The sequence below is a fragment of the Myxococcus sp. CA039A genome, assembly GCF_013336645.1.
Classification (GTDB): Bacteria; Myxococcota; Myxococcia; order Myxococcales; family Myxococcaceae; genus Myxococcus; species Myxococcus llanfairpwllgwyngyllgogerychwyrndrobwllllantysiliogogogochensis.
In genome coordinates, this window is sequence record NZ_JABUMQ010000024.1 from 1 (window position 1) to 57,626 (window position 57,626).

At 67.3% G+C, this 57,626-nt stretch carries 39 protein-coding genes; 28 read left to right on the top strand and 11 right to left on the bottom strand.

Annotation, left to right across the window (positions count from 1 at the left end):
* Positions 1 to 305 precede the first annotated feature (305 nt).
* A complete protein-coding gene (locus HR086_RS06030) occupies positions 306 to 1,328 on the top strand; it encodes a hypothetical protein (RefSeq protein WP_174465093.1) in 1,023 nt (340 codons plus the stop codon).
* 108 nt (positions 1,329 to 1,436) lie between these two features.
* On the top strand, positions 1,437 to 2,318 hold the full coding sequence (locus tag HR086_RS06035) for an SMI1/KNR4 family protein (protein ID WP_174465094.1): 882 nt from the start codon (positions 1,437 to 1,439) through the stop codon (positions 2,316 to 2,318).
* Between the two features lie 176 nt (positions 2,319 to 2,494).
* On the opposite strand, the gene HR086_RS06040 is transcribed toward HR086_RS06035, so the two are convergent.
* The gene (locus HR086_RS06040) at positions 2,495 to 4,588 is read right to left on the bottom strand and encodes a PQQ-dependent sugar dehydrogenase (RefSeq protein WP_174455764.1); all 2,094 of its coding nucleotides are present in this window, start codon (positions 4,586 to 4,588) and stop codon (positions 2,495 to 2,497) included.
* A 384-nt stretch (positions 4,589 to 4,972) separates the two neighbouring features.
* Between HR086_RS06040 and HR086_RS06045 the strand changes: the two genes are divergently transcribed.
* Positions 4,973 to 6,616: a hypothetical protein gene (locus HR086_RS06045; RefSeq protein ID WP_254614720.1), complete on the top strand. Its 1,644-nt coding sequence runs from the start codon at positions 4,973 to 4,975 to the stop codon at positions 6,614 to 6,616.
* 272 nt (positions 6,617 to 6,888) lie between these two features.
* Entirely contained in the window at positions 6,889 to 8,364 is a 1,476-nt protein-coding gene (locus HR086_RS06050; RefSeq protein ID WP_174455763.1) for a hypothetical protein, read from the top strand.
* A 536-nt stretch (positions 8,365 to 8,900) separates the two neighbouring features.
* Here the strand turns inward: HR086_RS06050 and HR086_RS06055 are convergent.
* The gene (locus HR086_RS06055) at positions 8,901 to 12,707 is read right to left on the bottom strand and encodes an Ig-like domain-containing protein (protein ID WP_174465095.1); all 3,807 of its coding nucleotides are present in this window, start codon (positions 12,705 to 12,707) and stop codon (positions 8,901 to 8,903) included.
* A 534-nt stretch (positions 12,708 to 13,241) separates the two neighbouring features.
* Here HR086_RS06055 and HR086_RS06060 point away from each other — a divergent pair.
* From HR086_RS06060 to HR086_RS06100, 9 genes are all read left to right on the top strand, one after another.
* Positions 13,242 to 14,480 (top strand): MxcI, encoded by a 1,239-nt coding sequence (locus HR086_RS06060; RefSeq protein WP_174465096.1) that lies wholly within the window; start codon positions 13,242 to 13,244, stop codon positions 14,478 to 14,480.
* A gap of 33 nt (positions 14,481 to 14,513) precedes the next feature.
* Positions 14,514 to 14,843 carry a hypothetical protein gene (locus tag HR086_RS06065; RefSeq protein WP_141641230.1) on the top strand — a complete coding sequence of 110 codons (330 nt, stop codon included), beginning with the start codon at positions 14,514 to 14,516 and terminating at the stop codon, positions 14,841 to 14,843.
* Positions 14,840 to 15,115, top strand: a complete 276-nt coding sequence (locus HR086_RS06070; protein ID WP_246136997.1) for a hypothetical protein — start codon at positions 14,840 to 14,842, stop codon at positions 15,113 to 15,115. The genes HR086_RS06065 and HR086_RS06070 overlap by 4 nt, the downstream gene beginning before the upstream one ends.
* Positions 15,112 to 16,662 (top strand): PepSY domain-containing protein, encoded by a 1,551-nt coding sequence (locus HR086_RS06075; RefSeq protein ID WP_174465097.1) that lies wholly within the window; start codon positions 15,112 to 15,114, stop codon positions 16,660 to 16,662. The genes HR086_RS06070 and HR086_RS06075 overlap by 4 nt, the downstream gene beginning before the upstream one ends.
* A gap of 123 nt (positions 16,663 to 16,785) precedes the next feature.
* Positions 16,786 to 19,266, top strand: coding sequence for a TonB-dependent siderophore myxochelin receptor MxcH (gene mxcH, locus HR086_RS06080; RefSeq protein WP_254626209.1), 2,481 nt, complete (start codon positions 16,786 to 16,788; stop codon positions 19,264 to 19,266).
* A gap of 226 nt (positions 19,267 to 19,492) precedes the next feature.
* Entirely contained in the window at positions 19,493 to 21,604 is a 2,112-nt protein-coding gene (locus HR086_RS06085) for a hypothetical protein (protein WP_174465098.1), read from the top strand.
* A gap of 166 nt (positions 21,605 to 21,770) precedes the next feature.
* Positions 21,771 to 24,041 carry a hypothetical protein gene (locus HR086_RS06090; RefSeq protein WP_174465099.1) on the top strand — a complete coding sequence of 757 codons (2,271 nt, stop codon included), beginning with the start codon at positions 21,771 to 21,773 and terminating at the stop codon, positions 24,039 to 24,041.
* 298 nt (positions 24,042 to 24,339) lie between these two features.
* Entirely contained in the window at positions 24,340 to 26,025 is a 1,686-nt protein-coding gene (locus HR086_RS06095) for an LVIVD repeat-containing protein (RefSeq protein WP_174465100.1), read from the top strand.
* Positions 26,026 to 26,228: 203 nt separating this feature from the next.
* Positions 26,229 to 27,635, top strand: coding sequence for a hypothetical protein (locus HR086_RS06100; protein WP_174465101.1), 1,407 nt, complete (start codon positions 26,229 to 26,231; stop codon positions 27,633 to 27,635).
* 28 nt (positions 27,636 to 27,663) lie between these two features.
* Here HR086_RS06100 and HR086_RS06105 read toward each other — a convergent pair whose 3' ends face one another.
* The gene (locus HR086_RS06105) at positions 27,664 to 28,749 is read right to left on the bottom strand and encodes an aldo/keto reductase (protein ID WP_141641225.1); all 1,086 of its coding nucleotides are present in this window, start codon (positions 28,747 to 28,749) and stop codon (positions 27,664 to 27,666) included.
* A 93-nt stretch (positions 28,750 to 28,842) separates the two neighbouring features.
* On the opposite strand from HR086_RS06105, the gene HR086_RS06110 reads away from it, so the two are divergent.
* Positions 28,843 to 29,250, top strand: coding sequence for a MarR family winged helix-turn-helix transcriptional regulator (locus HR086_RS06110; RefSeq protein WP_174455754.1), 408 nt, complete (start codon positions 28,843 to 28,845; stop codon positions 29,248 to 29,250).
* Positions 29,251 to 29,386: 136 nt separating this feature from the next.
* On the top strand, positions 29,387 to 29,881 hold the full coding sequence (locus HR086_RS06115; RefSeq protein WP_254624152.1) for a hypothetical protein: 495 nt from the start codon (positions 29,387 to 29,389) through the stop codon (positions 29,879 to 29,881).
* Here the strand turns inward: HR086_RS06115 and HR086_RS06120 are convergent.
* Together HR086_RS06120 and HR086_RS06125 are read right to left on the bottom strand one after the other, a co-directional pair.
* Positions 29,861 to 30,385 (bottom strand): DoxX family protein, encoded by a 525-nt coding sequence (locus tag HR086_RS06120; RefSeq protein WP_174455753.1) that lies wholly within the window; start codon positions 30,383 to 30,385, stop codon positions 29,861 to 29,863. The two genes, HR086_RS06115 and HR086_RS06120, sit on opposite strands and share 21 nt — an antisense overlap.
* Positions 30,386 to 30,534: 149 nt before the next feature.
* On the bottom strand, positions 30,535 to 35,472 hold the full coding sequence (locus HR086_RS06125) for a lamin tail domain-containing protein (RefSeq protein ID WP_174465102.1): 4,938 nt from the start codon (positions 35,470 to 35,472) through the stop codon (positions 30,535 to 30,537).
* Between the two features lie 579 nt (positions 35,473 to 36,051).
* Between HR086_RS06125 and HR086_RS06130 the strand changes: the two genes are divergently transcribed.
* Entirely contained in the window at positions 36,052 to 37,281 is a 1,230-nt protein-coding gene (locus tag HR086_RS06130; protein WP_254626210.1) for a DUF4157 domain-containing protein, read from the top strand.
* A 53-nt stretch (positions 37,282 to 37,334) separates the two neighbouring features.
* Here HR086_RS06130 and HR086_RS06135 read toward each other — a convergent pair whose 3' ends face one another.
* A complete protein-coding gene (locus HR086_RS06135) occupies positions 37,335 to 37,760 on the bottom strand; it encodes a hypothetical protein (protein WP_174463510.1) in 426 nt (141 codons plus the stop codon).
* Between the two features lie 240 nt (positions 37,761 to 38,000).
* Between HR086_RS06135 and HR086_RS06140 the strand changes: the two genes are divergently transcribed.
* From HR086_RS06140 to HR086_RS06170, 7 genes are all read left to right on the top strand, one after another.
* Positions 38,001 to 38,225: a DUF1272 domain-containing protein gene (locus HR086_RS06140; RefSeq protein WP_217440736.1), complete on the top strand. Its 225-nt coding sequence runs from the start codon at positions 38,001 to 38,003 to the stop codon at positions 38,223 to 38,225.
* 270 nt (positions 38,226 to 38,495) lie between these two features.
* Positions 38,496 to 39,803 carry a glycerophosphodiester phosphodiesterase family protein gene (locus HR086_RS06145; protein WP_174465104.1) on the top strand — a complete coding sequence of 436 codons (1,308 nt, stop codon included), beginning with the start codon at positions 38,496 to 38,498 and terminating at the stop codon, positions 39,801 to 39,803.
* Positions 39,804 to 39,835: 32 nt separating this feature from the next.
* Positions 39,836 to 40,192, top strand: coding sequence for a twin-arginine translocation signal domain-containing protein (locus HR086_RS06150; RefSeq protein ID WP_174455747.1), 357 nt, complete (start codon positions 39,836 to 39,838; stop codon positions 40,190 to 40,192).
* Positions 40,193 to 40,519: 327 nt separating this feature from the next.
* Entirely contained in the window at positions 40,520 to 41,677 is a 1,158-nt protein-coding gene (locus HR086_RS06155) for a hypothetical protein (protein WP_371745773.1), read from the top strand.
* A 185-nt stretch (positions 41,678 to 41,862) separates the two neighbouring features.
* Positions 41,863 to 42,495, top strand: coding sequence for a hypothetical protein (locus tag HR086_RS06160; protein ID WP_254625138.1), 633 nt, complete (start codon positions 41,863 to 41,865; stop codon positions 42,493 to 42,495).
* Positions 42,496 to 42,560: 65 nt separating this feature from the next.
* Positions 42,561 to 44,696 (top strand): carboxypeptidase-like regulatory domain-containing protein, encoded by a 2,136-nt coding sequence (locus tag HR086_RS06165; RefSeq protein WP_174455745.1) that lies wholly within the window; start codon positions 42,561 to 42,563, stop codon positions 44,694 to 44,696.
* Between the two features lie 320 nt (positions 44,697 to 45,016).
* Complete coding sequence (locus HR086_RS06170) at positions 45,017 to 46,012, top strand: PQQ-binding-like beta-propeller repeat protein (RefSeq protein WP_174455744.1); 996 nt, start codon at positions 45,017 to 45,019, stop codon at positions 46,010 to 46,012.
* 63 nt (positions 46,013 to 46,075) lie between these two features.
* Here the strand turns inward: HR086_RS06170 and HR086_RS06175 are convergent, their stop codons facing one another.
* Positions 46,076 to 46,780, bottom strand: a complete 705-nt coding sequence (locus tag HR086_RS06175) for a TetR family transcriptional regulator (RefSeq protein ID WP_174463516.1) — start codon at positions 46,778 to 46,780, stop codon at positions 46,076 to 46,078.
* Positions 46,781 to 46,871: 91 nt separating this feature from the next.
* Between HR086_RS06175 and HR086_RS06180 the strand changes: the two genes are divergently transcribed.
* On the top strand, positions 46,872 to 47,537 hold the full coding sequence (locus HR086_RS06180) for an O-methyltransferase (RefSeq protein WP_174465105.1): 666 nt from the start codon (positions 46,872 to 46,874) through the stop codon (positions 47,535 to 47,537).
* A gap of 221 nt (positions 47,538 to 47,758) precedes the next feature.
* On the opposite strand, the gene HR086_RS06185 is transcribed toward HR086_RS06180, so the two are convergent.
* Complete coding sequence (locus HR086_RS06185) at positions 47,759 to 48,070, bottom strand: hypothetical protein (protein WP_174465106.1); 312 nt, start codon at positions 48,068 to 48,070, stop codon at positions 47,759 to 47,761.
* 289 nt (positions 48,071 to 48,359) lie between these two features.
* Here HR086_RS06185 and HR086_RS06190 point away from each other — a divergent pair, with 289 nt between their 5' ends.
* Both HR086_RS06190 and HR086_RS06195 read left to right on the top strand, forming a co-directional pair.
* Positions 48,360 to 48,650: a hypothetical protein gene (locus HR086_RS06190; RefSeq protein WP_174455741.1), complete on the top strand. Its 291-nt coding sequence runs from the start codon at positions 48,360 to 48,362 to the stop codon at positions 48,648 to 48,650.
* Positions 48,651 to 48,750: 100 nt separating this feature from the next.
* Complete coding sequence (locus HR086_RS06195) at positions 48,751 to 49,353, top strand: hypothetical protein (RefSeq protein WP_174465107.1); 603 nt, start codon at positions 48,751 to 48,753, stop codon at positions 49,351 to 49,353.
* 145 nt (positions 49,354 to 49,498) lie between these two features.
* Here HR086_RS06195 and HR086_RS06200 read toward each other — a convergent pair whose 3' ends face one another.
* Together HR086_RS06200 and HR086_RS06205 are read right to left on the bottom strand one after the other, a co-directional pair.
* Positions 49,499 to 50,059, bottom strand: a complete 561-nt coding sequence (locus HR086_RS06200) for a hypothetical protein (RefSeq protein WP_174465108.1) — start codon at positions 50,057 to 50,059, stop codon at positions 49,499 to 49,501.
* A gap of 203 nt (positions 50,060 to 50,262) precedes the next feature.
* On the bottom strand, positions 50,263 to 52,734 hold the full coding sequence (locus tag HR086_RS06205) for an Ig-like domain-containing protein (protein WP_174465109.1): 2,472 nt from the start codon (positions 52,732 to 52,734) through the stop codon (positions 50,263 to 50,265).
* Between the two features lie 555 nt (positions 52,735 to 53,289).
* On the opposite strand from HR086_RS06205, the gene HR086_RS06210 reads away from it, so the two are divergent.
* Positions 53,290 to 55,356 (top strand): hypothetical protein, encoded by a 2,067-nt coding sequence (locus HR086_RS06210; protein WP_174465110.1) that lies wholly within the window; start codon positions 53,290 to 53,292, stop codon positions 55,354 to 55,356.
* Between the two features lie 175 nt (positions 55,357 to 55,531).
* On the opposite strand, the gene HR086_RS06215 is transcribed toward HR086_RS06210, so the two are convergent.
* Positions 55,532 to 56,821: a serpin family protein gene (locus tag HR086_RS06215; protein WP_174465111.1), complete on the bottom strand. Its 1,290-nt coding sequence runs from the start codon at positions 56,819 to 56,821 to the stop codon at positions 55,532 to 55,534.
* Between the two features lie 543 nt (positions 56,822 to 57,364).
* Between HR086_RS06215 and HR086_RS06220 the strand changes: the two genes are divergently transcribed.
* Positions 57,365 to 57,607, top strand: coding sequence for a hypothetical protein (locus HR086_RS06220; protein WP_174455735.1), 243 nt, complete (start codon positions 57,365 to 57,367; stop codon positions 57,605 to 57,607).
* Positions 57,608 to 57,626: the final 19 nt, after the last annotated feature.

Below are 57,626 nucleotides of genomic sequence, written 5' to 3' on the forward strand. Positions count from 1 at the left end.
GAGCAGAGCTGCGCATGGGGTTCTCCAAGGACGGGCCGAGGCCTGACTGACCCGGGTTCTCCCGTAGACCCCGCACCCGCCCCGATTGCGCAACATGGGTTGTTGTCGCGTGTCGCGTGGCACTCATGGATGAGTCTGGCGAGCGGTGTTCAACGCGCATCCATTCTCGCGGCAAAATTGCGCGCCGCCGTGCGTGGGGAGTGGGTGGTGGATGTGTGGCTTGCGGTGATGCGGGAGGGGCATGTTAGCGGTGGGCCCTTCACGGGGTCCGCCGTCGCGCGGTCCCACACCCCGAGGTCCACATCATGAAGACACTGCTGTCGAAGACGGTGCGGCTGGCGGCGCTGGGCGGACTGGCGTTGGTCGGCGCTCCGGCCGTGGCGCAGACCGTGCCGTTCTCTCCATTCGTTCCCTTCGAGCTGCGGGTGAACTTCCAGCCCGCCAACGTGGCGGTGCCCGCGGGCTTCGTCGCGGACTCGGGGCAGGTGTTCGGGAGTCGGGGCAATGGCCACACGTACGGGTGGAGCGCGGACAACACGGCCAACACGCGAGATCGCGATGACGCGAACACGCCGTCCCAGGCCTACGACACCGTCATCCGCACGCAGAACGGCGGCAACTTCACGTGGGAGCTGGCGGTCCCCAACGGCTACTACCAGGTCCGACTGGTGGCGGGGGACCCGAGCTTCTTCGACAGCGACTACATCTTCAGCGTCGAATACTACGGCCACGTGCTGAAGGGCACGCCCACCACGGACAGCCGCTTCGTGGAGGCGGTGACGACGGTCGACGTGAATGACGGCCGACTGACTATTCGCAATGACAGCGCCGCGGTGAACAACAAGCTGGCCTTCGTGGAGGTGACGCGGAAGTTCGGAGTGGACATCAACTTCCAGCCGGCCTCGGCCTCGCCCGTGGAGATCTACGCGATGCTCACCGATTACGGCCAGGTGTACGGGGGCCGGGCGTACGGCTTCAGCTACGGGTGGAACGTGGACAACACGGCCAACATGGTGGACGCGGGCTACGACATCGACATCCTGGCGCAGCGTCACGCGCGCATGCAGCAGGGGGGCGACCGGGTCTGGGAGATCGCCGTGCCGAACGGCGTCTACGCGATTGACCTCCTGGCGGGAGACCCGAGCACCAAGAACGGCTCATACCGCATCCAGGTGGAGGACTCGGTGCTGCTGAGCGGTGTGCCGACGGGTTACGGCTTCACCAACGGCTCTGGCGTGGTCGCGGTGTCCGACGGCCGGCTCACCGTGCGCAGCGCGCCGGGAGCCGCCAACAACAAGCTCAACTTCATCCGCATCCACCAGAAGTAGCCGCGCGCGCCCCTGCGTCAGCGCTGTTGGGGCGGAGTCGATGCGCGCCTGGAATCCATTTCCGGGCGCCGTGGCATCCCTTGAACGATGGGGTAGGGTGCGCGCCCCATGAGCAAATACTTCGCCAGGCTGAAGCCGCCCAAGGGGCTGACTGTTCCTCCGTTGCTCGCGCGTTTCGCCAAGTGGGTCGCGACGCAGAAGTATGGAAACTTCGGCTCGTTCGAACTCATGACCTCGGAGGTGCCTGGGGAGCTGAGCGACGCGTGGTGCTTCCTGTCGCTGCCAGAGGGCTCGTTGCTCGCGCTCGTCTCGACCGTGACGCCGCGGCCGGTCGTGCTGTTCGACTCGGAGTCGGACGTGCTGAAGGTCGTCGCTCCCAGCCTCGAGGCGTTCCTGCTGGCGCTCGGCGCGGGCAAGACGCGCTTGGATGACCTGGATGAGGGCGATGAGCGCGAGGCGCTGCGTGAGTGGCTCGCGAAGGAGAAGGTCAAGGCGCCGAAGCCCGCGAAGTTCAACGTGAAGGCGTACCAGCGTGACGCCGCGCCCGCTCCGGTGGAGAGCGAGGGCGTGAAGAAGCTGGCCCCCCTTCCGCGAGGGCTGGTGGCCCTGCTCGGACGGCCCGTGACTGACCCGAAGCTCTCGGCGGAGCTCAAGAAGCTGAAGCTGCCGACCAGGCCCCTGAAGGCCGGAGGCGCGCTCAGGGACAAGAAGCGTGGCATCACGGTCCACATCGGCCGCAATGGCGTGATTTCCGAAGTGCACCTCGGCGAGAAGTATGACGGCCCGCTCGCCTTCAAGCTGCCTCAGGGTGTGAACGACTTCACCGCGAAGAAGTTCCTCGGCAAGCCGACGGGCGTGCTCAAGAAGAAGGACGGCGGCAGCGTCTGGGAAAAGGTGCTCGATGCCGGACGCGGCATCTACTTCTCGCGGAGCCGAGGCCACTTCGACTGGTGGTCGGAGCACAGGTTCTTCATCAAAAAGAAGAAGTAGGCGAAAGCGAAGTCGGCACGCAGGCGCCCATTCAAGGGCGCCTCGTCGTCGAGTCGCTCGGGGTGTTGATACAAGCCGCCCGCTCTGCCTGGAACTGCGTGCGCGGAGCCCGCCTCTCGGAGCGAGGCGAGGCCTGCCCCCGGCGCCACAAGGGCCCCGGGGGCATTGAGCGCTCCCTACTGCCCGAGGACGACGCGGAAGATCTTCTCGTTGCTGTTGTCGGGGATGCTGTCCTTGTCGCCCTGGTTGGTCGTGGTCATCCAGAGGTTGCCGTCGGGCGTCGGCTCGACGGTGCGCAGCCGGCCGTAGGTGCCGACGAAGAACTGCTGCACGTTGGTCAGCTCGGTGCCGCTGATGACCTCTCGGTAGAGGCGTGAGCCGCGGGCGCAGGCCACGTAGAGGACGTCGCGGACCACCGCGATGCCAGAGCACGAGCCTTCCGCCGTGGAGTAGGTCCGCTTCGGGGCGATGTACCCGGCCGTCGCGCAGCCCGAGCCTCCCTGGGACACCGTCCCTTCGCAGTTCGGCCAGCCGTAGTTCCCACCCCGTTGGATGAGGTTCGTCTCATCCATCACCGAGTTGCCGAACTCCTGCTCCCACAGGCGCCCCTGGGAGTCGAAGGCCAGCCCCTGCGGGTTGCGGTGGCCGTAGCTCCACACGAAGTTGCCAAAGGGGTTGTCGGACGGGAGCGTGCCGTCGGCATTGAGCCGCAGCACCTTGCCAGCCAGGTTGTTGAGGTCCTGTGCATAGGCACCGTTCTGGGCATCCCCCGTCGACGCGTAGAGCTTCCCGTCCGGGCCAAAGCGCAGGCGCCCGCCGTTGTGGAACTTGTTGCGGCCGATACCCGAGAGCAGCACCTGGAGCGAGGAGGTGTTGAGGGCGCCGTTCTCATACTTGAGGCGCACGATGCGGTTGTCGGTGGGGGAGGTGTGCATCACGTACAGCCACCTGTCGGTGGAGAAGGTGGGGGAGAGGGCCAACCCCATCAGCCCGCCCTCGCCGTCGGTGCTCTGCACATTGGGCACGACACCCACCGACGTCTTCTGGCCCGTCGCCGGGTCCAGGCGGACGATGTTCTGCGCGTCCCGGCGGCCGTAGAGCACCGAGCCATCCGGCAGGTTCACCAGTCCCCACGGGATGTCCGTGTCGGTGGCGACCTGGGAGACGGAGCAGACGTCGTTCGTGCAGGCCTGGCCGGTGGTGACCGTCGCGGTCGAACTCTGGGCGGACGCATTGGCCTGGGCGTCACGGGCGAGCACGGCGTAGGCGTAGGTCGTGCTCGGGGAGAGTCCGCTGTCGACGAAGGTCGTCCCGGGCGGCGAGCCGGACACCGTTCCAATCTTCACGCCCCCTCGGAACACGTCGTACGCGCTGACGCCCACGTTGTCGGTCGACGCCGTCCAGCTCACCGTCACACTGGTGCCCAGGGCGGTGGCGGTGACGCCTGTGGGAATGCTGGGGGCCTGGGTATCCACCTGGCATTGCGGCGGGGTGATGGTGAGCGTGGCGCTGCCCTGAGAGACGTTGCCGGCCGCATCCCGCGCATTCACATACAGGCCCCACGTCGCTCCGGGGACCACCGTGAGGCCGGTGGACACCACGGCGCCGGAGACTGCCTTCATGTGCTGACCGTCGTGGTAGACGTCATAGAAGGCGACGCCCTCGTTGTCCGTGGACGGCGACCACGTCAGCGTGGCCGAGTTGCACGTCACGTTGGACAGGGTGAGTCCCGTGGGCACGGTGGGAGGCTGGGTGTCGACAGGCAGCGACCACTGCTGGTTCGTCTGGCCGTTGCAATTCCAGACCACCACCGGGGAGCTGTTGGCGGTGGCCTGACCGGAGACATCGAGGCACAACGAGGTCGCCGTATGGACCACCGCGCCGCTGGTGTTTCGGACCCATCGCTGGTTGGCGGCCCCGGTGCAGGCGCTGATGACGGCGCGGCCCCCCGCGCTGGCGGTCGCGGGCTGGACGCACCAGGCGCCGTCGAACACGCGCAACTCGCCCTCGGGCGTGAACAGGAACCGCTGGTTCGCTTGTGCGTGGCAGTCGTAGATGTTGAGGCCTTGCCCCGACGTCTGGCTGTTCTGGGACACATCGAGGCAGCGGCCGGACTGCACGCCGATGAGCCGGGTGCCCGAGGTGACCGCGGCGCTTTGCGTTGAGAGTTCGGGGTCGTTCTCCGTCTTCACTCCACAGGCAATAGCAGTGGCGAAGAGGAGGGCGAGTACGGCGCGGTGAGCTGCGAGGGGAAGGCGACGAACATGCATTGACACGCTCCTGGGTGTGCCGCCTCCTTCCCGGTATTCCGGGTTGAGCTCAAGCAATCTTCTTGTGACTGCATCCTCGGATGTTGAACTCTCGGCAGCAGCGGCTCGCAATACCTCGCGCTCTGTCGCACCTCTCATCCGCTTCCCGCAATCCGCTCGCACCTTTTCGTCAGGGCGCGAAATTAATTTTCCACTGTCTGTCGATTTTTACATGAATGTCGAGTAAGACCATTTAAGGCGCGAGCGACGCCCGCCGCGAAACCCGCAGGCAAGACAGCGCCGATGGGACAGCCGACGGGCTGGCTCATCTGTCGAATTGTAGCAGCCATTCCACTGCAAATGATGCGCAGCGCCATGCGGCCATGGGCCGCGAGAGGGAGAAGTATGCAGAAGCTGTCCATGACAGGCGTCCTGCTGTTCGGAGTTCTGGTATCGGCATGCAATGCAGGAGAGTGGGAGGAGCCCGCCCACGAACAGCCCGGTGGCACCGGCACCGAGGCGTCCGTCGGGTCCACCCGACAGGCCATCACCTCGCCTGAACTCATGGTGTCGCTCGCGTGTGTCGAGACGTATGTCAACGCGGGGACCTGCGACTGGGACCACTGGAGTGAGCTGTGGGAGACGTGCGCGACCTACGATCACCCGGCGCTCGAGGATGGCTACTTCCTGGAGGAGGTGCAGTCTGGGAACTGCACGGCGGCCAACTGGCCCACGATGCGCGAGTACCTCAGCACCCCTCGCTCGATGGAAGTCCGCCTGCGCGAAAGCTGCCACAGTGATTCCCAGGTGATTCAGGGGGCCGAAGCCAATGGCTGCTATACGCTGGAGCCAGCCGCTGGCGCCTCCTACGTCAACGTGGCGTCCGGCAAGGCCGTGACGCTCCATGCCGGCACGGGCTGCACCGGGGACTCGGTCACCGTTCAATCCGACGCGAGCCTCTGTGATACCTCGTTCGAGTCGGGCGCGAGCGCGGACGGCAACGTGCAGTCGTTCCGGATCGCGGACGCCGAGGTGCCGTCATCGGATTACAACTACACCTGCGCCGTCGGGGAGTCGGAGTGCGTCAGGAACTACAATCCCAGATTGGGCGTCGTGAACAGTACGCACAGGGTCAATGTCGTTCGCGTCGCGCTCGCGGGCAAGACCACGCCATCGATGAGCTCCATCATGGCCAACGTCCACAATATGTACGACTTCTTCGTGGTCGCGTCTCGCAATCAGGTGCACCGGAATATCATCGGCACGCAGACCGTGCAGGTGACGAGCAGCAACTGCGGGAAGGCGAAGGAACAGGCCGTCGCCCAGATCAGCGCGACCGCGTTCATGACCGTGTATGTGCTGCCCACCGGGCTCTGCTCCATCTCGCACGCCACCGGGGGCAACATCTACCTCAATGACAACCTGTTCCGGACCTACGTCCACGAGACCGGGCACATCCTCGGCCTCGCGCACGGCAACGCGCGAGATCCTTCTACCAACAAGCCCATCGAGTACCGCGACGCGAGCACGTTCATGGGCAGATTCCCGTCGGATAACTACAACCTCCCGCAGCTCCACTGGCTGGGATGGACGAAGAAGGCGGAGCTCACCCAGGTCAATGCGGTCCTCGAGCGCGATCGCTTCACCGAGGTCATCCTCCGGCCCGTGGACGTGAACGCCAACAAGCCCGACAGCCCCATCGACCACAAGCTGGGCGCGGTCTGGGAGACTCCCGACGGCAAGAATCGGCTGTTCATCGTCGTACCGAAGGCGCGCCTCAACAGCGCGAACGATATCGAGGGCGGCACGGTGATTGTGTATCGTGCTCCCACGTGCAAGCTGAGGGCGGACTGCCCGACTGTCATGGTCATGGGGACGTTGACGCTGGCGCGCTTCATCGCCACGAACACCAATGTGCACGCGGTGTTTGAAAGTCCCCTCAAGCTCTCCGTGGTCGGCTCCAAGAGCAAGAACGTCCAGGTGGCTGGAAAGACCGTCAAGGAGTACGAGTGGGTCAAGCTGCGCATCGCGCTTCCGCCACTTCCGTAACGCTCGCGCTCCCCGCCGCACGTTCACGGAGCGGCCGGTGCGCCTGCTGTCCGCGCAGGCGCACCGGCCACGCCGGCTGGCCACCGAGGGGTGCTCCGTTGCAATCACAGCGGGAGCAGAAGCCGGGGCCCGGCTGCTCAAGCCCCTGGCCACGCCCACCAGTCTCGCTCCCCTCCTGCGGCTGAGGCGCCGCGCCCCGTTGCTTCCTGCCAGCCCCGCTCGAGTCCTGGGCCTCGACGACTGGGCGCTGCGCAAAGGGCTATGCTGGCGAAGTGAGCCACATTCTGAACGAGCTCCTGGCTCGCGCGACGGAGTCCTTCGAGCGGCACGAGGAGGAGGAGGCGCTCCAGAGGCTGTTGGAGGCCTGGGCTGAGGCCCGCGCGGAGCCCATCATCGCGCTCGCGCAGCAGCTCTCGGACCGCCTCGTGGTCGGCCTCACTCCGCTCGACGTCAACGCCTCTTGGTGGCAGAAGCGGGATCCGAGGCATCTGATGGACCTACCGAGGGAGCTGATGCCGCTCCTGGCGCATGCGCGGCAGGGTCATGGGCAAGAGACCGCGCGGCAGATCCCGAAGTTTCGAGAGCGGGCCGCGGACCCCCGGCTCATTCAACCGCTGCTCGCCATCGCGCTCATGCCGGTGGCCAAGCACTCTCAGGTCCTGGACGAGCTGTGCGGCCTGTTCATGCACGTGGGGCCGCCCTACGACGTGAACGTCCTTCATGCGCTGAGAGTGAGACTCCCCGCCGAGCTGTTCTTCGTGGCGGAGAAGCTCGACATCGTCATCCGTCTGGGGACTGGCTGGGTCCCTCCCATTCTCGACGAGGAGACCCAGGCGCGGTGTGAGGCGTTGAGGGAGGCCATCGACGCGCGCACGGCCGTGGAGCAACGGATCTCCTCCACCCGGGATGTGCTGCTCGCTCGCATCCATGCCGTGCCGGAGGATGACTCCTCGCGCAGAGTGCTGGCCGACCAACTGCTCGAACTGGGCGACCCGTTGGGTGAATTCATCGTGCTCCAATACGCCGAGGTGCCCGACGAGGACCGCATCACTCAGTTGCTGGTGGCGAACAGGGAGAAGTGGGAGGCCCCGCTGGGGGCCGTCATCGAGCGAGGGTATGCACGCTTCGCACGAGGCTTTCCGGTGGCGGTCCGGATGATGGAATCCAACGTCATGGAGGGCGCGCCCGCGCCAGGACCGGCCTGGGGCACGGTGGAGGAAATCGACTGGAACGGCATTGCCGACTGGACTGGCCCCGCCGTGCATTGGAGCCGGTGGCTTGCCCATCCGCACCTGCGCGGCGTGACACGGTTGAGGAACGTTTCGGAGGCTCTGGCGCGTGAGCTGGGCGCCCACGCGTTGCCGGTGCGGCGCCTGGAGGTGACGGGCGCACGCGGGCCTGGGCTGTTCGAGGCACTGGCCGCCCTGCCGCACCTGTCCTGGCTGGAGTTCCCCAGGGCTGAGCCGGGCACGGTGGTCCTCTGTGCCGATTCTTCCCTGGCGCCCAGGCTGCAACGCTTCGATGCCGCCCTGGCTGGAGCCTGGAAACTCTCGGTGGACCTCGGCGCGGAAGTGCCTGTCCAGGCGACGCTGGTGAGTGAGCGGCACGTTGAATCGCTCGTGACAGTCCTTCGCGCGGCGGTGAGGTTCAGTGACCGGGGCCTTCACCTTCGCTGCCAGCGAAAGCTCGATGCCAAAGCCATGGAACGGTTGAGGGGCGCCGCCTCCCTCTACTCGCGTGTCGACTGAGAGGAGTTCGAGCCGAACCCATCACCGCGGTCATCCATCAGCTCTCGGACCTCCTCGCGGTCTGTCTCCCTCCGCTCGAGATGGCCTTGCCCGAGCGCCACTGCCAGGGATGGTCAAACCCGGAGGGCTCGGCTTTCATTGGCCGGCGCCAGTCCTGTTCCGGCACACTCCGAAAGGCCCCCCGTGAAGCGAATGGCTTGGATTGTCGGTGTCGTCGCGGCTGGGTTGTTGGCGGCATGTGGTGGCGTGGCGGAGCAGGAGGTGATGGTGATTCCCCAGGACGCGGACGTCGGAACGGTGGAATCCTCCCTATGTGAGGGCTGGGAGGCGGGTGGGCGCCGCTGCTGCTTCATCTGCACCCCGGGGTTCCCCTGGATGTGCATGGGTGAAGGGGTCCCCTATGAACAGTGCCAGAGTGTCGCGAACACCTATTGTGGGAGTCCCGCCATCAATGTCTGCTGGAGCCGCTGAACGCCGAGGCGCATGGGCACGCGGCGCGCACAGCTTCGGCGCATCCTCGTGGAGGTGGGAAGAATCTAGAGGCCCGTGCTGGCGTGGAGCGCGTGCACACCCTGCTGCGCGGGCTGGAGCCAGGTGGCTCGGTAGGAGCCCGCCGCGAAGTCCCAGCTCACGCTGCCGTCGATGACGGGCTGGGACGGCTCGTGGGGCGAGGCGCCCTGCTGGAAGGCGCTCGTGCCCGGCGCGTAGGACAGCGCCAGGTTCACCGGCGTCCCGAAGACAGGTCCTGTCGCCAGTCCACAGCCCTTCGTGTCGCACCGCAAGGAGCCCGTGGCGTGAGGGCGGCTGACCTGGGTCGCCTCCTTCACCCACTCCGACCCGCTCCACTTCCACCAGCTCATGCCTGTGTGGAGCCGCAGTCCCTGGGGCGATGCGGCCAGCAGTCCCTTGCCGTCCGCGGGAGAGGAGAGGGTGCGCTGCGCGGACCAGGCAGTGCCGTTGTGGACGAGGTACCGGAACTCGTTCTCGAAGCCGGTCAGCAGCATGACGGTGCTCGCGTCGGCGGCGAAGTCAGGCGCCGTGTTCGACGCGGTCGCATCGGCCCGTGTCTGCCAGGCCCCCCCTGCGTGGACGCTCGCGCTCAACGAACTCCCGCCGCGCTGGACCGATACGGCGAAGGAGGTGCCCGGCACCACGAGTCGCAGGCGGGTCGCGCTCCCACCGGACACCGCGCGAGGGCTGGCGGTCACCGGCGCGGACCATGTCTGTCCATCCACGCTCTGGGCGGAGCGAATCTCGAGGTCACCCCACACCGCCATGAAGCCGCTGGCGCCGTGGGTCAGGGCGAGGTCCGCGTTGGCGTAGGTGGCCGCCACGCTGTCCAACTTGAGGGGCGTCCCTGGTACGCCGGCCTCGTGCGTCACCATCCATGCCTCCACATTGCCGGTGGTTCCAGGGTGGAGGTACGCGACGACGGCCAGGTTGTCGTCCACGGCCACGCGAGGCCTGGAGCCACCTCGCGCCACGCGCACGGGCTCGTGCCAGGCCGTCCCGTCGAACTCAGCGAGGAGGATGCTCCACGCCCCCGCCTCGAACTGCTCCCACGCGGCGGCGCCATGGCCGTCGGCGGCGAAGTGGACCGACGGGTTGCGCACGCTGCCCACGAGCTCCGGAGTCACCAGCGGGTGGCTCTCCTCCCACTGTCCGCTGCCCAGATAGGCGCGCAGGGCCACCAGACCCGGAGCCGCGAAGACGGCACCCACGCGGGCGCCTTGCATGGCGAGCCTCGCGCCGGCCTTCTCCATGCCGCGCAGTCGGACGCTCGGCCGCCAACCCTGGGACGTGAGCGCGGTGCCCCAGATTTCATACGCGGAATTGTCGACGTTGTTCCTCTCGGTGAGGACCAGCAGGTCGTCACCGGCAGCGCGGACGTCGCGCACGCGGTTCGCGCCGGTCGTCACCACTCCCTTCGAGGCGGACGCCCAGGAGCCACCTGTCTGCGCCGCGGCGTGAAGCTGCGTGGCGGTGCTGCTCCACAACGCGACGGAGTTGCCATGGTGCCGGACGAGCGCCCAGAGCTCCCGGACAGGGATGCTCTCCAGCAACACCGCGGGCTGCCAGGTCCCGTTCACGCGGTCGGCCCCGAAGAGCCCCGACGAGGCACCGAAGACGGCGGTGATGGTATTGCCATCCGAGGCGATGCGCACACTGCTCGCCTGCGTGGAGGAGATGAGTTCGGGCGCGCTCCACTGGTGGGTGTCGGGGTTGAAGAGCGCGAACTCCGTGCCTCGGCTGGACACCCACGCCCGGCCGAAGCGCGTCCCCACGCGGATGTACTGTGCATCCACGTTGGAGGTGACGGAGGACTCCGACCACCGCGCCCCGTCGAAGACGACCGCGACCTCGGGACTCGTGCCCCACCCGGAGCTCACCAGGATGGAGTCGCCATTCAGGAGGAGGGAGAGGATGGGCGAACCGAGGTTCGGGCTCGTGTGGACCTCGGTCCACTGGGTGCCGTTGAGGACCCTGAAGGTCTTCCCGTTGAGGACGTAGAGGTTGTTGCCCAAGCCGAACAGGTCACCGCTGACGTTGGGTGTCACGGAGGTGAACGACGTCCCGTCGAAGAGCATGACGCGTTTGCCCAGGGCCCACGCGTCCGACCAACTGATGATGAAGCGATTGCCCCACGAGGACACCTCCGGCGGCAGCGTGTTCGCGCCTGCCTCGCCAAGGACGGTGGAGTCTGCGAAGCCCGCGCCGGTATCAAAAGCCGCACGGACCTGGATGCTCGTGCCGGTGTCCACGCTCCAGACAGCCAGTGTTCCCAGCGGGCCGGTGGCGAACGCTGGCAGGGAGGGCTGTCCAGGGAGGTCCGCGCTCACCTTCGTTCTCGAAGCCACCGTGCGGAGGGCGTACGTGAAGGGCGAAGCGAGGCTGGCGCCCTGGGGCGTGCGCACGTCCTTCACCGTCACCGTGTAGTCCGTGGCCGGCGCGAAGGGCGGCACGGGTCGGAACACCACCGTATTCGTGGAGGCCTCGTAATTGACGAGCCCGTTGACGCCCTCGACGCCGAAGCTCGCCGCGTTGACGGTGGCCGGGTCCAGGGGGCGGTCGAAGCTCACGCGGAGCGGGCCTCCGAGTGAGACGAAGCGCATGTCCGGAGCAGGCACTGCGCCACGGACCGTCGGAGGCGCGGGCGGCAGCTCCGTGATGAAGTCGAAGCCATTGAACACCCCCAGTGGGTTGCCGGCGAGGTCCTCCACGGCGCGAGCCCGACCCCGGTAGCGGGTCTGGTACTTCAAGGGCGCGCTCGGAGAGAAGGCGGCCTGGAGTCTCGCGTCGTCATACCGCACGGTGCCCGCGACACGCCGCACCGCCTGGGTCCCCGCTTCGTTCTGCTCCTCCAGGTAGACGGAATCCGTCGTCACGGACTCGGGCCGAAGCGGCTCATCGAAGCTCACGGTGAAAGGGGCGTACCGCACCGCGACGCCCACGGTCTGCGAGACGGGCAAGGTGCCCAGCACGCGCGGGGGCGAGGTGTCCCTCGACGCTGTCACCGCGAATGAGAACGAGTACGCCGCGACGAGCGCGTTGCCCGCGAGGTCCTTCGCCTGGGTGGACAGCGCGCCCGTGACATGGGCTCCGGGAGCTGGAGCGGGGCTCGTGCGGAAGTACACCGATTGCGTCCGAGGCTCGTAGGAGATGACACCGGAGAGCGGGGCGGCGGGATTGGCTCCCAGCACCTGTTCGAACCGGAGCGACTCGGCCGTGAGCGACCGGGGGTCCATCGGTTCGCGGAAGGTGATGACGTACACGGGACGCGTCGGCGCCACGCCCGCGGCGTTGTCCAAAGGCAGCGTCGTCAGTACGGTCGGTGGCGTCGTGTCCCTCTCTTTCCCCACGGAGAAGACGAAGACGTGGGGCGCGGGCAGGGACCTACCCGTCACGGTGCGCAGCCCGGTGGAGACCGCGACTGTCACCAGCGAGTCGGCGGTGAACGGCCGCGCCGGGACGAAGCTCAGGGTGTGGGTGGCGGCGTCATGACTCACGGCGCCCTCCAGCGCCATGCCGTTCTCCGACAGCGTGAGACTGGTGGCGCTCACCGAAGTGGCCTCGAGCACTTCCGTGAAGGCCACGATGACGCGCGCGTTCAGGGGCACGGCTTCCATGTCCGCCGAGGGGAGCGTGTAGTCGATGAAGCCCACGCCGTCCGAGGTCTGGGGGCCGCCATCGACGGGCCCTCCATCGGGGTTCACGCCTCCATCGGAGCCACCCGCGTCGGGCTCTCCGTCCATGGAGATGGGAGGGTCCTCGTCGCCGGGCGCGGCGTTCTTGCAGCCGGGGGTGAATGCCCAGAGGCCAAGGACGGCGAGGGCGCATCTCATCCAAGTGGTATCGAAGGTCATTGGGGTGCGGGCATGGCGCGGCGAGAGGCGAACAGGTCGCCCCCCTCATTCGCAATCAAGCTGCATCAGTAAGAACGTAGGGAATGCGTGAGGTCGCACGAACTCCCGTTCAATTGCGACCGCTCGACGCCTCGGGGGCCCCATGTCGCGGGCAACCCGCGGAGTCCAAACCCTGTTTGCTGAAGCCACCTTCGGGCACACCGGACCAGGGTTGAAGTGCCCCCTCCACCCACGGCTCCGCTCCCGCCGGGTGATGCCATGCGTGCGGCCCCCTCCACTCCCAGTCCTCCGCGGCCACCGATATCGAGGAATACCCGCGACAAGCCGAGTGGGTCCTCGCGTCTGTTCTGTCCTCCTCCCTGACGTTGCTTGACACCTGGCTTGCGAGAGGGCTACTCCAGCGCGCCTGTATTGATTTTGATACTGAGTCTCAAATTCATATCGGGAATTGACCGGATCTCACGGTGCTGACGGACAGCGCTGGGAGGCCGGTCCAGGTTCGAGGAGAGCGCGATGCACCGCGGAGCACTGAGGATTGGCAAGGGCGGTTTCTCGAAGGGGCTCGTGGCGTGTGCCGCCCTGTTCCTGTCCGCGTGCGGCGACGATGAGCCCACCCTCCCTGGGGGGCCGGGTGGAGGCGAGGAGGGCGCGCTGTACCTGGTGCACTCCGCCGTGGAGACGAACGGCAGCCGGATGAACTACTTCACGCTGGTCGACTCCCTGGACGAGCCCAAGACGCTGGACTACTCGAAGTCGCTGGAGCTGCCGGGCCGTCCCCGGCTCTACGCGGCCAAGGGCGTGGGCTTCTTCGCCATTGGCGCCGGAGAGTCTCCCACCATCACCCGCTACGAGGTGAAGGACGGCGCGCTGACGCCGGGTGCCAGCATCTCGTTCCAGAACCTCGGCGTGAAGCGGATGGGCGCCCAGGCCGTGCACTTCGTGAGCGCCACGAAGGCGTATTACAAGGACGACGCCCAGGGGCAGATCATCGTCTGGAACCCCGCGGAGATGGCGGTCGAGAAGACGCTGGCGCTGCCGGCGGAGTTCACCAAGGCGGGCTACGTCACGGGGCTGAGCCAGTGGGCCACCCGCGAGGGCGAGGCGTTCTTCGCGGTGGGCTGGTCGACGTCGACGTACGACACCGTGCTTCCGGGCTCGGTGCTCGTTCGCATCGACACGGCGACGGACGCGCTGAGCTGGTCCTCCGACGAGCGCTGCCGCGACCTCACCAAGACGGGCCGGCAGGGTGACACGCTCTACTTCTTCAGCGGCGTCATCAACGGCCTGGGCTACGCGGTCAAGGGGGCCCAGGACGCGGGCCAGCAGGACTGCTTCCTGCGCATCCCGGCGGGGCAGCAGACCTTCGACACGGGCTTCGTCGGCAGCGTGGCCTCCGCGCTCGGCGAGAACAAGGTGGGCACCATCATCGCCCTCACGGAGAACGGCACCGCGTGGCTCCAGGTGGCGGACACCACCATCACCCCGTCGGCGCCGGGCACCACCTACAGCGAGTGGTACAGCAAGGGGTGGAGCTGGTGGCAGGTGCCGTTGGCGACGCTGAGTGCCCCCTCGCGCGTGGACTCCGCGCCCGGGGCCTACAGCGGCTTCACGCTCACGTCAGGCTCCAGCTTCTTCGTCAGCCAGAGCGCGGCTACCTACTCCACCTCCACGCTGATGGACCTGTCCTCGGGCACCCCCAAGCCCAGCATCTCGTTCCCCGGCTTCGTCCTGGACGTCGCTCGCATCCGCTGAGCGCTCGCCCTCGATTCCCGCGAGGTCTCCTGGATGGATGTCCTGGTTCCCACGCTGCTCTGGCTCGGAGTGGTGGGTCTCTACGGCGCGTGGTGGTGTCGCCACGCGGGCCGGTGGCCGGACTCCTCGCGCGTGCCCTCCGGCTTGAAGGGCGGGGGGCTGGTGCTCGTCCTCGCGGGTTTCGCCACGTCCCTGTCGACGGCTCCCACTCCGGGGGCCGCCCTGGGCTCGGCGATGGCGTACGTCATGGCGGGGGGCACTTCGCTGGCCGTCCTTTCGCCGCTGGTGCGCCGTCCCATCCGGGCCATGGTGCTGCTGGCCCCGGTGGGCCTGTTGCTGGGCGTGCTGGAGCGCGCGTCGTGAGCGCCAGGACGCGGCGCCAGCGGGGCGTGAGCTGGCTGCTGGCGGCCGTGCTGGGGGCTCCGCTCGCCGCGCTGCTGGTCTCGGTCGCCTTGCCCGCGGTGGTGCCCGCCTCGTCGGACGTGCGCTACCTGGTGGCCTGTATCGTCGTGATTCCCCTGATGGCCGCCGCGCCGTGCATGGCGCTCCTGGCTCGCTCCGCGGCGCGTGCATGGGCCGGCGTCCTGGTGGCGAGCGGGGCGGCGCTGCTCGTCCTCTGGAGATGTCTCCCATGAAGCTCGGGTCTGGGACGTACCGCGTCCTCTGGGAGGCGCATGCATGGGCGGGCGCGGTGGCTTCCGTCCTCCTGGTGGGCATGTTCCTGCTCGGCGTCGTGTCGCTGTTCCGCCACGAGCTGATGCCCTGGCAGGAGCCGCGCTTGAGGACGCCCGTGGCCGCGGACGAGGCGCGGGCGCTGGAGACGCTCCAGCAATGGCTGGACGCGCGGGTGGGAAAGGACGGGCCCTCCCAACTGGACGTGGACCTGCCCGCTCCGTATTCCCCCTGGCTCCGGCTCGAGTGGAAGGAGCGGGGTGGCGAGAAGACCGCCGTCTGGGTGAACCCGCTCTCCGGCGAGCAGGCCCCGGAGCGCAGCGACCTGGGCTACTTCCTGTTCCTGGTGCACTTCCTCTACCCGCTGCCGGGGGGCATGTTGATCGCCGGTCTGGTGGCCATCGTCCTGTTGCTGGTGGTGGGCACGGGGCTGGTCATCCAACTGGGCCGCTTCCGCAAGGACTGGGTGCGCTTCCGTCCGCGCGAGGCCCTGCGCACCGCGTGGGGGGACCTGCACAAGGTGCTCGGCAGCGTGGGGTTGCCCTATCAGGCGGTCATCGCCTGGACGGCGGCCATCATCTGCCTGAACTCCGCGGTCCTCCAGCCGGTGGTGGTGCGCACGGCCTTCGACGGTGACGTGGACGCGGGGCTCAAGAGCATCGGCTACCCGCGCGGAGCCAAACCCTCCAAACAGCCCGCCGAGGCGCCGCGAGTGGCCACGGTGCTGGCGCGGGCGCGCGAGGCGCTGCCGGATGCGCGGCACTACCGCTTCTCCATGCGCAACCTGGGGGATGCCCAGGCGTATGTCGATGTCCGAGGCTACGCGCGTCAGGGTCTCCACGAGTTCACCACCGTCCGCGTGTCGGGGAAGGGTGAGGTGTTGCACGTGCGGCAGGCTGGAGGGCCTGGCGCCACGGCGCGGCTGATCGAGTCCGCGTACGTGCTCCACTCCGGGCTCTATGCGGGGATGGGGCTGCGGCTCACCTATGCGCTGCTGGGCATCTTCAGCGCCCTGTGTGTGCTGACCGGCAACCTCATCTGGTTGGAGCGGCGGGCGCGCGACATGCGCCGGGTGGACGTCCTCCTCGCGCGCTTCACGGCGGGAGGGTGCGGAGCGGCGGCGTTCGCGCTCGCCGCCGTCTTCCTGGCCAACCAGCTGCTGCCCGACACGCTGACGCGTCGGGCGGATTGGGAACACACGATTTTCTTCGGGAGCTGGTGCGCCTGCGTGCTGGGTGCGCTCCTGTTTCCCCGCCCCAAGGTGTGGTCCCGGTGGTCGCTGGCCATCTCCGGCGGCATCCTGTTCCTGTTGCCCTGGTTGGATTCCTGGCGCAACGCCCGGCGCGTGTTCGACCCCGCGGGCTCACCCTATGTGTTCTGCGTGGAGCTGGGACTGGCCCTGCTGGGCGTCCTGTTCCTGGTCTCCGCCTGGGCCATCGGGCGCATCGTGCCGAGAGATCCCAGGGACGTGCGGGCGCCCGCGCCCGTTCTCGCGCATGAGTCGCCGTGAATGTCCGGACTCCCGACGCACCCTTCACTCGCGTCCCGCTCGATGTGCTCGGGCTCGCCTTCTTCCAGCGCCCCCCCGTCGTTCGCGGGGCCCGGACTCCTCTCGTGTTTCATGCAACGGACCATGACCCTCCTCGTTGACGCGTTGGCCCGCGCGAAGTGCTCGGTCTCCTGGACCTGTCCCCCGGTGTCCCTCGGGTGGACGTGGCGAACCGTGGGTCTGCTGGCCATGGTCGTGGCGCTTCCCTCCGCCGCACAGGACGCGGCGCAGGCGCCCGCCGTGGAGGCTCGCGCGACGGTGGGAGACCTCGCGGGACGGCTGTCCGCCTGTGAAGGGGGAGAGCTGGGAAAGGCCGAGGTCCTGCTGCTCGAGCCCGAGGGGCGCACCCAGACGCCGCGCCTCGATGCGCAGCGCCGCTTCGAGGTGAAGGGGCTCGCTCCGGGCACCTATGAGCTGCACGCCTATGTCCCGGGCTGTGAGCCCCAGGCGTACCGCGTCCAGGTGGCGGCGGGGGAGCGCACGGAGGTGGACGCGGTGCTCGCGGAGAGCGTCAGCCTGGAGACCACCATCGAGGTGACGGGGCGACAGTTGAGCAAGGGCGAGGAGCGCGCCCTCTCTGCCGAAGCGGTCAAGGTGGTGGAGTTGGAGGAGGCGCGGCAGCAGACCGCGGACCTGGGCGAGGTGCTCAGTCGCAACACGGGTGTCAGCGTGCAGCGGACCGGAGGGCTCGGCTCCGCCAGCCGCTTCTCGCTCAGTGGCTTCTCCGGCGAGCAGGTGCGCTTCTTCCTCGACGGCGTGCCGCTGGAGCTGGCCGGCTTCGGGCTGGGGCTCGCCAACGTGCCGGTCAACCTGCTCAAGCGCGTGGAGGTCTATCGAGGCGTGGTTCCCGTGCGCTTCGGCGCGGATGCGCTGGGAGGCGCGGTCAACCTCGTCTCCTCGGACGGAGACGAGCCGAGCGGGGCCTCCGTCTCGCTGCAGGCGGGCTCGTTCGGCACATACCGGGGGTCACTCGCGGGACAGTACAAGCTGGGGACCGGCGGGCTCTTCGTGAAGGGCCACGCCTTCGGCGACGTCGCGCGCAACGACTACATGGTGGACGTGGAGGCCGCCGATGACCGGGGGCGCCTGGTGCCCGCGCGCGTGCCGCGCTTCCACGATGGCTTCACCGCGGGCGGCGTCGGGCTGGAGGTGGGGGTGCTCGAGCGGCCCTTCGCGGAGCGCCTCTCCCTGCGTGTCTTTGGCACGCGCACGCGCAAGGAGCTGCAGCACAACGTGGTGATGACGGTGCCCTACGGCGAGGCCCGCTCCGCCGAGTCGAGCTACGGCGCGCTGGCGACGTGGTCCCAGGGAGGGCTGCTGTCCGGCAAGCTTCGGCTGGAGGGCGTGGGGGGCTACAGCCGGCGTGACACGGACTTCCGCGACATGGCGGGGTTCGTCTACGACTGGTACGGCAACGCGGGCGTGGAGCGTCGCCAGCCCGGAGAGCTGGGCACCACGCCGGCGGACCAGGTGCAATGGCAACACAGCGCCCTGGCGCGCCTTCATGCCGCCTACGAACTCACCGCGACGCAGTCCCTGCGGCTCTCGCTGGCGCCCACCTTCGTGACGCGCCAGGGTGAGGACCAGCTCAAGCTGGGGACGGGCCAGCGAGACCCCTTGAGCGCGCAGCGCGACCTGCTCACGCTGGTGGGCGGGCTCGAGCACGAGCTGGCGCTGGGCGACGGACGGCTCAAGAACGTGGCCTTCGTGAAGGGGTACGTCATGCGCTCGGACTCGGAGGAGGTGCTGCCCGGCGGGGTCTTCCGGCGGGCCGACCAGGCCAGCGAGCATCTGGGCTTTGGAGACAGCCTGCGGATGTTCCTCCCGTATGGCGTGCTGGCCAAGCTCTCGTACGAGTACGCCACGCGCCTTCCCGGTCCGGATGAGCTATTTGGTGATGGCGTGCTCGTGATGGCGAATCTGGGGTTGCGGCCCGAGGTCAGCCACAACGCCAACCTGGATTTCTCGGTGGATGACTGGCGCACGGGGATGGGGAGCTTCCGCGGAAGCGTGGGAGGCTTCGCCCGGCTCGCCGACGACTTCATCGTCAAGCTGGGAGACGACTCCACGGTGTCCTTCCAGAACGTGTATGCGGCGCGCTCGCTCGGAGTCGAGGCTGCCGCGGGATGGACGGTTCCAGGGGATTGGTTGTGGCTGGATGCCAACGTGACGTGGCAGGACTTCCGCAACACGGGCGGGCAGGGGACGTACGCGGCCTTCAAGGGCGACCGCATTCCGAATGTGCCCTGGCTCTTCGCGAACTTCAGCGCCCGGCTGCGGCGCCGCGCGCTCATCCTCCCCAGCGACTCCGCGTCGCTCGGCGTCACCTCGCGATTCATGAACGGCTTCTTCCGGGGATGGGAGAGCCAGGGCCTGCGCGAGTACAAGCAGGACGTCGATGCGCAGTTGACCCACTCGCTCAGCCTCACCTACGTGCGGGAAGGCTCGCCCACCCTGGGGGGCACGCTGGAGGTGCTCAACCTCACGAACGCGAAGACGTATGACTTCTTCGGCGTCCAGCGCCCCGGCCGCTCGTTGTCCGTCAAGCTGACCGCGGACTTCTGACCGCCACGGCGAATTCCCCGCTGCCTTTCAGCGGGTCGGAGTTCGCCTACCTTGCCGCACATTGGCCATGGCGCGGGCCCCTGAACCCTGGGAATCCGTCCGCTGACGCCAGAAAATTGACCACTGACAGCAACTTTCACCCGGACGCGCGGAGAATCGACTAAAACAAATTGGTCGATTGGTTTTTTATCCGCGTTCGCAGCCCGCATCCGAGGAGTGAGAGTCCATGGCCCCGATTCGCCGCGCCGCCACCCCGACACCTTCCGCCGTGCCTCAGCAGCCGACCGTCGCCGCGCCCCCTCCGCCGCCTCCGCCTCCGCCTCCAGCGCCGAAGCAGGAGCCCGCGGCGGGCCACTCGGGGCGCAGCAGCTTCCAGTCGGGTCGGCGTCCCTCGATGGACCTGTTCGGCGGCGCGGGGCCGGCGAGCACGCTGCGCACGGAGGTGTTGGGCGACGGCAAGGCCAACTGCCTGGAGAAGGCCAACACGCTGTCGAAGCCAGGGGACCAGGTGCTGCTGCTCAGCGACTCGCGCGACAGCGTGGGCCACGCGCTGGTGCGAAAGCCGGGCGGTGCCATCGTCGACCCGAACGAGCCCGGCAAGACGTATACGAACCTCGCCGAGTGGAAGGCGACGCACTCCTCCTACGGCCAGCCGGTGGCGGTGCCGGACGCGCAGCTCGCGCGCATCCTGTCCGTGCCTCCGGGCCCCGCGCGTGAGGCGCTCATCCACGGTTTTGGTCTGACGGGCGCCGCGGCGCGCTCGGTGGCGGACGATGCGGCGGCGACGACGACGGGGGATGCGGCGGACCCGACAAAGAAGAAGGAGCTGGTGGACCTGACGCCGTCCGTCAACATCTCCACCGATGGCACCATCGAAGTAGGCATCAAGGCCGAGTTCAAGCCCGCGGAAGGGGAGAAGAAGAAGGGCGAGGTGAAGGGCACCATCTCCGGCGGCGCCTACGCGGAGACGGAGGTCAAGCTGAGCTGGAACCCCACGGAGCCCACCGCGGACGGCCGGCACCTCATCACCGTTACGTTCGATGCCACCGGTGGCCTCAAGGGCGGCGCGGGCATCGAGGCGGGCGAGGTGGGCCCGTTCGGCGTGGAGATTGGCGCGGAGTCCGGGAGCAAGAAATCGGTCAGCTTCCAGCTCGCGCTCACCGAGGGGGAGATTGGCCAGCTCATCATGAACCCCGGCGGCTTCCAGGTCCCCACGTTGAGCGACCCGCTGGCGCTGCCGCCCGGCAGCAAGCTCGTCATGGACGCCTCTGACTTCGTGACGACGTCGAGCGGTCTGTCCATCGGGCCCCTGAAGCTCAGTGGGGAGAATGGCAAGGAGCAGACCCAGTCGGTGGCGGTGGAGCGCACCGGAGACACCACGGTGCGCGTGACGGTGGGCCCGGAGGAGACGCTCACGTCGAAGCTGGAGCTGGGCTTGGAGTTGACCCTCAAGGGACACAAGGTCGGCGGCGGCATCGGCTCGGAGCACAGCTACACGCAGGGCAACTCCGCGAGCGTGGAGTTCGACCTGGCCACGCCAGAGGGCCGCACGGCCTACGAGACTTTCGTCCGGGAGGGCACGCTCCCCACGCAGACGGGCCCGGGGGTCCTGGACGTGCGCACCCAGCAGACCTGGTCCGAGGAGGGCTCGCTCAGCGCGGAGCTGCACCTGACGAAGTTCGTCGGCTTCGAGCACCAGTTCTGGGATGAGAGCCTGACGCAGACTGTGACGACGGTGAATGGCCAGACGACGGTGACGGCCGAGGGCAAGGTGGCCGGCACGGACAACTCGTTTGAAATCCAGTTCTCGCTCAACCCGGACGGCTCGCGGAAGTTCGAGGGGATGAGCATGGACATCCTCCAGTACGGCGGTACCGAGTACACCACCATCACCGTGACGGGCGCGGAGGGGCTGGCGAACGTGCAGAACGTCGCGGCCCGGCAGGCGCAGGACATGGTGGTGGGCTTCTTCGCGGACTCCAGCGACCCCGCGGCGCTCGCGGCCCAGCGTCAGAAGCTCAAGGCGGAGGGCGAGCCCTTCGCCACCCTGGCGATGACGCCGAATGACCCGGGCTACAGCCACGAGGCCTGGCTCACCGCGTATCGCGACTTCGACGCGACGCACGACTACCTGCCCGATGTGCCCTCCACCACGATGACGTTGATGGAGGCCACGCCGGAGTCGATGCCCACGACGCTTTTCATGAGCCTGGGCACCGCGGGCCACGTGGACCAGAACCCCCTGGCCACGAGGACGGACGGCACGACGGCCAGCTACAACATGCCGGGGTGGATTGACCTGGGCCTCGGCCAGATGCCGGGCGTCGAGGTGAAGTGACGCGAGGACCGTAGGAGGCCGCGGCCCGCTCCTGAGTTCCGGGGTGGGCCGTCAGCCTTGGGATGAGGGAACGACCAGTCCTCACCCCTCCCTCCGTAGTAACTCCAGGGGTCGTGCACGGACGCGTGCCTGCCCGCGCGGAGTTCCTTCAGCGGAGGCGCCTTACATGTCTCGAAGTAGAAGTCTTGGCAGCAGTGTGCTGTTGGCCGCCGCATTGGTCTCCACCCCCGGCCTCGCTGATGAGGAGGTGACGAACGTGCTCGCCTCGGACCGGTATCCGGTCCCCGCCGTCCGGGAGGGCAAGTACCGCAACCGCATCGCCTTGGAGCTGGGAGGAGGGGGCTGGCAGACGTTCGTGGGGGACCTGCACAACCACCCTCGCGGCCATGACTCCCTGGGCGGCGGGTCGCTCAGCTTCACGCCCCAGATCATCCGAAGCGAGGTGCTGCTGTCCGCCTTCCGCCATGGCTATGACTTCTTCGGCACCAGCAACCACACCACGTCGTGGAAGTCCTATGACGACGATGACCCCATCTCCCAGCTGAGCCCCGTGTTGGATGCGAACGGGCAATCCGAGCTGCTCGTCGTCAGGGGCAGGGAGTCCCATGTGGGCCCGGATGATGGGACGGGCTCCAGCCATGACCACCACTTCAACAGCTTCAACCGCAATCTGCATGTCAACTCCTCCAACATCGGGAACATGCACGACGAAATCGTCGACAACTACTCGGCGGACCCGCTGCTGAGCACCCACATCCAGCTGAACCATCCGAATGACGACGTGTATTTCACGCTCCCCACGGCGCCGGACCGACGCCAGAAGGTGAGAGATGCCGTCGAACTCGCCGAGTACAACGGGCTCCCCAAGTATTTCGAGCTGCTGCGGCGCGGCTTCCGCGTCGCCCCCGTCTCCAATACCGACGCGCACGCCTCCGTCCGCGCGCAACTGGGCTCCGAATTCCAGGCGCAGAACCCGGACGGCTCCTGGGTGCTGCCCTACATCGATGAGCCCGGTGTGCCTCGCGAGAAGATCCAAGGCTTCGACACGGCCCAGGGCCGCGCCGGTGTCGTCCTGCCTCCCGGTACGCCGTGGAACTACGAGAACTTCCTCACCGCGCTGCGCAACCGCTCGGTGTTCCGCACGGCCCTGCCGCCTGCCTCCGGCTTCTTCATGGCCAACGGCCGTCCCATGGGCTCCGAGTTCGCGCTGAGCCCCACCGAGCGGCGCCTGGACTTCACCGTGTGGGGGACGACCAAGGATGGCACCGGCGGAGGCAACCAGTGGACGGTGCTCCAGGTCTGGAGTCCCTTCCAGCCCGACGCCCCCATCAAGGAGATTACCTACGAGGATGAGCATCTCATCAACCTGAAGGAGGTCTTCTCGCTGACGCCGTACGAGTCCATCTACGTCGTCACGCTCCGGCAGAATTGGGAGAATGCCGACGTCGTGATGGCGCCCATCTGGGTCACCAATCCCATCAGCAAGCCCATCCTTTCCCTCCCTGTCTCAGTGGTCACCCGTGGCTCCCAGCACCCATTCCTGTCCATCAGCGGCGGAGGCGACACCTTGCTCCTCCAGCGCGCGACAGAGCAGGCGCCCAATTCCTGGCAGACCGTCGCGACCATCACCAACAACTACCTCTATCCTATCGACCACCGCAGCCAGCGGAGGGTCTCCCACTGGCGGGTCGTGGACGCCTACCAGCAGACCGTCGTCTCCAATCCGGTGACGCTGACCGTCACGGATGTGATTGACGTCGACACGCCGTCACTGCCCACGCCCATCCTCGATGGCGTCAACGTTACGATCCACTGGACCTTCCCCACGCCCCTGAACGTCGACTACTACGCCTCGCGCGACGACGGCCTCACGTGGACCAAGGTTGGTGAGGATTCCTCCTGGGCGTATACGAATCGAAGCTGGAATTTCTACACGGGTGGATGGGGCAACTCAAACGTGATGATCAGGGTCGTGGAGCAGGGAGGCGCGGGCAGCGTCGGAGTCACGGCTCCCTTCTTCGTCGCCCCCGCCGTCGAGTACCTGATTCCCGTCTCGTTCACGCATGCCTCCATCAACCCCAGCACGGCCTACAAGGCGACGGATGCCGACCCGGGGACCTGCTGGTACACGAACAACGGCAATGAGCAGTTGGTGTACGTCGACCTGGGCCAGGTGCATCTGGTCAAGCGAATGGAGCTCCTCTTCGGTGCGTCGAATCCGCCCAGCTGGTCCCTGGGCATCAGCGCGAACCAAAGCACCTACACCACGACCGACAGCGGAACGCTGACCTACGCCGCCAACCAGGCGCTTGTCAGGGATTACAGGCTGCAGCCCGGAGGTGGACTCAGTACGCGCTACCTGCGCTTCTCGCTCTCGGGGACCTTCCCGGGCGTCACCACCCAGTCCCAGATCTGCAACCTCCGGTTCTACCGGTAGCCCCCGTCACCCATGTCTCGCGCCCTCCTTCCGCCCCTGTTGGGCTGGAAGGAGGGGACATGCCCTATACCCACCTGGAGGATCCCGGGGAGCCCTGTCTCCGTCGGTGCCCGAGTCCCCACCTGAATTGCAAGGGGAGGACCAAAGAGGCTCGAGGTGGGGCGGCCCGGCGCGCTGGCGGGGATTCCGTTGCCAGATGACAAGCATCGGCGGCTCGCTGGGGAACATGGCGCCTCCCTCGCCGTATCGGGGATGACCCTCCACGCCTTCGTGGATGGCTACGTCACCGAGGCTCCCCATGAAGACTCTTTCGCTCTCACCGGGAGCATGGCGCTCTTTCTGCGTCCTGCTCCCGGCCCTGCTCTCCGCCTGCGGTGGGTCTTCCGCCCCAGGCGTCGACGCCGGCCCTCAGCCCGATGACGCGGGCACCCCCGACGCCGGGCCTCCACCGTGGGACGGCACCGCCACCGCGCTCGAGGACCTGGGCGACTGGGTGGATACCGGCCGCTATGACGCGTGCCAGTTCGTCAATCCGGAGAGCCTCGACCCGCTCCTCTGCGAGAGCCTCACGGCCTTTGACGTGTCCGGTTGCTCCGCCCAGGAACTCTCCGGCGTGGAGGGCCGGGGCATCTACCAGGTCAACCTTCGAGGGGAGATGCGCGTTCGCTCCAACCGCCCCACCACCACGACGGTCTCCCGTTCCGCCATCAGCATCGGGCTCCACGACGACGGCACCCCGGACGCGCTGGGCAGCGGGCCGGTCATCGCCCGCGTGACGGAAGGCGGCACGTTCTTCCTCACGGGAAGACGCGCCCTTGCGACTCCCGAGGGCGACATCATCACCACCGCCTCGTTCGCCGGCTGCCATGTTCCGTCGCCCGGCGTCATCACGGGTTGCTACGTGTCGTGTTCCAGCGACGCGCGGTTCGGCAAGACGCTCGGGACCTTCGTGGCCCATCGCATGACCTGGGCGGCCGGAGAGGGAGAGGCCTCCGGTGGCCTCTCCCTCATGTCGGAGGCCGCCACCTCCGTCGGCAGGCCCGCGGACCTCTTCGTCGCCAAGGAGCACGCCTACGTCGTCTCGCTGGATGGTCCGCCTCGGGTGGGCGGGCTCACCGTCTTCGACGTGAGGGACCGGCGCAACCCCGTCCTGAAGAAGACGGTGAGCCTTGCTGGCGACACGTCCTGGAACGGCGTCTGGGCCAGGGGAGATGCGCTCTACATCGCCAGCAATTCCTCCGGGCTCGTCATCTTCGACATCAGCGACCCGGCCAATCCCGTGTTCGTGCGCCGAGCCGAGGGCCCTCACACCGTCCACACCGTGCTCGTCGACGCGGACCGGCTCTACGCCAACGCCCCGGGCACGGGGACCTATGTCTACGACGTCTCCAACCCCCTGGAGCCCACGCTGCTCCAGATTGTCACGCCGACGCCGGGAGGCTTCAGCAGCGGTCCCCATGACGTCTTCGCCTACCAGGGCCGCCTCTACATCAGCAACGCCGAGTCGGGCTTCTCCATCATGGACATCACCGACCTGAACGACGTGCGCCACCTGGGGGACTACTTCCGGCCCGACGCCATCAGCTACGCGCACCACAGCGCGGTGGGGACCTTCGCGGGTCGCACCATCGCCTTCGAGGGCGGCGAGTTCAATGGCTCCCACGTACGCGTGCTCGACGTGACGGACCCGGCGAACATCGTCCTCATCGGCACCCACCGCATGCGGCCCGTCGTGTCCATGCACAACCTGCTGCTGCGGGGCCAACTGCTCTACGTCGCCTGGTACCACGAGGGCCTGCGCGTCCTGGATGTCTCGAACCCCACCCAGCCGAGACAGGTCGCCCACTTCAACACCTTCCGGGAGACCGACCCGGGACGAAGCCATGGCGTCTTCGAGGGCAACTACGGAGTCCGTATCCCCGGCGACGGCTACGTGTACCTCGTGGACTCGGTGCGCGGGCTCGTCATCGTCAACGAGTTGTAGCGGCGGACGCACCCCGGAGGTCGTCGGTTCGGCAGGTCGCCCGAGGCGACGACTTCCCTGACACCGTGGGCTTTCCGCGTCCTGGCGGAACGCAGGCTGGGCGCGTTGGAACGCAACGCTCCGCCCCGACGACGGGCATTCCCGTGGCAGGACCCCTGGCATGGCGGTTGCTGTAGCGGCGGCGTCTCTCAAGGGGCTTCCGCATGAACTGCTACGGGTGTCGGAAGTGCGAGCTGATCTGGTTCTCATCGAAGAAGAGCAGTGTCTGCCCCTACTGCGAGCAGTCCAACTGGCTCATTCTCCTGGAAGACATTCCGGATAACCTCCCGAAGCTCTCGCGCTACAATTGTACGGGCTGTAACTCCAAGATGGATTACGTCGCGGGCATGTCCGTGCAGTGCTGCGGCAGTTGCAGCCAGGTATACGAGGATCCGGATCTCGACATGGAGGTCGTCACCACCGTCACGACCTCCAGCCCTTTCAAGCCATTCAAGGCCCCTAGCAAGAGTATCACGCCCAAGAAGACCGTCGTCATCCAGTCCCCGAAGGTCACCCTCTCCCGGGAAGAGCGCATCGAAAAACAGACGCTCTTCCACATCTATCAGTGCAAGGGCTTTGATTGCCTCAATCTCTGGGCCTCGGATACCCGGCACAAGAGTTCGCGCTGTCCCTTCTGTGGAAAGGGTCTCTTCGAGCTTGTCAAAGCCGACGAGAAGAACGTGGGGGCGATCGGGCTGGCCTGTCTGATCTGTGGTTGTATGATCTGTTACAGCATCGAGCAGTCAGCCCCCCAGCACTGCCCTTACTGTGGGGAGAACAACCTGTCGCGGCAGTCCAATGAGATTCGCAAGGCCCTGCTGGCCTCGGTGCGTGCGCGGAAGGCGAAGTACCTCGTTGACGAAAGCCTCCAGTCCACGTGCCGCATCAACTTCCGGCAGGACTTCAAGAACTCGATGCCCAGCATCAAGGACATCAGCGGCGTCTGGATGCATCGGCGTCACGTCATCCCCCAGCACCTGCTGCGGGCCGTCTGGAACGCCGCGGTCAAGCAGAACAACGCGGGAGGGAAGCACTTGGAGGTACTGGCCTCGGCGTTGGGGCTGAATGGCAAATTCAAGAACGAACAACACCTCGCCTCGGCCATCCTCTACACCCTCAACGAGAACGCCAAGAACCTCTTCCTCGCGGAAGGCACCCCCAACTCCGCCATTGGCGCGCTGGCTCATTCCCTCCATGAGCTCGCCGCGAAGTACTCGAACCTGACTGTCTCCTCGTCAAACCCCTTGAGTGGGCTCATCGAGGAGTTCAAGTCCATCAAGTCTCCGCCCCAATGGGGCAAGGCCGTCGGGCAGTTGGTCCACGAAATCATTCAGACCTACACCGAGGTCCTCGAGGAGGCGTCCTCGCTCCAGGAGGCCGTGAGCATCGTGGAGGACCTGGCGGACACCGCGAACCTGGACCTCGACACCACGGCCCAGGGGCTCGGCAATCAGAACAAGAACGCCGTGACGCTCTACCTGAAGTTCCAGCAGTGGGAGCAGTCGCCAGGGAGCTGGGATGACTTCATCCAGCTGCTCCTGGCGTTCATGTCCACGGACATGGTGGGCTGAGCGCCATGTCGGCTCACACGCTGGCCCCTCAGTAGGGCTTGTCGCCCTTCACCACGCCGAAGCCGGACGCCTCCGCGAAGACGCCGTTCACCGTCGTGCCTCCATTGTGGATGCTGGGGAACATGGGCTGCATGCTCTGGGGGAACCCGAAGGTCGGCTTCGTGAGCGCGTCGAGGCGGCCGAGCTGCTCCGCCGTCAGCTTCACCTCGAGGGCGCCGACGTTGTCCTCCAGCTGCGACAGCCGCCGCGCTCCGATGATGGTGGAACTCACGCCCGGCTGTGCCTGCACCCAGGCCAGCGCCACGCGCGCCACGGTGCTCCCATGCTCGCGGGCGATGGCCGCGAGCGCGTCGATGAGGGCGTAGGTCTTCTCGTTCAGGTACGGGTCCAGGAAGGCGCCTCGGTCGCCCTTCTGCTGTCCGGCGTTCGCTCGGGTGTACTTGCCGCTGAGCGCGCCGCTCTTGAGCGGGGACCACGGGGTGATGCCGAGCCCGAGCTCGAGCGCCATGGGCACCAGCTCCTGCTCGACGCTGCGCTCCAGCAGGGAGTATTCAATCTGCAACCCGATGAAGGAAGACCAGCCCCGGAAGTGCGCCATCACATTGGCCTGGGCAATCTTCCACGCGGGCGTGTCCGAGACGCCGAGGTAGCGGACCTTGCCGGCCCGGACCAGGTCCTCGAGCGCGGCCATCGTCTCCTCGATGGGCGTGTGGATGTCCCAGTTGTGCAGCCAGTAGAGGTCGATGTAGTCGGTCTGCAGCCGGCGCAGCGAGTTCTCGCACGCGGAGATGATGGACTTGCGGCCCGAGCCACCGCCGTTCGGGTCCCCCGGGTAGAGGTTGCCGCTGAACTTCGTCGCGATGACGAGCCTGTCCCGTCGCGCCGGGTGGCGCCCGACGTGGTCGCCGATGATCTTCTCGGAGTGGCTCTTCGTGTAGAAGTTCGCGGTGTCGATGAAGTTGCCACCGAGCTCGATGTACCGGTCGATGATGTGCTGGGATTCCTCGACGCTCGTCCCCCAACCGAGGTCTTCACCGAAAGTCATGGCACCGAGGCACAGCGGGCTCACGCGCAGGCCTGAACGGCCGAGCGTCACGTAGTGGTTGAGAGGCATGGACGGCTCCAGGGGCGTGCTACATTGTAGGGACGACGAATTAGTTCAAGATGGAATTGGATTAATGTTGAACCAATTTCCGCGCAAGGTGCCATGGCGAAAATCGACGCGGCGAGAATCTGGTCGCTCAACCACCGGCTGTTGATGGCGGTGATTTCCAGTGTCGCCTCCGACATCACCGCACTGGGGCTCGAGACGAAGGAGCTGTTCGTGCTCGCGGAGGTGGACGCCCACCCCTATCCGGCCGAACTGGCGGCATCCCTCTGCATCCCCAAGCCGTCGGTGACGCTGTACGTGAAGCGGCTCGAGGCCGCGGGCTTCCTGCGCCGTGAAATTGACACCGAGGACCTGCGGCGGCACCGGCTGCAGCTCACCCCGGCTGGCCGCAAGGTGATGCAGCAGGGCACCGCGCTGCTCTCCGAGGCGTTCGGCGAGAAGCTCGGACGGCTGAGCGCCGCACAGCAGGCGGAGCTGCGAGCCCTCCTGGAGAAGATGAGCTGACCAGCCAGGGAAGCGGGCCGGGGTCCGTCAGGCAAGCGCCCCTCGAAGGGGCGGAATTCGTGCGCGGGGATGTCGAATTCGCGCGGCCCATTCCGACCTCGAATTGAAAGCGGATTCGAGGTCGGAGGTTCTGCGCATGCGAGCGAAGGCGTCGGTCGAGGCGGATGTGTCCCAGGTGGCGGTGAGAAATGACTCGGGTGTCACGGGGACGGGGCGGCCCGCCCGTCGCGTCGCCCGGAGCGTGGGTGCGGTGCTCGCGGGGCTGCTCGTGAATGCCCTGCTCTCCACGGGGACGGATGCGGTGCTGCATGCCACGGGCATCTATCCCCCGGTGGGGCAGCCCATGTCGGATGCGCTCTTCGGGCTGGCGACGGCGTACCGCGTCGTCTTCGGTATCCTCGGGTTCTATGTGACGGCGAGGCTCGCGCCGGACAGGCCGATGCGCCACGTGTTGTGGCTCGGTGTCGTGGGGCTGGCCTTGAGCACCCTGGGCGCCGTGGCGACATGGGGCAAAGGTCCCGAGTTTGGCCCCACCTGGTATCCGCTGCTGCTCATCGCCACGGTGATGCCGTGCGCCTGGGTGGGCGGACGGCTGGGTGAAGCCCGGCTTTCAGCCGCGAGGCGGACTTGAACGAGGGTGCCCGGTCCCGCGAGCCGCGCTCGCGAGGAGGAGTGCTCCCGCGGAGGCCGAGAACACCGAGTAGTCCAGCGGTGACTTGAGTCCCTGGGAGACGGCCATGGCCGTACCGAACATCGCCAGGAGCAGGGCGCTGCCGAGGGCCACCCGGCGTGGCCAGAGCCCGAGGACCAACGCGGTGCCCAGGAACAGCTCGGCGGCGGTCGCGGACCAGGCGAGGAATGGGATGGTCGACGCGGGCATGAACGCGTTGACCTCTGCCGTGTAGCGAATGAAGTTGTCGAACCTCGCCAGACCGACGTTCCCCGTCCAGACGCCGAAGCGACTGGCGACCGCCGACAGGAACGCGGCCCCGAGCGCGAGCCGCGCGTAGAGGACTCCCACCCGGTCAAGACTCGGGATGGGTGTTCCATGGGCCGCCACCGGGGCCGCGCTCCCTTCCTCGCGGATGCGGTCGGTGGCGACGGCGGGGGTTGAGATGGACGGTTCGCGAGTCATGAGGTCTCCCGGGCCTGGTGAGCTGCCGGGGAGATTCTCGCGTCGCTGGCCACCTGGAAGAGCCAGTTCCGACGGAAGTCACTGGGCCAAACTTCCGACGGACACACGCGGAGGTGCCCTGGCGTCCAGGGCACCTCCGGTCCTTGCTGTCAGTGGAAGAACTCGACCGGGCTGGTGGAGTTCTGCGGCTGCCGCGAGGCGCGAGTCACGATGTCAGCGCTGTTGTTGTCCGTGTCCTGCCCGTTGCCGCGCGTGGCGTGCGCGCCGCCCACGGCCATGACGGCGGTGGTGGAGGAGACGACGGCCTTTCGCTCCAGGCTTCCACCGGAGGCAGGGTGCGAGGGCGCGGCGGTGCCCTCGGGGGCGTTCCCGGTGCCGTAGCCCAGCCGGTCCACGTCGACGTAGACCGTCCCCGACAGGCGCTGGATGCGGATGTGACCGCCCCCGGTCGTGGACGAAGACGAATCGATGTTGTGGGTCGTGTCCGCGGTGACCGCCCCTGCGTAGGCCGTGCCGCCCAGCAGGAAGTAGCCGTGGGCCGGTATGCTCTTGCCAGCGGGGATGGTGTACGCCGTGCCGTAGTTGGTGCCGGTGGCGGACTTGTAGCTGAGCTGCCAGCCGGACAGGTCCACCGCCGCGCTCGTCGGGTTGTAGAGCTCCACGAATTCATCGCGCGCGTTCGCGGTCGTTCCTCCGCTGAACTCGCTGATGACGACGTGGTCCGTCTGCGGCCCCGCGAGCACCGTCACGGAGCCGTAGGTGCCGGCGGGAGGCACGGCCACGCCGTTCTGGTCGCAGTACGTCCACGGTGCGCCCGCGTCCGTGAAGCGATAGCGGAAGCCGTAACGGAACATGCCTGGGGTGGGGATGCTCAGCGCGGCCTTCACCTCGTCGTTGTTGGACCCAGGAGGGTTGTAGCTCGCATTGAAATCCGCCGACGTCCACGTCCAGCCCGCGGGGTCGGTCGCATCCGTGCCATGGCCAAGCTGCGCCTCGATGCGCGGGTAGAAGTCGTTGCCCGTCTGGTTTCGCGTCGTGACATCGAAGCTGTAGAACTGGCTGTAGATGTCATACGGGTCGAACGCGAGGATGCTCGCCGGGTAGGTGCCATCCCCGGTCGGGAACGTCTTCGGGTACTGGATGGCGCAGTAGTTCACCGGCTTCTCGACGTTCATCCCGCACTCGTCGTTGGCCCCGTGAGGGGTGCCCCGGTCGCCGCCCTCGAGGACGCCGGTCGAGTCACACCAGTACCAGGGCTTGGAAGCCGCCGCCGTGCCCACGATGCTGGACGCGAGGCTCATCGCGCGGCCGACCGTCTGCGGGAACGCATTCGTGTATTGGAGGCTGGCCACCGGGGTGCCTTCCTGCGTGAAGGTGATGGACCCGGTATTGTCCAGGTGCACGTTCGTGCCGTACGCGTGGTTCGCGAACACGCCGCCGTTGGTCCCGAAGTTCGCGTTCTGCGCGAGCACCACCCTCGCACCCGGGTCGACCACCAGCGCGTGTCCATGGTTCATCGTGAAGGTCGTGGCCGTGCCCACGCCGTCCACGAAGCTCACCGACATGCCATTCAGGTCCAACAGCTTCGTGCTGGTGTTGGTCAGCTCCACGTACTCCGTGGTGCCCGTGGACGGGGAGTGCATCACCTCCGAAATGGCCAGCTCACCCGCGCCCGGATGCGGCGCATTGGCGCACGCGCCCGCGTGGCAGACGGCGTCCGCGCCAGGGCAGGCCTGCAGCTCCAACTCGCCGAGCTCGCAGGTCGGCTGGCCGGAGACGATGACGCACATCGACGGGTACACCTCCAGGGACGTGCCATCCTCCGCGCAGGTCGGGGCCGGCGGAGTGCAGACGTAGTCATCACAGGGATTGGTGGTGCTCGCGCTCGCGGTGGCCAGGGCACTGCCGTTGCCCGCGCCGTCGAACGTCTTCAGGGCGAAGAAGTACGTCGTTCCCACCTCCAGGCCGGAGACAGTGAAGGACTCCGACGTGCCCGGGGCCTGGGGAGCGCTCACCCCCGTCACCACCGTGGCGGCTTCGAAGGTGGCCTCGGTGATGGCCGCCGTGGCGTACCGGAGGTCGTACCGCGTCGCGGTGCCCAGGTCGCCGTCATCGCCAGGGGCCGCCCAGTCCAGGCGGATGCTGGTACCCGAAAGCACATGGGTCGCGAAGCCAGTCGCCACGGCGGGCGCCACCGTGTCGGAGATGAGCAGGTCCGCGGAAGAGGAGGGCGGCAGGCTGCCCGCGTTGGCCTCGAACCGATACGCGCCCTCGTCGACCACGATGAGGCCGGCGAAGGTCGCCACGCCGTCCACCGGGGTGCGGGTGGGCGAACCCTGGGTGAAGCTTCCACCCGTGAGCGACAACGTCACGTCGGTCTCGGCGTCGGTCACGGTGTTGCCGTACGCATCCCGCAGCGCCACCTGCACGTCCGCCAGCGCCTGTCGCACCGAGCCCGTCGTGGGCGCGGAGACGAACGCCAGGGCGTCGAGTGCGGCCGGAACGATGGACCAGGTGTGCGTGCCTCTCAGGGTCGCGGTCACCACGTCCTCCGCGATGACCTCCTGGTCACCGGCGGTGCGCGGCTCCACGCTGAATACGTGCCGCCCCGCGTCCGCCAGGGTGAACGTGTAGGCGCCGGGAAGCACCGCCTGCGCGTCCGAGGACGAGAACGTCACCGTGGAGGCGTAGCCCGTCGCGACGTTGCCGTAGGTGTCGCGCGCCACCAACTCGTAGCTCTGCGTCTGGCCCGCGACGAACGGCCCCGCGCCCGCGATGACCTCGAAGGACGCGGCGGCGATGGAGCGCACTTCGGCGTCCACCGTGGCGGAGAGGTCCGAGGTGACGGTGTCCGTCGCGGTGAGGGACTGCGTCCCCGCCGTCTTGAACACCAGTCCGGTGAGGAACTTCTGGCCCTGGTCCGCCGAGGTGAAGGTCGCATCCGGAGGCAGCTCCGCCTGCGCGTCCGAGGACGTGAAGTGCACCGTGCCGGCGTAGTCCCGCGCGAGGTTGCCGAAGGAGTCCGTCAGCGACACGCCCGCTTCGAGCGCCTGGCCCGCATCCACCGGCGCCGAGAATTGCCACAGCACCAGCTTCGACACCGGCCCCGCGCGCACGGTGAAGGACTGGCTCTGCTGACTGATGGCTCCCGCCGTGGCGGTGAACGTGAAGGCATCCGCCGTGTCCACGCGCAGCCCCTGGAAGGTGGCTACGCCGTTGATGGCCGACACCGTCGCCGCCGGGAAGGAGGCCTGGCCCGTCAACGTCAGCGTCACCGCGGAGGTGGCCGTGGTGACGACGTCACCGCGTGCATCCTGGAGCGCCACGCGCACGTCCGCGAGCGTCGTGCCCGCCGTGCCGTCCGCGGGCTGCGTCACGAACGCCAACTGCGTCACCTCTGGATGGGCCGTGGACACCGTCAGGCTGTCCGAGCGCGCGGTGTTGCCCTGCTTGTCCGTCACCTTCAGCGCCACATGGTACGTGGTGCCCGTCGCGAGCCCCGACAGCGTCACGGTCTGCACGGTGCCGGGAGGCACCGGACTTCCGCTGGCCACCAGCGTGCCGGCCTGGAAGGCCGCGTCAGAATCGATGGGAGACGTGGCGTAGCGCAGTTCCTGCGCCGTCAGCGTCCCTTGGGTGCCGTCATCGCCCACGCCCGTCCACTGCACGGTGAGGCCCGTCTCCGTCGCCGCCGTCTGCGTCAGCACCGGCTTCGCGGGCGCCACGTCATCCACCACGGTGAGGTCCGCGCTGCTCGTGCCCTGCAGCCCATCCGCGGTGGCGTTCAGGCGGGCGACTCCATGGCCCGCGATGCTGAGTGTCGTGAACGTCGCGACGCCGTCGACTGGACCCGCCTCCGTCGTTCCCGACAGCGTGAAGCCCGCCTGCGAGAGCGACAGGCTCACCGTGGGGGTGCTCACGCGGGCCGTGTTGCCGAAGGCGTCCTTCAAGATGACTGCCACGGTGCCCAGGGATGCACGCGTCGACACGCGCGTGGGCTGCTGCGTGAAGGCGAGGAGCGCGGGAGGCCCGGCGGTCACGTTCACATGAAGGGTGAACGAGATGGCGCTCGTGCCGTCATCCAGAGTCAGTCGCTGGCTCCCGGCGGTCTTGAAGGTGATGCCCGTGAAGGTGAACTGCCCCGCGTCCGAGGGCGTGTACACATGCGCGGCGGGAAGACTCGCCGCCGCGTCCGTGGACGTCAGCGCCATCGTGCCCGTGTAGTTCGTCACGGTGTTGAAGTACGCGTCCTGCACCGTCACCTGGAGATCCTGCGCCACGCCCGCCACCGCCGACTCCATCTGCGTACTCAGCCCCACGGCCGCCGGAGCGCCGGGGTTCACCTTGAAGGAGGAACTCGTGGCCGGCTCGAGCCCCGGAGCGTTCGCGGTGAACTGGTAGGTGTCGCCCGCCCGCTTCAGCACCACGTCCGGAAAGAGCGCCACGCCGTCCACCGCCGTCACCGTCAGCTGGCCCTCTGGGAAGACGACACCCACGGAGGCCAGCGACAGCGTGACCTCCGCCGTGGCGTTGGAGACCGTGGCCCCGGTGGCGTCCTGGAGGACGACCTCCAGGCCAGCGAGAGGAACACCCGCCACGCCATCCGGAAGGGCCTGCCGGAACGCGAGGCGCGAGGCCGTGGGGGTGACCGCGACAAACTCCACCGTGGCGGTGGCGGTGAGCGGAACCGTCAGGCCTTTCGCGTCCTTGACCGACGCCCTCACCGTCTTCACGCCTGGAGCCGTCGATACCACCAGCGCACGCGCCGAGCCGTCGCTGCCCGTCTGCCCCGGAGGTACCGCGATGGAAGCTCCCTCGCCGTCCACCGTCACCGTCACGGCGCGCCCGGACATCCGCGCGCCGTCCTTGCCCACCACCGTCACGGTGACGGCGGCCTGGTCCGTGCCGTTGGCGAGCACACCCGTGGGCTTGTCCACCGCCACCGAGGAGGCCGCCGCGTCCACGGTGTCCTCCGCTACGGGAGGAGGTCGCGGTGCGCTCCCGGAGTCGTTACAGCCGAGCGACAGACCCAGACACAACACGCTCAACCCCAGACAGCGGGCGAGCCCTTCGAAACGTGGGGACATGGATGTCTCCGTCCAGCGGGCGGCCCCCGCGCGGCAGTGCCTGCGTTCGCGGGGTTGCACTGCTTTCTAGCAGACATCCCTCGTTGCCACGACAGCGGGGATGGAACATTGTGGTTCAACTGGAGTCCTGAAATTCCCCGTCTGTCTGGAGGAGCGGGGCGTGACCTGGGGTGTCGAGGGGGTGATGACGGACTCGCCTGGGTCGCGGGACATCGATGACACCGTGGGGCTCCTTTGTGTTCGGGCAGGTCCCGTCAGGGCTGCCGGGCGGCTCGTGGCGCTGGCGTTCCGCCTCCGCGGGTCTGGGCGGATGGGGGCGACCTGACCGCTACTGTCTTTGTGTCGTGCGAGCCTCCACACTGGCGTGCTCCCACGCTGTCTTGAAAAGGCTCCTCTTGCATGAGTGCCTACACCCCCAGGATTCCGAAGGACCTGGCGACGATTCACGACGCCGCGCGGGGGCAAGGCCAGGGTGGCACGACAGTCCAATGTCTGGCGAACTCCTCGCATCCTGTGAGCCGGCTCAGCGCCATTCAGGACACCGCCACCCAGAGCCCTCGTGTTCAGCGGTTGGTGCAGATGAAGGCGCGGCTCCAGCACGGGGGCACCGCGCAGCGGAAGCCGGTTGAGGCAAACAGGACCGGCATGTCGGATGAACTCAAGACTGGCATTGAGTCGCTCTCCGGCGTGAGCCTGGATGACGTACGCGTTCACTACAACTCCACCAGGCCGGCCCAGCTTCAGGCGCTTGCGTACACCCAGGGGGCGGACATCCATGTGGGACCGGGCCAGGAGCAACACCTGCCCCATGAGGCCTGGCACGTGGTGCAGCAGAAGCAGGGCAGGGTGACTCCCACCCGGGACTTCAACGGCGCGCCGGTGAATGACTCGCCCGCGCTGGAGTCAGAGGCGCAGGTCATGGGCGACAGGGCCACCCTTCAGCCCATGATGGCGGGCTCGCTCCACGAACCTCCCGTGCAGCGGATGACCGGGACGCAGGGGGCCGCGCCAATCCAGTTGATGCGCGTGGTCCGTTGGATGGATGCTGGAAAAGAGAGTGATTATATCTCGAAGCTGGGGGCCCAGGACCCCGAGGCCTATGCCAGGCTTCATCGCGAGCTGGTCGGTGGCGGGCGAGGGGGCATCCTGCAAGCGATCGACAGGCATGGGCAGGGAATGCTGGGGGACGAAACGCCCTTTGTCTCCGTGGCTGTCAACCCCTACTCCCTTTCCTGGGGGACTGACGACTCGGAGAGTGGCGTGGGTGATATCCTGCAGGGCGCCCGCCATGATGTCTGGTTCGATGTGCCTGACGAGTACCTGTATCCGGGCTCGACCGAGCTGTCTCAAAGTGAGACGGAATTGCTCGTCCTCCTGCCGCCGGGTGTCAGCCTTGAACGCTACATCGCGACCCGCGCAACGCAGCGGGGCCAGGAGCCATTGATCAAGGGCAATCCGTGGAGGGGGATGACGACCGAGGAGCGGCGGACCGAACTAAGGCGGTTGAACCCTGAGTTCACGAGATTGGCGGTTCGCGGCTCACGTGAAGGCGAGCCTGGCTCGTTCGTGATGCGGCAAGAGGTGGTCCCGGCCCCATGGGAGGCGCAAGCGGGGGGCAATGGAGCGCTCGACTTCGGCGGGTTGCCCAGGGGCATCCAGGAGCGAGTCATCGACCTCGCGGCCGAGAACTGGGCAGGGGGCGCGGCTGCTTTCAGGCAGGGACTGGCAGGGGGCCAGGCATGGGCGCGCGCGCATCTGGAGAGCACCCTGCGCGACAATGAGGCCGGAATCCGGAGGGCCATGTCGTAGCGGTGGACCATGCGGGCCCATGTGTGGGGCCCGCGCGGCACGCAGGGACTTCGCTAGTCGTCGCCGTAGTACGAGGCGGTCGCGGTGAGGGTGGCGGACCACTGGCCCGTCAAGTTGTCGTAGACGCGGATGCGCTGCGTCAGCGTGTCGTACTTGTTGATGACGGTCATGCAGCTATAGCCCGTGTCCTGGTAGTAGCCATGCCCGTAGCAGGAGTCGAGGAACTGGATGGTGTAGCGGCCACCCGTCTGGTCAATCCCGAGGACGCCCCAGGAGACAATCGTCGAGTACGCGCTGCCACTGGCGGAGCAGGCATATGCGGAAAGGTAATCCCAGTTTGGCGTGTCCACGAAGCAGGCCGGCATGGCACTGGAGACATTCAATCCCTGGGGTTCGGATGCGCGAGGCTCCTCGGCCAGCACTGCGGAGGACAGCGACATCGCGGCGGCAACAGCGACTCCAGCAAGCGAACGGTGCATGGACACCTCTCCTGTGAGTGGCGCGAGCATGGTAGTGATTGTGGCCTTGAATGACAATCGCCGGGCGCGTGGGACAAAGGCGCGCTCCAGGGCGTGAATTGGACCCACGGCAACCACTTACCGCGGCTGTTCGCCCTTCGGGGGGAAGGTCCCCGGGCGGCTGGGGTCAGTGGGTGATGACCCGCGCCCCTTTTCCGTGCTCTTTTCGGGTCCTGCGTCCAAGGAGGTTACGTGCTTCAAATGCGTCCAGGCTGTGAGTGCTGTGATCGCGACCTGCCACCCGACTCGACGGATGCCCGCATCTGCACCTTCGAGTGCACGTTCTGCGTGAGCTGCGCGACGGAGCGACTGAAGGGCATCTGCCCCAACTGCGGCGGCGAACTCACGACGCGCCCGCGTCGGCCCGCCAGCAAGCTCGCGGCATACCCTCCGTCCACCCAGCGCGTGTTCAAACCGCAAGGGTGAGCTCAGCGAGAGGGAAAGCCGGTTGCTTCGTGTACGTCTCACCCCGCGCCGGGTACGGAAACACCGGGGGACACCTCGTTGTCACAAGTCATTGTGACAAACGGAGTGGCCCTGGTTTCCCGGCCGAGGCACCGCGCGACGCCGCTCTGCTCGCGTCGTGGCATGTTCTTGAGAGAATCGTCGCTCAACCTTGACGTTTCCGCCGGGGAAGGAGGGTGCATCTTGCGCGGACCTGGATGTCCAGCAACCCATCAAGGAGCCGGAACTCTCATGTATCCCCGAAGATTGGTGACGCTCCTCGCGGCGACGCTCGCCGCGTGCATCACGATTCCCGGTGCGGCCCCCGCCGGAGACGACGCGCTCGCGGTGCGCGCGGCCGAGGAATCCCGGTCGGAGCACGCGCCGCCGCGCCGACTCAACGTCCAGGTGGGCGCTCGTCCCTACTACCTGGTCGAGGACATGGATGAGAGCCCCCTGAAGCGCAGGCTCCAGCAGTGCTCGGAGGGGCCGTTCTCCCGGACGGAGTTCTCCATCGGCCATCGCGGCGCGCCGCTCCAGTTCCCGGAGCACACGAAGGAGTCCTACGAGGCCGCCGCGCGCATGGGCGCGGGCATCCTCGAGTGCGACGTCACCTTCACGAAGGACCGGCAGTTGGTGTGCCGGCATTCGCAGTGCGACCTGCACACCACGACGAACATCCTCGCCATTCCCGCGCTGGCGGCGAAGTGCACGCAGCCCTTCCAGCCTGCGGACCCCACCACCGGCAAGCCCGCCTCCGCGCTCTGCTGCGCCAGCGACATCACGCTCGACGAGTTCAAGCAGCTGTGCGGGAAGATGGACGCCGCCAACCCCTCGGCGGCCACGGTGGCGCAGTACCTGGGTGGAACGGCTCCCTGGCGCACGGACCTCTATTCCGCGTGTGGCACGGTCCTGTCCCACAAGGAGAGCATCGAGCTCTTCAAACGCCTGGGCACGAAGTTCACTCCGGAGCTGAAGGCCCCGAGTGTCCCCATGCCGTACCAGGGCACCTATACGCAGGCCGCCTATGCTCAGCAGATGCTGGATGAGTACAAGCAGGCCCGCGTCCACCCGAGCCAGGTGTGGCCGCAGTCCTTCAACCTCGACGACGTGAAGTACTGGATTCAGCGCGAGCCGCAGTTCGGCAGGCAGGCCGTCTACCTGGACGGGCGCTATGAGATTCCGGGCACCCGGTTTGATCCGAACGACCCGAGCACCTGGGTGCCGGGCATGGACGAGCTGGCCGCGTCGGGCGTGGAGGTCATCGCGCCGCCCATCTACGTGCTGCTCACGCTGGATGCGCAGGGGAGAATCATCCCGTCCGCGTACGCCAGGGCGGCGAGGGCCGCGGGTCTGGACATCATCGCCTGGTCCCTGGAGCGTGACGGCCCGCTGGCGAAAGGCGGCGGCTTCTATTTCCAGTCCGTCAAGCAGGCCATCAACAACGACGGCGACATGCTCGTCGCGGTGGACGTGCTCGCCCGGCACGTGGGTGTCATCGGCATCTTCAGCGACTGGCCGGGCACGGTGACGTACTACGCCAACTGCATGGGTTTGTAGACCGGGTTCAGGACGTTCAAGGAGGATTCTGTATGCGATTGGACCGTCGTGACTTCCTTCGTCTCTCCGCGCTGGGTGGCGGGGCGCTGGGCATGGGACCTGGATTCTGGAAGGGGGCGTATGCCGCGCCCGCGCAGCCGGGGCCGAGCCCGTACGGGGCCATGTCCGGCTCGCCGGATGCCAACGGGGTGAGACTGCCGGCGGGGTTCTCGTCGCGCATCCTCGCGCGCTCGGGGCGGGCCGTGGCGAGCACGGGCTACACGTGGCATTCCGCGCCGGACGGGGGCGCCTGCTTCGCGCTCTCCGATGGCGGTTGGGCCTACACGTCCAACAGCGAGCTGTCCTCGGGGGGCGGCGCGAGCGCGCTGCGCTTCGAATATGTGCAATGACTTGGCGCGGCCAGTGAACTGGCGGATTGAAATGTGTCGTTGCTCGGGAGCGGGGTGAGAGGGTCGGCGCCAGTTTGTCATCGTCCCCATGGACGGCAGGCGCGGAGGCGCTGCTGCTGGCTACGGCGCGGACGCGGAGGGTGAACGTGGAGCTGGCGCGGCAGGAGGAGTGGTTGACGTGGCAGGCCCGGACCTGCGTCCCGGCGCGCGTTTCTGTTCAGCAACCGACCTCAACTCATCGAAGCCTTCACTCCTCCTGTCGCTTCGACCCGCGCGCCTGTCGTCCCAGCGACCGCTGCTGGAAAAGGCCTTGATTCACCCGCGCGCGTGCGCTCCAAGCTTCACCACTTCACGAGCACACGCCGCGAGGGCGTGTCGTTGCGCAAGGTGGCGGGCTTCATGGTCTCGATTCGTTCCAGCGTTCTCTCCTGCATCGTCGTGCTCGGCGTCATCGTTGCTTGCGGGAAGGACTCCACTCCGCCTCCCGTCGATCCACCCGACGCGTCCGTGCCGGAGCAGTGCGACGGCGGCGGAGTCGTGCTGTGTGGCGGCTCCTGTGTGAACACCGGGGCCGACCCGGCGCACTGCGGTGGCTGCGGCAATGCCTGCGCGGCTGGCCAGGGCTGTGAAGGGGGCGTCTGCGTCCTGCGCTGTCAGATTGACGGCCAGCAGGTCGCGTCAGGGACGGTGAACGCGGCGAACGCGTGCGAACAGTGCGTACCTGAGACCTCCGCGACCGCGTGGACGCCACGGGCGGACGGGACGCAGTGCGGCGCGGGACAGGTCTGCTCGGCGGGCGCGTGCGGCCCGAAGTGCTTCATTGACGGCAGCCTCTACGACGAAGGCACACCGAACCCGGCGAACGCTTGCGAGGCGTGTCTGCCCACGACGTCGACGACGCAGTGGTCGGCGCGGGGGAGCATTCCCCTGCTGGTCGGCGGTGAAGACATCACGGCGCAAGGTTGGAGGGCGATCACCCAGGCGCCGAACACGCTCACGTACGGCGAGGACTACGTTCGCCTGGAGACGTCGACGAACAGCGGAGCGCGGACGAGCGGGCAGTTGCTCCTCACGCGGGCGAACGTGGTCGACGCAACGAAACCCTTCAAGCTCGTGGTGACGGCGCAAGTCGAGTCGGCGAGCCGCCACAACCAGCTCGACAGCGGCGCCGCCATCCTGGGGAGCTTCACGTCTCCGTTCGGCAACTCCGTGGACCGTTCGCAGATGATCTACCTCGACAGCGCGGCGATCGGCTGGGCGGACGACACGCAGTCCGCGGCGTTCCCGGTGATCAGCGGCGGGTATCATGTCTACGAACTGGCGGTGGATGCGGCGAAGGTGGCCACGGTGAGCATCGACGGCGTCGCGAAGCTCACGCGGAACAACTTCATGGCGGACGGGAACATCGCCATCGGCGACCAGACCAACGACCCGAACGTCGATGGCGTGATGCGCATCAAGTCCGTCGAGCTGCTCTGCCCCTGAGGCTGGTGGGGGCCGCGACGCATGCGAGGGGTGGGGCCCGCTCGGTCCTGCCCGCGGAGCCTTCCATCCCAGCTGGAAGGCACGGGGTCGTCCTTGCCAGAAAGGTGCTTCCCCGCGGCGTCCCGTCCGGGGGCCCGCGCGCGGAGGGGTTGGCAGATACGGGCCGAACGGGGATGCTTACGGGAATGACCTGGACACAAATTGGCATCTTCGCCAGCGTCTTCGGAGTCGGCCTTGGGGTAGCGAGTGTCATTGGCTACGTCCGTTGGCGGCACTGGACGCAGCAACTCCAGACCTGGCAGGACTTCGCCAACACTCGCGGCTGGTCCTTCACTGCGACGTCCGGGTTCATGTACTCCGCGGGGACGCTGGTGATGAAGGGCCGCCACGCCGGGCGGACGATTACCGTGGAGACCGAGCACCGGGGCTTTGGCAGGAGTTTCCACATCGTCACCATCATCCGGCACGGGCTGGGTGACGGCTTTCCGCGCGAGGTGACCATCCGGCCCGAGACGCTGGGCGACACGTTCCTCCGACTGTTCGGCGTGAAAGACGAGGATGTTGGAGATGCCGGCCTCGATAAAGCGTTGGACCTGAGGAACGTCACTCCCAAGGCCCGCGCCTTCCTCCTCAACGCGGAAATGCGGCGGCCCCTGCTGAACCTGGCCCACGTCTTCGAGACCTTCTCCATCGAGAGCGGCGTCCTGACGGTGGAGGTGATCGCCGTCCCGCGCACCTCCATCGAGCTGTATGGATTGCTGACGCCCGTGCGTGAACTGGCCGACGCTGTCCGGGGCGCGCGCGGCCCTACCGACTGATGGCCCCGACGAATCGCGCGAGCACCTCAATGGGCAGGCGAGGGTAGAGTGGCCTCGGAGGTGGCATGCGCCTTCGTCTTTTCCATCACGCGTTGTGGGTCCTGTCGGTCCTGCTCTTGACGTCCGCGGTGGCCGAGGAGCCCTCGGCCAGGGGGCCCCATTTCATCGAGGGGCTCGTCGTCTCCTCCTCGGGGCCGGTGCCCGACGTGGAGGTGCGAGCCACCTTCCGTGAGCACGTCCTGAGCACCCGCACCGACGCGCGAGGCCACTTCGTGTTCCGAGGCGTGGCCGGCGCACCATGGGGCCTGACAGCGACGCGTGGCTCCGAACTGGGGACCCAGAGAGTGACGATGGTGATGGGCAACGAGCGCTTCGTGGGAATCGAGCTGGCACCGCCCCGGGTCGTGAAGGGCCGTGTGCGCGGGGCGGCCGGCACTCCCCTGAAGGGCGTTCGGGTCCGAGCAGGAATCCAGCAGCGCCTCGGGCTGCTGAAGTACCAGGAGGTGCTCACCGGCGAGGACGGCGGGTTCGAGGTGCCTGTGCCCGGGTTCTCGCCCATCGCGGTCCTGGTGAATGCTCCCGAGCACGTGTCGCGGTACATCGCCCCCGTCTCGGTGGTGGCCCCGCTGGACGTGGTCCTCGAGCGCTCGGAGACGCTGCGGGGCGAGGTCGTCGACAGCGATGGGAAGCCCGTGGTCGGCGCCTGGATTCACCTCAAGCACTACGGCCGAGTGGGCTTCCCCTCGACGTGTTTCTGGCCGCCGCCGCTCTCGGCCCAGACGCGGGCCGACGGCTCCTTCGAGCTGCCGGAGCTGGCGCGGGGCCGCTATTCCTTCCTGGTCGAGCCCAAGGACCGGCTCTCCGCGCTGGGCGAGGTGGTGATTCCCTCACAGAAGGTGCGCTGGGAGGTGCCCGCGGGTGGGCGATTGACTGTCGCCGTCGTGCTCCCCAAGGGATTGACTCATCCGATATGGGTGCACGTGGACGGGCCGCTCGGGCACCGCGATGTCCGAACCTCCTCCAGGGCTCGGCGTCCGGATGAAGCAGGGCGCGCGAGCTTCGATGGGATGGTTCCCGGCAGGTACCTCGTGTCCTTGAGCTTCGACGTGCTGGAGGAGTATCGGAGGGTCTCCCGTGAGTTTCGCTTCGAGGGCGAAGCGCGGACGCTCACGTTGGACCTCCAAGGCGCTCGCCGCTTTCGTGGCCGGCTCGTCGACGAGCGCGGCGTGGCCATCCAGGGCGGGCACGCGGAACTCAACCTGGAGCTGACAGGAGGGACGAAGCTGCTGATTCGCCGGGCGACGGCGCGCAACGGGGGCTTCGCGTTCGAGCACGTTCCGCCGGGCGAGGCGAGTGTGTTCGCGGACGCGCAGGGCCATGACGAATCGCAGCGGGTGAAGGTCCTGGATGAGCAGCCCGAGCCGGTCCGGCTCGTATCGAAGCGCGAGGCGAGTGTCCGCGACGCGGTCCGGGTGAGTGGCCGGGTGGTGGATGCTCGGGGCCGTCCCATCCCGTCCTTCCAGGTGGCGCACCAGTCATTCGAGAACGCGCAGGGGCGCTTCTCCTTGTCCTTCCCTGTCGAAGGGAACAAGCCCCTGTACGTGAGCATCTCCGCGGAGGGGTTCGCTCCCGAGCTCCGGAAGCTCGCGCCTCGCGCCGGGGCGACAGTCCGTATCGGGGACATCAAGCTGGGGATGGGGCGGCTGCTCACGGGGCGCGTGGAGGCACCGAACGGGCAGGGGCTCTGGGAGGCCACGGTGCGGTGCAGATGGCCCGAGCTGCCCGGACGTGACGGGCCGGATGTCTGCTTCGGAGCCACCTATCCGGATGGAAGTCTCTATCTCTCAGGCGTTCCCGACGAGCCCTTCCTGCTGGAGATCCAACATCACGAGTGGCCGAGGACGCGGCGGCTCATCCCCGCGGGTGTCGACACCGCGCACCTGCGTCTGTCGCCCGGGCTCACGCTGGAAGGCGTGGTGAGGGATGCCCGGGGCCTGCCCCTGGAGTCGGGCGGCGTGCTCGCGCGAATCGATGGAGAGGACCACTTCGGGACGCTCTCGACGGACGGGACCTATGTCCTGCGGGTCCCGCCCGGGGCCGGCGCCATCGAGGTGCTCAATCGACCCAGTGAGCCGGTGCCCTTCGAGGGCGCTGAAGGCCAGACGGTGCGCGCGAACCTGGTGGTGTTGACGGGAAATTGATGTGAGGCCGACAGGGGCCGGGTGAGAGCTACTTGGGGGCGCGGGCCGGCGTCTCAAGCTCCCGCCGGGCCCTGGACTTGGAATCGTCACTCGAGCAGCTTCCCATTCAAGTCGTACCGCTCGCGTCCTTGGCCGACTCACCGGCCGCACCCAGCGCCACGCCTGGCGCGACGAATCACCTCCAGCCGCGCTCCTGGCGTGACGCCGCGGCCCCGCTGCCCACCCAAGCCGGAGAACCTCCCGTGTCAGACTCATCTCGCTCCCTCTTCTTTGGCGCCAATGCCGCGCGGACCGGTCACTTCGAGGGAGCGGGACCTCTCGTGGTCAAGAGGGCCCGCTGGAAGTTCGCGCCGAGTTCGCCCGTGACCACTCGCAACACGCCTGCAATCCATGATGGCGTGCTGTTCGCGAACTTCGATAACGACAAGCTCTACGCGCTCGACCTCTCGAAGGGAAAGGAGCTGTGGAACGTGCGGGTCGGAGGGGGCGTTCCCGAGAGCATCTCGAATCCGATGGTTGCGCATGGGTTGCTCTTCGTCGTCGGTGGCGGGCAGTGCCACGCCGTTGACCTGGGCACGCACGCCATCCGCTGGAGCGTCTCGTGCGACGCCGAGGCGACCTCCTCTCCCATCGTTGTCGACGATGACGTCTACGTGGGAACGCGGCTCGGTGAGGTGGTCGCCATCGACGCGCGCACGGGAGCCGAGCGATGGCGCGTGCAGCTGCGCCGTGGTGAGAGCGTGCAGTCCGCGGTCAGCGTGACGCGCGAGTACGTCGTCGTCGGGACCAGCCAGGGCTTCGCCGAGGGCCACGTCGTCGCGCTCGACCGCGCCACGGGAGTCGAGCGATGGTCGGCGAAGGCCGGTGCGATGGGCCATGGCGGAGCGCCCGCCATCAACGGCAGCACGGTCTATGCCCTGTCCGGCATGGGGAAGCGCCTTCGCGCGCTCGACCTCGCCAGCGGCAAGGAGCGTTGGGCCTACGAGACGCGCGGCGCGCTGTGGGGGACGCCCGCCGTCGCGGATGGCGTCGTGTGCTTCACCGGTGATCACGCGATTCTCCACGCACTGAACGAAAAGACCGGGAAGGAGCTTTGGTCAGTCACGCTCGACAAGTCGCCTGCCGCCACGGTCTCGCCGGCAATCGCAGGGGGCGTCGTCTACATGGGGGCTGGCAACGCCATCCACGCCTGGACGTTTCGGGAGGGAACAGAGCGCTGGCGGTGGAAGGCGCCCTACCGCGTGACGACGGCGCCGCTCGTCGCCGACGGCACGGTCTACGTGGGCTGTGAACGCGCGGTCATCGCGCTGGCGTAGCGTCCGGGTCCGGACCCGCCCCTGAATCGTGTGCGGTGGGTTCGGAGAGGCAGCCGAAAGGCCTCACGGCCGCCTTGCCGAGGGGCGTCGTGAAGGAGGGGGCTGTGCCGCGTCGACCGCGGTCGAGGGAGCGATGTCCTTCCCCGAGAGTGTCTCCAGGTACGCACAGAGCATGTCGGCCAACGCATCGGAGTAGCTGGCAATCTCCGAGGGTGTTCGAGGCCTCTCCGAGAAGGATTTCCCCACTGCGCTGAGCGTCGTCATGACGAGATCTCCCGCGAGCATGCGCGCCGGTCTGGGTGTTGTGGGCAGGGCCTCGCGCATGAAGCCCTCGAACGTGGCCTTGCTCGAGGCTCGCACCTCGCGGGCTTCGGGCGCATCCCGATAGAGAGGCGCGGCGTCACTCAGCGCGACGCGGACCGCGGCCTCGTCGCACTCGGATTGGATGAAGGTGTGAACGAGAGCGCGGAGCCGTGCAAGCGGCGGACGCGTTGTGTCCTCGAGCAGCTTCCGAGTGAGCGCGGTCGTCTGTCGCCACTCGTCTGCCTGGAGTCGGAAGAGGACCGCCGCTTTGTTCGGGAAGTACTGGTACAGCGACCCGACGCTGACGCCGGCCTTCTCGGCCACGCGTGCCATCGTGAAGCGCGGGGCTCCCTCCTTCGCCAGAACCTGAATAGCCGCGCGGAGGACCGCGTCGACGAGGTCGTTCGAGCGCGCCTGTTGGGGCTCTTTTCTCGTGGAGATTCGAGGACTTCGTCGCGGGCTCATGCGCACTCCCGTCAATGCGAATTGTGAACCTGAATGATTCGTCGCATTTTGTCCAGCGTCACACTTGATGCCGCACGGAACGGAGCAACCGATGACCACGCTGACCGAAAGCCCTCTTGCCCCCCTGCTCAACCGCTTGTTCGAAGAGGCCGAGGCGGTGTCGCCTCTCGCCATCCCGGAGATAGCGGCGCTCTCGCGCGAGGAGCGGGAGCGCATGATGCGAAGCAAGACGGACTACCTGGAGTTCTACGGACGGCTCAAGAACGCCGCGCTGGCCGTGTCGCGCGAGACGGGCCTCCTGCTCTACATGCTGGCGCGCGGTTCGGGCGCGCGGACCATCGTCGAGTTCGGGACGTCGTTCGGAATCTCCACGCTGCATCTGGCCGCCGCACTCCGAGACAATGGTGGGGGCCGCGTCATCACGAGTGAATTCGAGCCGTCGAAGGTCGCTCGTGCACGAAGCAACCTCGAAGCGGGCGGCCTCGCGGACCTGGTGGAGATTCGCGAAGGAGATGCACTGAAGACTCTCGCGCTCGACATCCCCCCGCGGGTCGACATGCTCCTGCTCGACGGGGCGAAGGCGCTCTACCCGGACATCCTGCGAATGCTCGAGGGCCAGCTCCGTCCGGGGGCGCTCATCGTCGCCGACAACGCCGACGACAGCCCCGACTACCTCGCGCGGGTTCGAGACCCGAGGAGTGGCTATCTCTCGACGCCATTCGCGGAGGACGTCGAGCTGTCCATGCGGCTCGGCTGAAGTGTGAGGACAGACGCGACATGAATCGCGAGTCCCCGGGTTGCCCACCGACAGCCCCGCTTCGACTTCATGGAGCTGTGGTGGGCAGACCTGAGGCGGCCCACGCATGGCACGAGGGTGAAACGGAAGGCCCGCACTGCTCGCCGACGATGTCCGAGCCCAGGCTCACGCCCACACTGTAACGCGGCCTGGAAGGGATTGTCGGGGCCGGTCATTCGGACTCAGCCCGGAGTGCCGGAGGGCGCCGACGACTGTTCGAGCGTCAGTGATTCGATGCATACCTGTGCCGTGCTTGCTTCGGACGTCGCTTGCTCCGCCGCGCTCGCTTCCTCGGTCAATGAGGGCGACCCACCCAGCCCCCCTCCACATTCGCAGGGGCCAAAACGGCTGTTGACGCAGTAGCGCACGCTCATCGAACCGTCGGGACAGAGGCACGTCTGGGTGTCTCCGTCCTGACAGAAGGCCAGTGCACTTCCAGTGGGGAGTGCCAGTGCAGCCACCAACAGCAGTCCCTGCATGAGTTTCGAAGTCATACGCGCACTCCTGGGGTTGGACCCGGACATCCGGATTCATTCGCATCATGAACCCGATGTCTGCGCATGGCCATGCGGGAAATCCCTATCTTCTCGTGAGGTCGTCAGTCGCCGTGGCGACCCGCGGGGAAGCAAGGGCCGCACCGGTCAGCGACAGAGAAGGTTGTCTCCTGGAGGGTATCCAAGGCCCAGGCTCCTCGCGGAGGAAGGAGGGGCCCAGGGCTTGTTCGACGAGTGCTACTCTTGTAATGGAATGAACATCGGGAACTCAGTTCCAGGAGAAAAATCCATGTGGGGAGCGATGGTCATCCGGGGCGTGTTGCTGGCGACGGGGCTGCTGGTGATGGGATGTGGTGGGTCGGGCGTTCCCTCTGAAGTGGAGGAGGACGTCGCGTCTCGTGAGGAGGGCCTGCACCCGATCTGCCACTCTCTGTACCGCGTGAAGTTCTACACCAACAGCGCCTACTCGACCCTGAGCGGGGAGGGGGCGTGTCTCACCTGTGAGCAGGCGATGACCCTCTACTACGGCCTGCCCACCAGCTACGCGGTCTACGAAGACGTGCGCGACATCTGCTTCTAGCGGATGAAGTTGTTGGGCATGCCGAGCATCTCGTTCGGGAGGTGCTGGGGGAGCTGCGTGACGAAGACGGGCTCGAGCCAGCGCTGTAGACTCATCCCTCATGTCTCCAAAGGCCCAGCCCTACACGACGCTCACCGGTGCGCGGTTCGAACCCCTGGCAACGGAGGTGGGCCTCGAGCGCTATTCCCTGATCGAGGTCAGCGATGATTCGGTCAACTACGAGGACCTCTTCGGCGGACGTGACGTCACCTTCGTGGTGCACGAGGGCACGCTCTCGTTGAGTGGTCCGACGTACGTGGGCAATGAGGATCCGATGGTGTGCGTCGTCGAAGGGGACGTCATCGTCGACGGCCCGCTGGTGATTCGCGACGTGGGCGTCTACGTGCCGCTGTGGATCAAGGGCTCGCTGATTGCGAGCGACCTCGTGTTGGTACACGAGGCGCAGGTGTTCATCGAGGGGGACCTCAAGCTGACCGGCAATCTCGTCACAAATGGGACGGATGCGACGCATCTGGTCGTCCACGGTGAGGCCCAGGTCGGCGCGTGGCTGCGGCCGAGTCAGAGAGGAGCCATCTATCTGCCGGCGTCGATTCCGGACCCCATCGAGGGAGATGCCCTCGTGGCTCGGCTTTCGCCCACGCTCAGCTCGTCACAGTCGTGGGTCGAGCACGTGCTCGCGGGGCAGCGGCTGCTGCGCGACTGAGGAAGAGGGACGGTCAATGCATAGGAGGGATGGGAGCCCCCTGCACGTACGGCAAGACCCGCCGCCTGCCTCCACACCTCACGCAGGCGAACACGTTGAAGTCGAACGTCCTCCTCGAATGGCCTTTCGGGAGGACGACGGGGACTCAGTCCAGTCGGCCCCGAAGTGACGGCTCGAGCTGTTGCAGCAGCTCTCGGGCCTGCTCTTCCTCCGTGAGGTGACGCTCGTAGCGCAGCCGGCCCGCAGCGAGCTCCCAGCAGTCGAGGATATCCTCGCACTGCGTGAGGATGGCGTACCAGCGCGCATCCTCGAGCAGCGGCGCGGCACTCTCGAGGATGCGCTGCGCCAGCGCGTACTGCGCGTACACCATGTCAGCGCCGGCCGGCATGAACTCGAGGTAGAGCGACGCGGGCGGCAGCGGGGTGCTGTCACTCAGGTTGAAGCGCGGCCCACGACGGCCGGACCCTGGCTCGAACAACCCGATTGCGTTGCGCGGCGGCCCCCCTCCCATGTCCGGGTTTCGCGCCAGCGCCTCGGCCACCAGGCGCCGCGCCTCCTCCTCGCTTCCAGCCCGGACGGGGAGCATGGCGGTCCATCGGGGGTGGAGCGGAGCGACCTGCCAGACGCGGACGGTATGCATCAGCGAGGACCCGAGCCCCTCCATGTGCGCCGAGGGCGCCTTGCTGCCGGGCGGATCTCGCTTCATCGACTGCCCAACATAGAGCAACCGAACAGGTGCGTCGACCTGCCCGAACTCGGGCCATGGGAATCTCGCGCACGCTCGACCTCGGCGAGGGAGACCAGTCCGATGGGTGGACCGGCCACCTCGAATCAGCTCACGACGGCGTCACCTTCCCTCGGGTCCGAGGCCCCCAATCCGCGCGAGCAGTGGGGGCCTCGCGTCATCGCCTACGGGCGCTGCTGAGCGAGCAACCACTCGTAGAGGTTCGGGGAGTGATACGTGTGGTCCGTGTAGTAGGCCCGGGTGTAGGCCGCATGTCCCACGTTCTCGTAGCGAGTCACCACCGTCGGTGACGGAGGCGCGCAGGCGTTCAGTCGCGCGACGAAGTCCGTGGCCGTCCGCCCCCAACTGCTGTCGTTCGCCCCGTAGAACTGCCAGACCTTCACGTCCGCCTGCGCGAGATGGCACGCGTCGGTCGTCACGTTGTCCAGGTCCGGCGTCCAGATGATGCCGCCGTAGTGGGCACCATCCGTGGGGGCAATGGCCGCGATGCGCTGGGAGTTCGCGAGCGAGAACTCCACGAAGGCGGTGGTACCGAAGCCTCCCAGCGACAGGCCCGTCAGGTACACGCGCTTGGGATTGATGCGCAAGCCGGCCTGCGCGACGTCGAGCAGGCGCTCGATTTGATAGGGATGCCAGCTCGAGCCGCTCTCGCTCAACTGCGGGACGAGCACCACGAAGGACTCCGTCACCCCGTTGACTGTGAACTCCAGCGGTTGCCCCGCGTTGATCTGCGCGGGCACGCCATTGGCCAGCGTCCTGGACAGCTCCGTCGTGCCATTGCCACGCTCCCCGATGCCGTGGAGGAAGATGAGCAGCGGCCACCGACGGAGCGGGTCGGCGTCATACCCACGCGGCAACGACTCGTAGTACCCCATCTGACCGTTCCAGAGCTTGGGCACCGTGGTCACCCTCGGCGTGAGGGTGCGCTGGGTGACGGGCGGGGGCGGCGTGCTGGCGCGCCGGTGGGAGAGCATCCAGTGGTAGATGTTGCTGGCCACCGGCTGCGTGGGGGAAGCGCCCGAGCCGATGATCCAATGGTCCCCCGTCGTGGGGCGCGTGTAGCGCGGCGCAGGGTCCGGCGCGGGGGCGCAGGCGTTGAGGCCGTTCACCGCGGCGTCCGTCGAACTCACGTGCACCGTGCCGTCATCCGCCGCGTGGAAGGCCCACACGGGCACGTCCTCGGTGGCCAGCCGGCAGACCTGTGACACGCCGTTCACGCTGTAGACGCGCCCGCCCGAGAAGGGAACGATGGCGGCAATCTGGCGGGCGTGCGCGTCCGAGCGCTGCGGGAAGCTCCAGGTGTGGAACGCACCCAGCGAGAAGCCCATCAGGTACACGCGGTCCGAGTCGGCGCGGAGATTCGCCTTGGCCGAGTCGATCATCGCCTGGGTGAAGAAGTCCTGCCAGTCGCCGTAGTTTCCGTGGAGCTGCGGAATCATGACGATGAACGACTCGGTCACTCCGTTGATCGCGAACTCCAACGGCAGGTTGTCCCGGACGAGCGTCATGTTGCCGAGCACGCTCGGCAGCGACTCCGGGGTGCTGCCCTTCTCGCCGACGCCGTGGTGGAAGACGATGACCGGCCACTTGCGGTTCGGGTCCGTGTTGTACCCGCGAGGCAGCGACTCGTAGTAGTGGATGAGCTTGCCGCCCGCCGTGACGGACTTCTCGGTGAGCGTGCGCAGGAAGGGCGTGCCGCTTCCCGTACTCGGCACCACGGACACGCTCACGTCATCGGACGCGCTCGCGCCCTGGGCATCCGTCACCGTGAGGCGGAAGACGTAGGTCCCCTGCGCCAGGTTGCTCGCGACGAGCGGGGTCCAGGGGTTCTGGTAGAGCCGCGCCGTGGTGGGACCCGAGACCTGGGACCACACGAAGGTCATGCTCTGTCCCTCCGGGTCGGAGAAGGACTGCTGGAGCGCCACCGTGTTGGTGGGCAGCGGCACGGTGCGGTCGGCCCCGGCGTTCACCACGGGGGGCTGATTCACCACCACGCCGCCGTCCTGCTCGATGACCTCGAGCACGCCCAGGTAGCCGAAGATGGCGCCGGGCTTCATCGTCACGGTGATGTCCAGCGCCCCGTTGGAGGGCACCAGGTTCGTCAACTGCACCACGCCGTCGATGTTGTTGGTCGCCTGCAGATCCACCGCCTGCGTGCCCACCGTGTAGCGCGTCGTCCTGTCCGCCGTGTCACCCGCCATCCGCGACGCATAGAAGCGCAGCGAGTAGGTGCCATTGATGGCCAGCCCGGAGAGGCGGACCTGCGCCTGCGAGTCCGTCGTCCCCTCGTTGGTGCCAATGAAGAACGTGTCCCGCGTGGCCGACGCGGGATAGACGGTGCTCGCGGTGGTGCCCCCGCCGTTGTAGGCGCCCGTCCAGCCCTGCCAGAACCCGTCCGTTATCTGGAGCGACAACCCCGAGCCCACGCCCGTGGCGTCCACCAGGTTGCTCAGCGATGAGCCCGTGGAGCCGAAGTGGAGATTGTTCCACCCCGGCGTGGCGGTGGGCCCGTCACCGAAGTCGACGAGGAAGCGCCGCTCGGCGGCGACGGCCTCGGAGGCGCCCCAGACCTGGAGGAGCAGTGAGACCACCGCGAACATGGGAAGTCCGGGCAGTGCCCGGCGGGAGAGACGCATGATGGAGAACCCTCCTTGGTTCACCTCCATGGTATCCAGGCCTATCAATATTTACACGAATTTCGTGTTCCTTTGACTGTCGTAGTACCACTGTATCTGTATCCAGGCTGCCGGAAAGGTGGCCCCCCGCCGTGGCCTCGAGACGCCGTCTGGGGCACGTTGGTGCTGCCGCGCGTCTTTGCGCCAGGTCCCGAATCGTGTGCACGTGGTCCGGAGAGGGGCGGGGAGGAAGGCTCCTCGGAGGCATCATTCAGTGGTGTCTTGGATTGAAGTCAGCAGGCCCTGTCGAGAGAGCGACGATCATTTCAGACGCCAGTAACTTCAATGGCAACGGCCATGATGAGATGCAGAGCGCTGGCTCGGTCCGGGTAGGCTCGTCGGACAGAAGTGCGACAATGCTTGTTGCTTGGAAGATTCCTTTGGAATGGTAGTTGATTGGGGCTGGAACCTTCGCGTGGCCTTGATGGCAGGATTTGCGCCGGAATGTGACGCTAATCACTCCCTTGGTGATGTATAGTCCGTGGCGGGGCCGGAAATTCTTCGCGGAGTTCCATCATGCCGCTACAATCGCGACGCCTCTTCTCGTGTCTTTGCATCTTGCTGCTGGCTGCATGTGGAGGTGAGTCCTCCGACCTGTCCTCCCATTCCACCTCGCGCGGGTCGCTGGTCCAGGATGACTACGGAGACGTGCCGTGGGAGGCCACCCCTGTCGATCCCCATGCCGGCCCCATCGTGGGCGCCCTGGACTTCGACGGGGACCACGACGTCTTCTCCTTCACCGCCCAGGCTGGGCGCTACTACCGTTTCCAGTGCCTCTTCTCCGGCCCGCTCTCGGAGTGGACCCTTCGCCGCTTTGACGCCCAGATGCAGGGGGCGGAGACCGAGGGGGTCTGGGCGCCGCCTGGAATGGGCATCCACTTCAAGGTGGCGGTCACGGAGCCCACGTACCTGAGCATCTCCTCCCGGCCCGCGGTGACGGTGAGTCCCTACTCCTGTGAAATCGTCGAGCTGGGTTTGGACGACCATGGGGACCTGGCCGCCACCGCGACGCCCTGGAACCCAGCGACCGCTGCTACGGGCGTCCTTGAGTATGTCTTCGACCGGGATGTGTTCTCGCTGTCCCTTCCACGGGGAGCCGTCTATCGCGTGCGTTGCGAGTCGACGACGCTGAACCCCTGCAAGGTGAATGTCACCTCGCCGGTGGGGACTGCCACGGGAGCGACGGTCCAGGCAGCCGTCTTCAATGCCACGCACCCGGGGACCTACAGCGTAGAGGTCACCCCGGACTGGTACGCGCCCTTGCTCCTCAATGGTACCTATGCCCTTGAGCTCGACTTCCTCGAGGCCGACGACCATGGGGACGTGCTGGAGTTCGCCACACCGCTAACCCCTTCGCCCACGCCCTTCACCGGCAGGGTGTCGAATGCCAAGGACCGGGATGTCTTCACCTTCTCGGCGGTACAGGATCATCTCTATCGCTTCACCTGTAGTGCGCCACCGAGCCCTGGCCTCCTGCTCCGTGACGGTGCTGGGGTGGCGGTGGAGGGCTCGGTCCATGTGTCGGGTTGGAGCACGAGTGTCTCCGTGGAGGCGCCCGCTGCTGGGGGCTATTCCGTCGAACTCTTTCACGACAACTTCGTCGGCCCCTACACCTGCGCCCTTGAGGACCTGGGGCTGGATGACCATGGGGACTCGGCTGGCGTGGCGACGGCCATTGCGTTCCCCACGACGCTCGACGGCCACCTGGAGACGCGCGGGGACGTGGATGTGTTCACGTTCCCTGTCCAGGCGGGGCGCATCTATCGCTTCCTTCGCACGAGCGGCACGGGGAGTTCCCAGGCCCTCCAGCTCAGGAATGCCCAGGGGCAGTCGCTCCAGACCTCGAACTCCGGGCATCTGATTCATGAGGCCACGGAGGACGCGCAGTACACCCTGGAGGTGAAGCTTGATCCCGGTGGCATCCGCTACCCAGGAACGTACGTCATCGAGGCCACCGACATGGGGCCTGACGACCACGCGAACACGCAAGTGGGCGCGACCGTACTGGTGCCGGGGCAGACCGCGACGGGCTGGCGGCATCGCGAGCAGGACCGGGATGTCTTCGTCTTCCACGCGCAGGACCAGACCCTCTACAACTTGTACTGCACGGTGTGCGATCTCACCTTCGAGACGCCCAACGGGCCGGCGCGTCGGATTCACCATGGAGGTCCTACCCGGTTCTTTTTCGATCCGGTCGAGGCGGGGCCCATCTATGTCACCGTCAACCAGGCGTTCGTCGGGGCCTTCTATGACCTTCGGTTGGAGGTGGCCGCCGTGGATGACCATGGGGACGACGTGGCCCATGCCACGGTCATCACCTTCCCGTCGTCGTTCATGGCCGGGTTGGATTCCTTCTACGACGTGGATGTCTTCGCGGCCGACCTGGTGGCAGGTCAGCCGCGCCGGGTCCACGTCCTGGGCGCCTACTCGATGTTCCAGGTGTTGGACCCGATGGGCCAGCCCGTGGCCGTGAACTCCGTGGGCGAGTTCACGCCGCAGCTCTCGGGGAGCCACCATGTCGTGGTCAAGGTCGACCCCTGGTATGCCTACCAATACGGGGCATTCCGGCTGACGCTGGACTGAGGTTGTCGGGGTTGCGCGAGGGCACGGAGGGTTCCTCCTCCGTGCCCTTGTTGTCTGGGGGCACACCTCCCGTGCGTGGCATCGAGAGCCGGGTGGCATCGAGTTGGAGAAGGGGCTCGCCGCTCCGGAGGGCACGACGGGCTGGACTCCGCCAGGGCGGGTCGTCCGGCGTCCCTCAGGGACTGACGATTCGCCCCAGGAAGAGCACGCTCTTCGTCTCCACCTCTTCGATGAAGAAGAAGAACGGGCTGTCCACCCGGAACTCCGGCGGGAGGGACACGGGGACGCCCTCGATGGCGGTGGCGGCGGCGGCCTCGGTGCCGCGCTCGTCCACGGCCACGAAGGTCTGGTGTTGCGCGCCGCTGAGCATCAAGCGCTCCTTCCGGGTGATGCCAGACAGGTCCGCCTGGGTGCTGAAGGCATCCACCATGCCCAGCGCCTTCAGTGCGTCGACGACGGAGAGCGACTGGCTCACCTCGAAGCGAGGCATGCTCAGCATCACGTGATGGTTCCTCAATTGCGCCCGCACGGTGTCGAGGAAGGTGGCGGACAGGCGCTGCTCCACGTCCTGGAAGCGATTCGCATCGGGAATGACCAGGAGCATGCGGAAGGCGCGCCCCGCGTACGGAAGCGCGATGGCGTCATAACCATCACCCTCCGCGACGGGGAAGAGCCAGGAGGTGTTCATCGTGGGGACGGGGGTCGTGGCTCCGTCCAGCCCGTGGAAGGGCTCCGAGCGGGTCCCCTGGGGCATGAACGGCGCACGCCAGCTCCCCTTGAAGTACAAGGCATTGGCCAGGACCAGGCGCGTGTCCGGACGCACCTCGCCCTCGGGAATCAGGTCCTGGATGCGCCCGTTCGTCTTGCCGGAGACCCAGTCGTTGATGGAGCGACGCACGCCGTCCGCGTCCGCGGCGAAGTCCACCGCGCGCAGACCCGCGCCATGGTGCTCGGCGAGCACATCCAGGTAGGACGCCTCCAGGGGATAGCCCTGCTGGCTCCACAGGGCATTCACCGTGCGGAAGGTTGGCGCGTCACCTGTGTCGCCATGCGACTGGCCGGCCTGGGCCTGGAGCGCCAGGTCCAATCGGTTGAGCGCGGGATGCAGCCGCTCCTGAGGCAGCGTGAAGCCCAGCGCCCGCGCCATCTGCGTCGCGGTGTCACCGCGCGCTCCGGCGTACACCATACTGAAGGCCCGGGTGAGGCTGAGCGGAGACAGGACGACATTCTCTCCGGGCTTGTCCACCTGCCGGTACATGGCCACGCCGAAGTCGGTGTTGCTCGCGACGAGCGAGGCGAAGTCGGCGTCGGAGACGACAGGCGCCGCCACCCGTTCCTTGTTGGAGGCCACCAGTTCCCCGGGAGCCGGAGTCTCGTCCTCCATGGGCGTCTGGCCGTCGGAGTGGCAGGCAGCCAATCCCAACAGCGCGGTGAATACACAAGCCTTCAGCGGGGTCGACGACATCGGGGTCCAGTCCTTTCGGAGTGCGGAGGACAGCCCTGGGAAGCAAGCGCCATGCGCATCCCTCCGGCCTGGGATTTCAATGGGTTGCCCTCGACGCGGGACGGCGCTCCTCGGATTTTCGAGGACAGGTCCTCGCCCCTTGAAGGAAATTCCGTGACGGCTGTTTCACCGAAACGGAAAGGCCTGGGATGACCAACCACCGGCTTACTCCAATCATCGTCCAGTCGGAGGACGTGGTCTCCCACGCCGACGAAGAGGTGGTTGCGGAAGAAGGCCCGTGAGTTCACGGGCCCCTTGGGGAGGGCGAGCTTCCGTCGGGGCCCGCACACGCGCCCGACACCGGAAAGCGGGTGGCGTGACGCGCGACGAGGGCCTTGCCCTGGAGCGCGAACAGACCGCCGTTGCCATACACGTAGAGCGTGCCCGCGTGGGACCTCAGACCGCGGAGCCTGCTCTGCTCCTTGCCCACCTGTTCGAAACACAGCTCCTTTCCCTCGGGCGTGAGCCGACCCAGCCCGTTCGCCGAGCACAGGCCAGGAAGTGGTGTGCGAGGACGGCGCGGACTACGTCTATGCCGACCTCTTCAACGACGACACGAACGTGGCGGAGACCCACTCCATCCTGCTCGCCTCCACCTCCGGAGAGAAATACGGTGACGGAAGAGTCTTCGCCCACGTACGGGTCGCGGCGACCGTGGCCACCGGTAAGGGCCGCGTGCTGCGCATGGAGCCGCTGTTGATGGCGCCTGGCGCAACGCTCATACATCAGAGGGATGGGGCCCAGTAGAGGGGAGGGAGGGTGCAGG

Coding starts and splice junctions, on each gene's coding strand:
- HR086_RS06030 (WP_174465093.1), top strand. CDS start 306: ATGAAGACACTGCTGTCGAAGACGGTGCGGCTGGCGGCGCTGGGCGGA.
- HR086_RS06035 (WP_174465094.1), top strand. CDS start 1,437: ATGAGCAAATACTTCGCCAGGCTGAAGCCGCCCAAGGGGCTGACTGTT.
- HR086_RS06040 (WP_174455764.1), bottom strand. CDS start 4,588: ATGCATGTTCGTCGCCTTCCCCTCGCAGCTCACCGCGCCGTACTCGCC.
- HR086_RS06045 (WP_254614720.1), top strand. CDS start 4,973: ATGCAGAAGCTGTCCATGACAGGCGTCCTGCTGTTCGGAGTTCTGGTA.
- HR086_RS06055 (WP_174465095.1), bottom strand. CDS start 12,707: ATGAGATGCGCCCTCGCCGTCCTTGGCCTCTGGGCATTCACCCCCGGC.
- HR086_RS06060 (WP_174465096.1), top strand. CDS start 13,242: ATGCACCGCGGAGCACTGAGGATTGGCAAGGGCGGTTTCTCGAAGGGG.
- HR086_RS06065 (WP_141641230.1), top strand. CDS start 14,514: ATGGATGTCCTGGTTCCCACGCTGCTCTGGCTCGGAGTGGTGGGTCTC.
- HR086_RS06075 (WP_174465097.1), top strand. CDS start 15,112: ATGAAGCTCGGGTCTGGGACGTACCGCGTCCTCTGGGAGGCGCATGCA.
- mxcH (WP_254626209.1), top strand. CDS start 16,786: ATGACCCTCCTCGTTGACGCGTTGGCCCGCGCGAAGTGCTCGGTCTCC.
- HR086_RS06085 (WP_174465098.1), top strand. CDS start 19,493: ATGGCCCCGATTCGCCGCGCCGCCACCCCGACACCTTCCGCCGTGCCT.
- HR086_RS06090 (WP_174465099.1), top strand. CDS start 21,771: ATGTCTCGAAGTAGAAGTCTTGGCAGCAGTGTGCTGTTGGCCGCCGCA.
- HR086_RS06095 (WP_174465100.1), top strand. CDS start 24,340: ATGAAGACTCTTTCGCTCTCACCGGGAGCATGGCGCTCTTTCTGCGTC.
- HR086_RS06100 (WP_174465101.1), top strand. CDS start 26,229: ATGAACTGCTACGGGTGTCGGAAGTGCGAGCTGATCTGGTTCTCATCG.
- HR086_RS06105 (WP_141641225.1), bottom strand. CDS start 28,749: ATGCCTCTCAACCACTACGTGACGCTCGGCCGTTCAGGCCTGCGCGTG.
- HR086_RS06110 (WP_174455754.1), top strand. CDS start 28,843: ATGGCGAAAATCGACGCGGCGAGAATCTGGTCGCTCAACCACCGGCTG.
- HR086_RS06115 (WP_254624152.1), top strand. CDS start 29,387: ATGCGAGCGAAGGCGTCGGTCGAGGCGGATGTGTCCCAGGTGGCGGTG.
- HR086_RS06120 (WP_174455753.1), bottom strand. CDS start 30,385: ATGACTCGCGAACCGTCCATCTCAACCCCCGCCGTCGCCACCGACCGC.
- HR086_RS06125 (WP_174465102.1), bottom strand. CDS start 35,472: ATGTCCCCACGTTTCGAAGGGCTCGCCCGCTGTCTGGGGTTGAGCGTG.
- HR086_RS06130 (WP_254626210.1), top strand. CDS start 36,052: ATGAAGGCGCGGCTCCAGCACGGGGGCACCGCGCAGCGGAAGCCGGTT.
- HR086_RS06135 (WP_174463510.1), bottom strand. CDS start 37,760: ATGCACCGTTCGCTTGCTGGAGTCGCTGTTGCCGCCGCGATGTCGCTG.
- HR086_RS06140 (WP_217440736.1), top strand. CDS start 38,001: ATGCGTCCAGGCTGTGAGTGCTGTGATCGCGACCTGCCACCCGACTCG.
- HR086_RS06145 (WP_174465104.1), top strand. CDS start 38,496: ATGTATCCCCGAAGATTGGTGACGCTCCTCGCGGCGACGCTCGCCGCG.
- HR086_RS06150 (WP_174455747.1), top strand. CDS start 39,836: ATGCGATTGGACCGTCGTGACTTCCTTCGTCTCTCCGCGCTGGGTGGC.
- HR086_RS06160 (WP_254625138.1), top strand. CDS start 41,863: ATGACCTGGACACAAATTGGCATCTTCGCCAGCGTCTTCGGAGTCGGC.
- HR086_RS06165 (WP_174455745.1), top strand. CDS start 42,561: ATGCGCCTTCGTCTTTTCCATCACGCGTTGTGGGTCCTGTCGGTCCTG.
- HR086_RS06175 (WP_174463516.1), bottom strand. CDS start 46,780: ATGAGCCCGCGACGAAGTCCTCGAATCTCCACGAGAAAAGAGCCCCAA.
- HR086_RS06180 (WP_174465105.1), top strand. CDS start 46,872: ATGACCACGCTGACCGAAAGCCCTCTTGCCCCCCTGCTCAACCGCTTG.
- HR086_RS06185 (WP_174465106.1), bottom strand. CDS start 48,070: ATGACTTCGAAACTCATGCAGGGACTGCTGTTGGTGGCTGCACTGGCA.
- HR086_RS06190 (WP_174455741.1), top strand. CDS start 48,360: ATGTGGGGAGCGATGGTCATCCGGGGCGTGTTGCTGGCGACGGGGCTG.
- HR086_RS06195 (WP_174465107.1), top strand. CDS start 48,751: ATGTCTCCAAAGGCCCAGCCCTACACGACGCTCACCGGTGCGCGGTTC.
- HR086_RS06200 (WP_174465108.1), bottom strand. CDS start 50,059: ATGAAGCGAGATCCGCCCGGCAGCAAGGCGCCCTCGGCGCACATGGAG.
- HR086_RS06205 (WP_174465109.1), bottom strand. CDS start 52,734: ATGCGTCTCTCCCGCCGGGCACTGCCCGGACTTCCCATGTTCGCGGTG.
- HR086_RS06210 (WP_174465110.1), top strand. CDS start 53,290: ATGCCGCTACAATCGCGACGCCTCTTCTCGTGTCTTTGCATCTTGCTG.
- HR086_RS06215 (WP_174465111.1), bottom strand. CDS start 56,821: ATGTCGTCGACCCCGCTGAAGGCTTGTGTATTCACCGCGCTGTTGGGA.